This is a genomic window from Epilithonimonas pallida (assembly GCF_900182975.1).
Lineage (GTDB): Bacteria > Bacteroidota > Bacteroidia > Flavobacteriales > Weeksellaceae > Epilithonimonas > Epilithonimonas pallida.
This window is the reverse complement of record NZ_FXUO01000006.1, coordinates 1-57,671: the sequence shown is the minus strand read 5'-3', so window position 1 is coordinate 57,671 and position 57,671 is coordinate 1. Positions and strand designations below refer to the sequence as shown.

At 37.4% G+C, this 57,671-nt stretch carries 57 protein-coding genes and 1 pseudogene (1 of these 58 running past the window's edge); 37 read left to right on the top strand and 21 right to left on the bottom strand.

Annotation, left to right across the window (positions count from 1 at the left end; genetic code table 11):
• Positions 1 to 1,343: the 3' portion of a T9SS type B sorting domain-containing protein gene (locus QOL71_RS12540; protein WP_283417248.1), read on the top strand. Its footprint begins 5,218 nt before the window's first position; the window shows 1,343 of its 6,561 coding nt (coding positions 5,219-6,561); its start codon lies off the left edge, out of view; its stop codon occupies positions 1,341 to 1,343.
• Positions 1,344 to 1,384: 41 nt separating this feature from the next.
• Here the strand turns inward: QOL71_RS12540 and coaD are convergent, their stop codons facing one another.
• The 3 genes from coaD to QOL71_RS12525 form a co-directional block, all read right to left on the bottom strand.
• A complete protein-coding gene (coaD, locus tag QOL71_RS12535; protein WP_283417247.1) occupies positions 1,385 to 1,855 on the bottom strand; it encodes a pantetheine-phosphate adenylyltransferase in 471 nt (156 codons plus the stop codon).
• A gap of 73 nt (positions 1,856 to 1,928) precedes the next feature.
• The gene (locus tag QOL71_RS12530; RefSeq protein WP_283417246.1) at positions 1,929 to 2,912 is read right to left on the bottom strand and encodes a D-alanine--D-alanine ligase; all 984 of its coding nucleotides are present in this window, start codon (positions 2,910 to 2,912) and stop codon (positions 1,929 to 1,931) included.
• 249 nt (positions 2,913 to 3,161) lie between these two features.
• The gene (locus QOL71_RS12525) at positions 3,162 to 3,524 is read right to left on the bottom strand and encodes a diacylglycerol kinase (protein WP_283417245.1); all 363 of its coding nucleotides are present in this window, start codon (positions 3,522 to 3,524) and stop codon (positions 3,162 to 3,164) included.
• Positions 3,525 to 3,640: 116 nt separating this feature from the next.
• Between QOL71_RS12525 and dnaN the strand changes: the two genes are divergently transcribed.
• The 5 genes from dnaN (at position 3,641) to QOL71_RS12500 (ending at position 11,215) form a co-directional block, all read left to right on the top strand.
• A complete protein-coding gene (gene dnaN, locus QOL71_RS12520; RefSeq protein ID WP_283417244.1) occupies positions 3,641 to 4,771 on the top strand; it encodes a DNA polymerase III subunit beta in 1,131 nt (376 codons plus the stop codon).
• Between the two features lie 280 nt (positions 4,772 to 5,051).
• Positions 5,052 to 7,451, top strand: a complete 2,400-nt coding sequence (gene pheT, locus QOL71_RS12515; protein ID WP_283417243.1) for a phenylalanine--tRNA ligase subunit beta — start codon at positions 5,052 to 5,054, stop codon at positions 7,449 to 7,451.
• A gap of 74 nt (positions 7,452 to 7,525) precedes the next feature.
• Positions 7,526 to 8,779 (top strand): YCF48-related protein, encoded by a 1,254-nt coding sequence (locus QOL71_RS12510; protein WP_283417242.1) that lies wholly within the window; start codon positions 7,526 to 7,528, stop codon positions 8,777 to 8,779.
• 192 nt (positions 8,780 to 8,971) lie between these two features.
• Positions 8,972 to 10,330, top strand: a complete 1,359-nt coding sequence (gene hemN, locus QOL71_RS12505; RefSeq protein WP_283417413.1) for an oxygen-independent coproporphyrinogen III oxidase — start codon at positions 8,972 to 8,974, stop codon at positions 10,328 to 10,330.
• A gap of 54 nt (positions 10,331 to 10,384) precedes the next feature.
• Entirely contained in the window at positions 10,385 to 11,215 is an 831-nt protein-coding gene (locus QOL71_RS12500) for an alpha/beta hydrolase family protein (RefSeq protein ID WP_283417241.1), read from the top strand.
• Here QOL71_RS12500 and QOL71_RS12495 read toward each other — a convergent pair.
• Positions 11,212 to 11,679 carry a hypothetical protein gene (locus tag QOL71_RS12495; RefSeq protein WP_283417240.1) on the bottom strand — a complete coding sequence of 156 codons (468 nt, stop codon included), beginning with the start codon at positions 11,677 to 11,679 and terminating at the stop codon, positions 11,212 to 11,214. The genes QOL71_RS12500 and QOL71_RS12495 overlap by 4 nt on opposite strands.
• Positions 11,680 to 11,775: 96 nt before the next feature.
• On the opposite strand from QOL71_RS12495, the gene queD reads away from it, so the two are divergent.
• Both queD and QOL71_RS12485 read left to right on the top strand, forming a co-directional pair.
• Entirely contained in the window at positions 11,776 to 12,219 is a 444-nt protein-coding gene (queD, locus tag QOL71_RS12490; protein WP_283417239.1) for a 6-carboxytetrahydropterin synthase QueD, read from the top strand.
• Between the two features lie 57 nt (positions 12,220 to 12,276).
• On the top strand, positions 12,277 to 12,795 hold the full coding sequence (locus QOL71_RS12485) for an outer membrane beta-barrel protein (protein ID WP_283417238.1): 519 nt from the start codon (positions 12,277 to 12,279) through the stop codon (positions 12,793 to 12,795).
• Positions 12,796 to 12,845: 50 nt separating this feature from the next.
• Here the strand turns inward: QOL71_RS12485 and QOL71_RS12480 are convergent, their stop codons facing one another.
• Positions 12,846 to 14,042 (bottom strand): exo-beta-N-acetylmuramidase NamZ family protein, encoded by a 1,197-nt coding sequence (locus QOL71_RS12480; protein ID WP_283417237.1) that lies wholly within the window; start codon positions 14,040 to 14,042, stop codon positions 12,846 to 12,848.
• Between the two features lie 4 nt (positions 14,043 to 14,046).
• On the opposite strand from QOL71_RS12480, the gene QOL71_RS12475 reads away from it, so the two are divergent.
• Genes QOL71_RS12475 through QOL71_RS12465 form a run of 3 tightly spaced genes read left to right on the top strand, consistent with a single transcriptional unit; the run spans position 14,047 to position 16,913 of the window.
• Positions 14,047 to 15,276: an ABC transporter permease gene (locus QOL71_RS12475; RefSeq protein WP_283417412.1), complete on the top strand. Its 1,230-nt coding sequence runs from the start codon at positions 14,047 to 14,049 to the stop codon at positions 15,274 to 15,276.
• A gap of 23 nt (positions 15,277 to 15,299) precedes the next feature.
• Entirely contained in the window at positions 15,300 to 15,905 is a 606-nt protein-coding gene (locus QOL71_RS12470; protein ID WP_283417236.1) for an LURP-one-related family protein, read from the top strand.
• A 24-nt stretch (positions 15,906 to 15,929) separates the two neighbouring features.
• Entirely contained in the window at positions 15,930 to 16,913 is a 984-nt protein-coding gene (locus tag QOL71_RS12465; RefSeq protein ID WP_283417235.1) for a PLP-dependent cysteine synthase family protein, read from the top strand.
• A 68-nt stretch (positions 16,914 to 16,981) separates the two neighbouring features.
• Here QOL71_RS12465 and QOL71_RS12460 read toward each other — a convergent pair whose 3' ends face one another.
• The 3 genes from QOL71_RS12460 to QOL71_RS12450 form a co-directional block, all read right to left on the bottom strand.
• Positions 16,982 to 17,692, bottom strand: coding sequence for a leucine-rich repeat domain-containing protein (locus QOL71_RS12460; protein ID WP_283417234.1), 711 nt, complete (start codon positions 17,690 to 17,692; stop codon positions 16,982 to 16,984).
• Between the two features lie 10 nt (positions 17,693 to 17,702).
• Positions 17,703 to 18,545 (bottom strand): isoaspartyl peptidase/L-asparaginase, encoded by an 843-nt coding sequence (locus QOL71_RS12455; protein ID WP_283417233.1) that lies wholly within the window; start codon positions 18,543 to 18,545, stop codon positions 17,703 to 17,705.
• A 109-nt stretch (positions 18,546 to 18,654) separates the two neighbouring features.
• The gene (locus QOL71_RS12450) at positions 18,655 to 19,548 is read right to left on the bottom strand and encodes a cyanophycinase (protein WP_283417232.1); all 894 of its coding nucleotides are present in this window, start codon (positions 19,546 to 19,548) and stop codon (positions 18,655 to 18,657) included.
• Positions 19,549 to 19,963: 415 nt separating this feature from the next.
• Here QOL71_RS12450 and cphA point away from each other — a divergent pair, with 415 nt between their 5' ends.
• Positions 19,964 to 22,582 (top strand): cyanophycin synthetase, encoded by a 2,619-nt coding sequence (gene cphA / locus QOL71_RS12445; RefSeq protein WP_283417231.1) that lies wholly within the window; start codon positions 19,964 to 19,966, stop codon positions 22,580 to 22,582.
• Positions 22,583 to 22,640: 58 nt separating this feature from the next.
• Here the strand turns inward: cphA and QOL71_RS12440 are convergent, their stop codons facing one another.
• Complete coding sequence (locus QOL71_RS12440) at positions 22,641 to 23,453, bottom strand: class I SAM-dependent methyltransferase (protein ID WP_283417230.1); 813 nt, start codon at positions 23,451 to 23,453, stop codon at positions 22,641 to 22,643.
• A 49-nt stretch (positions 23,454 to 23,502) separates the two neighbouring features.
• On the opposite strand from QOL71_RS12440, the gene QOL71_RS12435 reads away from it, so the two are divergent.
• Positions 23,503 to 25,428, top strand: coding sequence for a chloride channel protein (locus QOL71_RS12435; protein WP_283417229.1), 1,926 nt, complete (start codon positions 23,503 to 23,505; stop codon positions 25,426 to 25,428).
• A 25-nt stretch (positions 25,429 to 25,453) separates the two neighbouring features.
• Here QOL71_RS12435 and QOL71_RS12430 read toward each other — a convergent pair whose 3' ends face one another.
• A complete protein-coding gene (locus QOL71_RS12430; protein ID WP_283417228.1) occupies positions 25,454 to 26,263 on the bottom strand; it encodes an anti-sigma factor in 810 nt (269 codons plus the stop codon).
• Between the two features lies 1 nt (position 26,264).
• Positions 26,265 to 26,774, bottom strand: coding sequence for an RNA polymerase sigma factor (locus QOL71_RS12425; protein WP_283417227.1), 510 nt, complete (start codon positions 26,772 to 26,774; stop codon positions 26,265 to 26,267).
• 150 nt (positions 26,775 to 26,924) lie between these two features.
• Here QOL71_RS12425 and msrB point away from each other — a divergent pair, with 150 nt between their 5' ends.
• The 5 genes from msrB (at position 26,925) to QOL71_RS12400 (ending at position 30,507) form a co-directional block, all read left to right on the top strand.
• The gene (gene msrB, locus QOL71_RS12420) at positions 26,925 to 27,440 is read left to right on the top strand and encodes a peptide-methionine (R)-S-oxide reductase MsrB (RefSeq protein WP_283417226.1); all 516 of its coding nucleotides are present in this window, start codon (positions 26,925 to 26,927) and stop codon (positions 27,438 to 27,440) included.
• A gap of 110 nt (positions 27,441 to 27,550) precedes the next feature.
• Positions 27,551 to 28,120: a fasciclin domain-containing protein gene (locus QOL71_RS12415; protein ID WP_283417225.1), complete on the top strand. Its 570-nt coding sequence runs from the start codon at positions 27,551 to 27,553 to the stop codon at positions 28,118 to 28,120.
• 80 nt (positions 28,121 to 28,200) lie between these two features.
• Entirely contained in the window at positions 28,201 to 28,911 is a 711-nt protein-coding gene (locus QOL71_RS12410) for a ferritin-like domain-containing protein (RefSeq protein WP_283417224.1), read from the top strand.
• A 27-nt stretch (positions 28,912 to 28,938) separates the two neighbouring features.
• Positions 28,939 to 29,751 carry a ferritin-like domain-containing protein gene (locus QOL71_RS12405; RefSeq protein ID WP_283417223.1) on the top strand — a complete coding sequence of 271 codons (813 nt, stop codon included), beginning with the start codon at positions 28,939 to 28,941 and terminating at the stop codon, positions 29,749 to 29,751.
• A gap of 162 nt (positions 29,752 to 29,913) precedes the next feature.
• Entirely contained in the window at positions 29,914 to 30,507 is a 594-nt protein-coding gene (locus QOL71_RS12400; protein WP_283417222.1) for a Crp/Fnr family transcriptional regulator, read from the top strand.
• 47 nt (positions 30,508 to 30,554) lie between these two features.
• Here QOL71_RS12400 and QOL71_RS12395 read toward each other — a convergent pair whose 3' ends face one another.
• From QOL71_RS12395 to acs, 4 genes are all read right to left on the bottom strand, one after another.
• The gene (locus QOL71_RS12395; RefSeq protein WP_283417221.1) at positions 30,555 to 30,746 is read right to left on the bottom strand and encodes a hypothetical protein; all 192 of its coding nucleotides are present in this window, start codon (positions 30,744 to 30,746) and stop codon (positions 30,555 to 30,557) included.
• A 133-nt stretch (positions 30,747 to 30,879) separates the two neighbouring features.
• Entirely contained in the window at positions 30,880 to 31,641 is a 762-nt protein-coding gene (locus tag QOL71_RS12390; protein WP_283417220.1) for an SDR family oxidoreductase, read from the bottom strand.
• An 80-nt stretch (positions 31,642 to 31,721) separates the two neighbouring features.
• Positions 31,722 to 32,282 carry a Crp/Fnr family transcriptional regulator gene (locus QOL71_RS12385; protein ID WP_283417219.1) on the bottom strand — a complete coding sequence of 187 codons (561 nt, stop codon included), beginning with the start codon at positions 32,280 to 32,282 and terminating at the stop codon, positions 31,722 to 31,724.
• 398 nt (positions 32,283 to 32,680) lie between these two features.
• A complete protein-coding gene (gene acs / locus QOL71_RS12380) occupies positions 32,681 to 34,627 on the bottom strand; it encodes an acetate--CoA ligase (protein ID WP_283417411.1) in 1,947 nt (648 codons plus the stop codon).
• Between the two features lie 165 nt (positions 34,628 to 34,792).
• On the opposite strand from acs, the gene QOL71_RS12375 reads away from it, so the two are divergent.
• The 8 genes from QOL71_RS12375 (at position 34,793) to argH (ending at position 43,576) form a co-directional block, all read left to right on the top strand.
• On the top strand, positions 34,793 to 35,371 hold the full coding sequence (locus tag QOL71_RS12375; protein ID WP_283417218.1) for a GNAT family N-acetyltransferase: 579 nt from the start codon (positions 34,793 to 34,795) through the stop codon (positions 35,369 to 35,371).
• Complete coding sequence (locus tag QOL71_RS12370; RefSeq protein WP_283417217.1) at positions 35,364 to 36,557, top strand: argininosuccinate synthase; 1,194 nt, start codon at positions 35,364 to 35,366, stop codon at positions 36,555 to 36,557. Before QOL71_RS12375 ends, QOL71_RS12370 begins: the two co-directional genes overlap by 8 nt.
• A 233-nt stretch (positions 36,558 to 36,790) precedes the next feature.
• Positions 36,791 to 37,756, top strand: a complete 966-nt coding sequence (gene argC, locus QOL71_RS12365) for an N-acetyl-gamma-glutamyl-phosphate reductase (RefSeq protein ID WP_283417216.1) — start codon at positions 36,791 to 36,793, stop codon at positions 37,754 to 37,756.
• A gap of 231 nt (positions 37,757 to 37,987) precedes the next feature.
• Positions 37,988 to 39,157 carry an aspartate aminotransferase family protein gene (locus QOL71_RS12360; RefSeq protein WP_283417215.1) on the top strand — a complete coding sequence of 390 codons (1,170 nt, stop codon included), beginning with the start codon at positions 37,988 to 37,990 and terminating at the stop codon, positions 39,155 to 39,157.
• Between the two features lie 122 nt (positions 39,158 to 39,279).
• Positions 39,280 to 40,233 carry a Rossmann-fold NAD(P)-binding domain-containing protein gene (locus QOL71_RS12355; protein WP_283417214.1) on the top strand — a complete coding sequence of 318 codons (954 nt, stop codon included), beginning with the start codon at positions 39,280 to 39,282 and terminating at the stop codon, positions 40,231 to 40,233.
• Positions 40,234 to 40,331: 98 nt separating this feature from the next.
• Complete coding sequence (gene argB / locus QOL71_RS12350) at positions 40,332 to 41,123, top strand: acetylglutamate kinase (RefSeq protein ID WP_346772100.1); 792 nt, start codon at positions 40,332 to 40,334, stop codon at positions 41,121 to 41,123.
• The gene (locus QOL71_RS12345; RefSeq protein WP_283417213.1) at positions 41,098 to 42,180 is read left to right on the top strand and encodes a M20 family metallo-hydrolase; all 1,083 of its coding nucleotides are present in this window, start codon (positions 41,098 to 41,100) and stop codon (positions 42,178 to 42,180) included. Before argB ends, QOL71_RS12345 begins: the two co-directional genes overlap by 26 nt.
• A gap of 91 nt (positions 42,181 to 42,271) precedes the next feature.
• Positions 42,272 to 43,576, top strand: a complete 1,305-nt coding sequence (argH, locus tag QOL71_RS12340) for an argininosuccinate lyase (RefSeq protein ID WP_283417212.1) — start codon at positions 42,272 to 42,274, stop codon at positions 43,574 to 43,576.
• A 49-nt stretch (positions 43,577 to 43,625) separates the two neighbouring features.
• Here the strand turns inward: argH and QOL71_RS12335 are convergent, their stop codons facing one another.
• The gene (locus QOL71_RS12335) at positions 43,626 to 44,087 is read right to left on the bottom strand and encodes an Lrp/AsnC family transcriptional regulator (protein ID WP_346772099.1); all 462 of its coding nucleotides are present in this window, start codon (positions 44,085 to 44,087) and stop codon (positions 43,626 to 43,628) included.
• Positions 44,088 to 44,340: 253 nt separating this feature from the next.
• Here QOL71_RS12335 and QOL71_RS12330 point away from each other — a divergent pair, with 253 nt between their 5' ends.
• From QOL71_RS12330 to carB, 3 genes are all read left to right on the top strand, one after another.
• A complete protein-coding gene (locus tag QOL71_RS12330) occupies positions 44,341 to 45,243 on the top strand; it encodes an aspartate carbamoyltransferase catalytic subunit (protein ID WP_283417211.1) in 903 nt (300 codons plus the stop codon).
• Between the two features lie 112 nt (positions 45,244 to 45,355).
• On the top strand, positions 45,356 to 46,429 hold the full coding sequence (locus QOL71_RS12325) for a carbamoyl phosphate synthase small subunit (protein ID WP_283417210.1): 1,074 nt from the start codon (positions 45,356 to 45,358) through the stop codon (positions 46,427 to 46,429).
• A 405-nt stretch (positions 46,430 to 46,834) separates the two neighbouring features.
• Entirely contained in the window at positions 46,835 to 50,014 is a 3,180-nt protein-coding gene (gene carB / locus QOL71_RS12320) for a carbamoyl-phosphate synthase large subunit (RefSeq protein ID WP_283417209.1), read from the top strand.
• A gap of 50 nt (positions 50,015 to 50,064) precedes the next feature.
• Here the strand turns inward: carB and QOL71_RS12315 are convergent, their stop codons facing one another.
• On the bottom strand, positions 50,065 to 50,307 hold the full coding sequence (locus tag QOL71_RS12315; protein ID WP_283417208.1) for a hypothetical protein: 243 nt from the start codon (positions 50,305 to 50,307) through the stop codon (positions 50,065 to 50,067).
• 76 nt (positions 50,308 to 50,383) lie between these two features.
• Here QOL71_RS12315 and QOL71_RS12310 point away from each other — a divergent pair, with 76 nt between their 5' ends.
• From QOL71_RS12310 to QOL71_RS12300, 3 genes are read left to right on the top strand one after another with little or no spacing between them, the layout of a single operon-like run.
• Entirely contained in the window at positions 50,384 to 50,686 is a 303-nt protein-coding gene (locus tag QOL71_RS12310) for a hypothetical protein (RefSeq protein ID WP_283417207.1), read from the top strand.
• Positions 50,687 to 50,745: 59 nt separating this feature from the next.
• Positions 50,746 to 51,261 carry a Crp/Fnr family transcriptional regulator gene (locus QOL71_RS12305; RefSeq protein WP_283417206.1) on the top strand — a complete coding sequence of 172 codons (516 nt, stop codon included), beginning with the start codon at positions 50,746 to 50,748 and terminating at the stop codon, positions 51,259 to 51,261.
• A gap of 55 nt (positions 51,262 to 51,316) precedes the next feature.
• Positions 51,317 to 51,868, top strand: coding sequence for a DinB family protein (locus tag QOL71_RS12300; protein ID WP_283417205.1), 552 nt, complete (start codon positions 51,317 to 51,319; stop codon positions 51,866 to 51,868).
• Position 51,869: 1 nt separating this feature from the next.
• Here the strand turns inward: QOL71_RS12300 and QOL71_RS12295 are convergent, their stop codons facing one another.
• Positions 51,870 to 53,459, bottom strand: coding sequence for a class I SAM-dependent methyltransferase (locus QOL71_RS12295; RefSeq protein WP_283417204.1), 1,590 nt, complete (start codon positions 53,457 to 53,459; stop codon positions 51,870 to 51,872).
• 132 nt (positions 53,460 to 53,591) lie between these two features.
• Here QOL71_RS12295 and QOL71_RS17725 point away from each other — a divergent pair.
• The 5 genes and pseudogenes from QOL71_RS17725 to QOL71_RS12270 form a co-directional block, all read left to right on the top strand.
• Positions 53,592 to 53,789 (top strand): annotated as a pseudogene (locus tag QOL71_RS17725) (Ada metal-binding domain-containing protein); the annotation flags it as partial.
• Between the two features lie 54 nt (positions 53,790 to 53,843).
• Positions 53,844 to 54,635: a methylated-DNA--[protein]-cysteine S-methyltransferase gene (locus QOL71_RS12285; protein WP_379954197.1), complete on the top strand. Its 792-nt coding sequence runs from the start codon at positions 53,844 to 53,846 to the stop codon at positions 54,633 to 54,635.
• 103 nt (positions 54,636 to 54,738) lie between these two features.
• A complete protein-coding gene (locus tag QOL71_RS12280) occupies positions 54,739 to 55,110 on the top strand; it encodes a nuclear transport factor 2 family protein (protein ID WP_283417203.1) in 372 nt (123 codons plus the stop codon).
• Between the two features lie 28 nt (positions 55,111 to 55,138).
• On the top strand, positions 55,139 to 55,669 hold the full coding sequence (locus QOL71_RS12275) for a GNAT family N-acetyltransferase (protein ID WP_283417202.1): 531 nt from the start codon (positions 55,139 to 55,141) through the stop codon (positions 55,667 to 55,669).
• Positions 55,666 to 56,028 carry a cupin domain-containing protein gene (locus QOL71_RS12270; protein ID WP_283417201.1) on the top strand — a complete coding sequence of 121 codons (363 nt, stop codon included), beginning with the start codon at positions 55,666 to 55,668 and terminating at the stop codon, positions 56,026 to 56,028. Before QOL71_RS12275 ends, QOL71_RS12270 begins: the two co-directional genes overlap by 4 nt.
• Before the next feature lie 34 nt (positions 56,029 to 56,062).
• On the opposite strand, the gene QOL71_RS12265 is transcribed toward QOL71_RS12270, so the two are convergent.
• Genes QOL71_RS12265 through QOL71_RS12255 form a run of 3 tightly spaced genes read right to left on the bottom strand, consistent with a single transcriptional unit; the run spans position 56,063 to position 57,208 of the window.
• A complete protein-coding gene (locus tag QOL71_RS12265; RefSeq protein WP_283417200.1) occupies positions 56,063 to 56,431 on the bottom strand; it encodes a helix-turn-helix domain-containing protein in 369 nt (122 codons plus the stop codon).
• 37 nt (positions 56,432 to 56,468) lie between these two features.
• On the bottom strand, positions 56,469 to 56,804 hold the full coding sequence (locus QOL71_RS12260) for a helix-turn-helix domain-containing protein (protein ID WP_283417199.1): 336 nt from the start codon (positions 56,802 to 56,804) through the stop codon (positions 56,469 to 56,471).
• Entirely contained in the window at positions 56,780 to 57,208 is a 429-nt protein-coding gene (locus QOL71_RS12255; protein ID WP_283417198.1) for a transposase, read from the bottom strand. Before QOL71_RS12255 ends, QOL71_RS12260 begins: the two co-directional genes overlap by 25 nt.
• Positions 57,209 to 57,671: the final 463 nt, after the last annotated feature.

The window sequence follows — 57,671 nt, the reverse complement described above, 5'->3', positions numbered from 1 at the left end:
CTACACCAGCATTTGCTTATAGTTTTGATAATGGTTTGACTTATACTTCAAGTGCATACTCAGGACAATTATCTCCAGGTAATTATTATCTTAAAACCAAAAATTCTGCCGGTTGTGAATCGGGTTCTGTACTTGTAGTAATAAAAAAGCCTATCGATACGCCAGTTAAGCCGGTAGTACAAGTTCAACAATTAGACTGTCACCATTCTAGTGGTGAGATTTTAGTTAATGCAGGTATAGCTGTACAGTATTCAATAGATAATGGTCTCACCTGGGTTGGTAATAATTCATTTGCTAATCTTGTTCCCGGGTCATACAGTGTGAGATATAAAAATCCTAATGGATGTATCTCTGATCCTGAAATAGTAATTATCAATACGTATACTAATAGTACACCAAAGCCAATTGCTGATGCCCAACAATATTTTTGTATACAAAATAAGCCGACAATTGCCGACATAATAATAACGGGAACAGGTGTCAAATGGTATAACTCTGCATTTGGAACTAGTCAGCTGGCTGCTTCTACATTATTAGTTGATGGACAAACATATTATGCATCACAGGTGGTTGCGACTTGTACAAGTGATCGTATTCCTGTTACGGTTAGTATCCAGTCAACTTTGCCGCCAACCGGAGATTCTCCGCAATTGTTCTGTATTAGTCAGAATGCAAAATTATCTGATGTCAAGGTGAATGGCAGTAATATAAAATGGTATGCTGATAAATTATCAATTATTCCTCTTCCTTCCAATACGTCATTACAGGATGGTTTTACTTATTATGCAACACAGACGGTAAATGATTGTGAGAGTGTTTTGAGATTGCCTATATTGGTTAATATAACCTCTGGTGTTATTCCTAATATGCCAGGTCCGGAAATCCAAAATATTCAGATAGAAAATAATACCGCTACTGTTATAATTAAAGGAGCTTCTAACTATGAATATTCATTAGATAATACCAATAATTGGCAAAATTCTAACGTTTTTAAAAATTTGGATAATGGAAATCATAAGGTATATGTGAGAGAAGTCTCCAATATTTGTGCAGTTTCTTTAAAAGAATTTACTATTTTTAAGATTAATAACATTTTAACTCCTAATGGCGATGGTATTAATGATAACTGGGAAATAGAAGGATTAGAGAATTATCCGGGTACAAAAGTTCGAGTTATGGATAAGAATGGAAGAGTAGTCTTAGATACAGTAGTATCAGGAAAGTTTTTTTGGAACGGAACTTTTTCGGGCAGGTTATTGCCTACGGATAATTATTGGTATCATATTGTGTTGACAGATGGCAGGCTGTTGACAGGTTATCTTGTGATAAAAAATAGGAATTAAAAAAAAGGCGCTTGATAAAGCGCCTTTTTTTATAAAATAAATTAAAATTTCTCCACTCTAACAGCTTCCGGAACCATAATCTCGTAGTTACCGCCATAAGAAATGATTTCTCTCACAATGCTGCTGCTGATGTAAGATTTCCCGGATGAGGTTAGAAGAAATATCGTTTCAACTGTATTGTCTCTTGTCAGGGCTCTGTTGGTCTGTGCAATGGATTTTTCAAATTCGAAATCAGCAGGGTTTCTAAGTCCTCTCAAGATGAAATTGACATTTTTACTTTTACAGTAATCAATCGTCAAACCTTCAAAATCATCAACTTCAACATTCGGGAATTTTTCAAAAGTTTTCTTGATGAACTCTTTACGTTGTTCAAGGGAGAACATATATTTTTTCTGAGAATTTTTTCCAATAGCAATGATGATTTTATCAAACAACGGAACTGCACGTTCAACAATATCATAATGACCAAGTGTGATTGGATCAAAAGACCCGGGAAAAACAGCAATTTTCATAGAAATTTTAAATTTTAGATTATGAATTTTAGATTCTCTGCATCATTTAAAATCTAAAATTTATCATTGATGATTATTTGTTAAGTGCTTTTTCTACTTCGTTTCCGCAAAGGTCTTTGATAGAGATACCGTATATTTTTGCCTGTTGTGGAAGGATGCTGGCCGGTGAAAAACCGGGATTAGTATTCATTTCTAAAAGATGCGGAATTCCGTCAACGATAATGAATTCCGAACGCGAAAATCCGCTCATACCGAGTGATTTGTAAGCTTTGATAGAGATTTCTTCCACTTTCTTTCTGGTCTCTTCATCAATTCTTGCCGGTGTGATTTCCTGAGAAGCACCCTCATATTTAGCTTCATAATCAAAGAATTCTTTGTCGGGAACAATTTCCGTGATTCCCAAAACAATCACTTCACCTTTATAATCCAAAACGCCAACGGAAACTTCCATTCCATTCAAAGCGCTTTCGATAAGGATTTCGTCATCTTCTTTATAAGCAACTTCAAGTGCTTTTGCTAATTCGGATTTTTCTTTCACTTTAGAAATTCCCAAAGAAGAACCACTTTGATTAGGTTTGACAAAAACCGGAAGTCCTAGTTTTTCTACAATTTCGTCATTAGAAATTTCCTCTCCCTTTCTCAAATAAATACTTTTCGCGGAAGGAATTCCATATTTAGACAAAACAGCTAAAGTATCTTTTTTATTGAAGGTTAATGCGCTTTGATAGAAATCACAACCCGTATATTTTTGCCCGACTGCATCCCAATACGCTTGGAGGATTCCGTTTTCACCAGGTGTTCCGTGGATGATATTGAAGCAAACATCAAATTTCAAGCTTTCTCCGTTGCCAAAATCTGCAGAGAAATCAGCTTTATTGATTGGTTTTTTATTGTCGTTTTCGTCTGAGAAATACCATTCGTCTGTTAGAATTACAACTTTATAAACGTTATAGGCTTCACGGTCCAGCGAATCAAAAATCAGTTGTCCGCTTTTAAGAGAAACTTTGTATTCATCAGAATAGCCGCCCATTACAACGGCCACATTTTTTTTACTCATTTCAAAATTATTCTTGAAAACAAATGTAAAGATTTTATGAAAAAAATATAGATTAAAAATTGCCTAAATATTAAAATTGAGAATTTAAGTGTGAATTGAAAACACAAAGGCATAAAGAATCTATATTTATTGTAGTGCTATTAGGTACAAAGTTTAATTTCATTAAATAAAAAATCTTTGATTTTCCTTGTGCCTTAAAACATTTCGATCTAAAAAAAACCTCGCGCCTTTGTGTTAAGCTAATATTTACTAAAATAATAATCTCAAATAAGGCCAATAAATCAAAGCTCCAACACAAACCGAAGAAATAGTCGCTAACATGACAGCGCCTCCAGCCAAATCTTTAATTATTCCTATTCGAGAATCAAATTCAGGCTGAATATAATCGCAGATTTTTTCAACACAAGTATTCAAAGCTTCTGTTACTAAAACAAAAAAACAACAAAAAATTATTAAAGCTGTTTCCATTTTCGAAAGGCTAAGAAAAACGATCAGAAAAAGATTAATCAGCAAACCGAAAATATGAATCTGAAAATTGCGTTCGGTTTTCAAAATCCACATCAAACCTTTGATCGTAAAATGGACACTTTTGTGAAATGGCGGTTTTTTCATACTCTATAATATCAACAAAGATAGATAAATCCGAAAATTGTTAATAACTAAATAAATACGGCTTTTAAAATTTGTCTGAAATCATTATCTTTGTGGAATTGAAATAAATACAGTTTATGAGATTTATTGTTGCCAGTGGCGATTTGCAGAAAGCTTTACAGACGGTGAGTGGCGTAATTTCCGGTTCACAATCCAGACCCATTTTGGAGAATTTTCTTTTCGAGCTAGACCAGAACTTATTGACAGTGACGGCTTCTGACGGAGAAACGACACTGATTACTTCTCTCGAAGTCAAGTCTGATGACAAGGGAAAATTAGCAGTTCCGGGTAAGATTTTTCAGGATTTTCTGAAAACTTACGGCGAGCAGCCTTTAACTTTAGTGGTTAAAGATTCCGAGGACGGAAACGGTAGCGTTTTGGAAATTTTGGATGAGAAAGACAACTTTGCTGTGGCATTGGACAATGCTGATGACTACCCGGAATTGCCGGAGTTTGATGCGTCTCAGAAAGTAACCATCGGAGGTGGTGTTTTGGCAGAAGCTTTGGCTAACACTTTGTTTGCCACAAGCAATGATTCTCTTCGTCCTGTGATGACTGGTGTTTTGTTTCAGTTCAAAGAAGATGAGACCAATTTTGTGTCTACAGATTCTCACAGATTGGTGGTTTACAAAAGAACAGATATTGTACATCCGGAGACTTTGGAATTCATAATGCCAAAGAAACCGCTGTCGATTTTTAAAAATATCCTGAATAATTCAAACGAAGATGTTGTGATCGAATTTAGTGATAATATGGCTAAATTCACATTCGGAAATAATATCTGGATCTGTCGTTTGATTGACGGGAAATATCCAAACTACAACGCGGTAATTCCGAAAGAAAATCCAAATGTTCTGACCATCAACAGAAGCTTGCTTTTGAGTTCTATCAGAAGAGCATCGATCATGTCCAACAAGTCTACCAATCAGGTAAGGTTCAAGTTGTCCGGCAACGTTCTTCACCTTCATGCCGAAGATACAGAATACGCAAACAAAGCCGATATGCAGATTCCTTGCGACTATAATGGCGATGATATCAATATCGGTTTCAGTTCAAAATTCCTGACAGAGATGTTATCTGTTTTAGGTTCTGACGATATCACGATGAAAATGTCTCAACCCAACAGACCGGGGATTGTAGAACCGGTTGACGGATTAGAAGACAATGAGAGTATCCTGATGCTGTCAATGCCTGTGATAGGTTTGTAATTTTAAAATTAATCATATTTAAAATTTGAGATTTGAAATTCAGGTCTCAAATTTTAGTTTAAAAATCATAAATTTTTGGGCAGCTTTTCCGCCTTCCGTTCCCAATCTTTTTTACCAAAGCTTTTCCGGCCACAAAAAAAAGGATTTCCACTCAAGTCGGGCTGCTGTAATTCAACGTGTAAAGTAATCTTATTCGAGTTAACGCCTTTGTGAACTTAAATAGGTTTTAAATAAAAATCTTTGTGCACTTTGTGTTCAAAAAATTCAAATATAAAAAAGAATGAAAATTTCTAATAATTGGCTTAAAGATTATATCAAAACAGACCTTAATTCTGACAAAATCAGTGCATACCTTACCGATATTGGTTTGGAAGTAGAAGGTGTTGATCAATTCGAAAGCATAAAAGGAAGTCTGGAAGGAATTGTCGTAGGCAAAGTTTTGACTTGCGAAAAACATCCGAATGCCGATAAATTAAGCAAAACAATTGTTGATATTGGAAACGGAAAAGTTTTGGAAATTGTTTGTGGAGCACCTAACGTTGTAGCAGGACAAACTGTACCAGTTGCCGTAGTCGGAACAAAAATCTATGCAAAAGATGGCAGCTCTTTCGAAATCAAAAAGGCTAAAATCCGTGGCGAAGTTTCCGAAGGGATGATTTGCGCCGAAGACGAATTAGGCTTGAGTGATGACCACGCCGGAATTATGGTTTTGGACGAAACAAAATATGAAGTTGGAAAACCATTGGCCGATTATTTTGAATTAACGAATGATGAGGTTTATGAAATTGGTTTAACGCCAAACAGAACCGATGCTATGTCACATTATGGTGTTGCAAGAGATCTACAGGCATTCCTTATTTCAAATGATTTGAAATCTCAGTTTGAAAAAGTGACTTCTGTTGCTTTGAATATAGAAGGTTCTCACGATTTCAAATTAGAAGTGGAAAATTCTGAACTGACTCCGAGATATTTAGGCGCTGTGATTGAAAATGTTGAGATCAAAGATTCGCCAAATTGGTTGAAAAACAGGTTGAAAGCTATTGGGCTTTCACCAATTAATAATGTTGTAGATATTACCAATTATATCCTTCATGGGCTTGGACAGCCGCTTCACGCTTTTGATGTGGATAAAATTGCAGGTAAAACTGTAAAAGTGGGAACGGTAAAGGCTGGAACCAAATTTAAAACTCTCGATGGTGTTGAGAGAACTTTGAACGGTTCCGAAATCATTATCAAAGACGGCAAAGACAAGCCGATGTGTATTGCCGGAGTTTTCGGTGGAAGTGAAAGTGGCGTTTCATCCGAAACCAAAACGATTTTCCTGGAAAGCGCTTATTTCAATCCGGTGGCGATCAGAAAAGCATCCAAACTTCACGGACTTAATACGGATGCGTCTTTCCGTTTCGAGAGAGGTGTTGACCCAAATAATGCGAGAACTGCTTTGACTCATGCTATCAATTTGATTCAGGAATTAGCTGGCGGAAAATTAATTGGCGAGATTCTGGAACATTACCCTGAGAAAATCAAAGATCATTATGTGGTTTTCAGATATTCGAAATTAGATCAGATTCTTGGCGCTAAGATCCACAGAGAAAAAGTAAAAGAAATTCTAAAATCTCTGGATATTCAGATTCTTAACGAGATCCAGAATGGTTTGGAATTATCGGTTCCGGTTTACAGAGCGGATGTAACCAGAGAAATCGATGTTATCGAAGAAGTATTGAGAATATACGGTTACAACAAAATCGATGCACCTAAGAAGATCTCTTTCACACCGGTGAAATTGAGTTTCGATGATCAGGATGCTTTGGAAAATTCCTGGGCAAGAACATTACAATCCAATGGTTTTCACGAGGTAATGAACAATTCACTTCGTTCTGTAAAAGATGAAACTGATGCTGTGAAGTTATTGAACCCTTTGAGTAATGATTTAGCATTTATGAGAAAGTCTTTGCTGGAGGGACTTTTGGAAAATGCAATTTACAATATCAATAGAAAATCATCTGACATTAAGTTTTTCGAATTAGGAAAAATTTATCATAAGAAAGAAAAATACGAAGAAAGAAAGCAATTAGCAATTCTGACATCGGGAAGGGAAGTAGCGGAAAACTGGCTTCAACCAAAAAGTGCGACAGATTTCTACTATTTGAAAGCTTATGTCAAAGTTCTTTTGGAAAAACTAAATCTTGAACTTCACGAATCTGCGTTAGAAGACCAGCGTTTTTCTGATGCTTTGGAAATAAAATCCGGCGATAAAACGTTGGCAAGGCTAGGAAAAGTTTCTCCGCAAATGTTGAAGGATTTTGATATCAGTCAGGAAGTTTTCTATGCAGAAATCGAACTGGAAAACTGCCAGACATTGAGAACAAAAGAAAATCTGAAATTCATCGATATTCCTAAATTCAACAAAATCAGAAGAGATTTGGCTTTGCTAGTGGATAAAACCATTACTTATGCAGAACTATACGATTTGGCGAAATCTAACAAGTCGCCGTTCCTGAAAAATGTTAATCTGTTTGATGTTTACGAAGGGAAAAACCTTCCGGAAGGCAAAAAATCCTATGCTTTAAGTTTTGAACTTCTGAACGAAGAAAAAACCTTGGAAGACAAAGACATCACAGAAGTAATGAACTCTCTTATCAAATCTTTTGAAAAAGAATTCAAGGCTGAATTAAGATAATTAATTCAAATTTATATAAATCAAAATCGGGAAAATTCTCCCGATTTTTTTATTTTTAGCAAAAAATTAAAACCGTGAAAAAAATCTTTATCTCTTTCCTTTTTGTTGCCGGTTTAGTCTCTTCACAAACGTACAATTGGAGCACATTAAACTTTCCCCCTTCAACTACTGGTCGTTATGACGATGTTTTCTTTCTTAATGAAAACTTAGGCTGGGCTGCAAGAGGAGGCAATGGAACTGTTTTCAAAACCACAAACGGTGGAACGACCTGGACAGAACAAATTGTTAGTTCACAAACGGGGCAATACTTCAGGAATATAGAATTTCTGAATGAAAATATCGGTTTTCTGGGAACTCTGAATAATAACTTTTATAAGACGACTAATGGAGGAACAACGTGGACGAAAGTCAACAATATTTCTCCTTACCCAGCCGCAATCTGTGGACTAGATACAGTTGGATCATCCACGGTTTATGGTTGTGGAGCGTGGTTTTCTCCAGCTTATGTTATTAAGTCAACAGATTCCGGTAATACTTGGAAGTTTATCGATATGTCAGCTTATGCATCTGCCTTGGTCGAAGTTCAGTTCATTGATGAAAATGTCGGTTTTGTTTCAGGAAGTGACGAACAGGGTGCTGTGATTCTCAAAACGACTGACGGTGGCGACTCCTGGACCAAAATCTACAGTGCCGGAGAATACGGCGATTACGTTTGGAAACTCCAAATTTTTCCGGATAATAAAATCATTTTCGGTTCGATTGAATCCGAAACTCAAGGCAAATTACTGAAAACTTTTGACGGCGGATTGACCTGGCAAACCAAAAATTTCCCTGACCCATATGTTCAGGCAGTTGGTTTTGTGTCAACTACGCACGGTTGGATGGGCGGCCACAATTCAGGTTTTATGGAGACTTTTGATGGTGGTAATACTTGGATCAATAAAAATCTTGGAGGTTCTCTTAACCGTATTTTTTTCGTGAACGGAACTACAGCTTTTGCATCGGGAAATCAAATCTATAAAATGACCACAACAGGTTTATCAACCAATGAGTCAGGCAATGAAAAAGTTGAAAACCTGAAAATAGAAATCGTTCCAAATCCGATAAAAGATAAACTAAATTTGAATATTCATTACATTCATTCGGATCATATTATTGTTGGATTATACGATTTGACAGGAAAATTTTTGGGCAATATTCTAAAAGATGATGTTAGTGGAAAAGGTCTCAAAAAATATTCTCTGGACTTCAAATATTCTGCTGGCGAATATCTTTTGGCGGTGCAATCCAATTTGGGAAGACAGTCTATAAAAATTATTAAGAAATAGTTTTAGTAGCTTAATCCCGCTATTCACTATATCTTTTTCTTTTTTTGCAAAAAAAGAAAAAGGATGCCGTTCCTATCGGGGCTAGGGCATTTGTCATCGATAGAAATCTTGATATCAGAAATAGAAAGCACCAATCAAAAATCATCTCTAATTCAAAATCATTCCAAACATAGTTTTCGTAACTTTGCAGCGATGAATTCTTTAGTTGACAAATACAATATTCCAGGCCCGCGTTACACGTCTTATCCTACTGTTCCTTATTGGAACGAAGCCGATTTTACTGCTGACCAGTGGAAAAAATCGGTTATAAGATCTTTTTCAGAAAGCAATTCCGAAGAAGGAATCTCCATTTATATTCACCTGCCTTTTTGCGAGGCACTTTGTACATTTTGTGCTTGTCACAAAAGGATTACGAAGCAGCATTCGGTAGAAATTCCTTATTTGGAAAGTGTCTTGAAAGAATGGCAATTATATCTTGAATTATTCAATGAAAAGCCTAAACTTAAAGAGCTTCATCTTGGTGGAGGAACGCCGACTTTCTTCTCTCCGGAAAACCTGAAAATACTTTTACAAGGGATTTTTGATACAGTTGAAATTGCAGAAGAACAAGAGTTTAGTTTTGAAGGTCATCCGAATAATACGACTCGGGAACATCTTCAGACTTTATTTGACTTAGGCTTTAATAGGGTGAGTTTTGGCGTTCAGGATTATGATCCAAAAGTTCAGAAAGCAATCAACAGGATTCAGCCTTTCGAGAATGTGAAAAATGTAACCGAATGGGCAAGAGAAATTGGCTATAAAGGAATCAGCCACGATTTGGTTTTCGGATTGCCACACCAAACCTGGGAAGCTACCGAATATACGATTAGAAAAACTTTGGAGTTGAAACCTGACCGTTTGGCTTTTTATTCATATGCACACGTTCCTTGGGTGAAAGGTGTTGGACAAAGAGGTTTTGACGAAAGTGATCTGCCAACTGGCGATGAGAAAAGAAGATTGTACGAAGACGGGAAAAAACTCTTAGAAGAACTCGGTTATATTGAGATTGGAATGGATCATTTTGCTTTGGAACACGATGACCTTTATCAATCATTGATTCAGAAGAAGCTGCACCGTAATTTTATGGGCTACACTTCCAGCAAGACTCAATTGATGGTTGGATTGGGAATGTCAGCGATTTCCGATTCCTGGTATGCTTTTGCGCAGAATGCAAAAACGGTGGAAGAGTATCAGAAGATTGTTGAAGAAGGCGAGATTCCGGTTTTCCGGGGACATATTTTGGATGGTGAAGATTTGACGATTAGAAAACATATTCTGAATCTGATGTGTCAGTTGGAAACGAGCTGGGATTTACAAACTTCATTTCCGGAAATCGAAAATGCAATTGAAAAATTGAAAGAAATGGAAACAGACGGTTTGGTAGAAATCTCCGACAATCAAATTAAAATCACAGAAAAAGGAAGAGCTTTTACACGAAATGTGGCAATGGTTTTCGACCTCAGAATGATGAGAAACAAACCAGAAACCAGGATTTTCTCGATGACGATATAATGAATTAAAAGAAGTTTTAGTAACTTCTTTTTTTTATTTTAAATAAGATTGAAAATGAATTTAATCCAACAAAAAAACATCATTCTCAAAAGTTCCAGAGAATTTTTGGCTGATGCAATTTTTCCTGATTCTGGTGAAAAGCTTCCTCTAACCATTTTTGTTCACGGCTACAAAGGTTACAAAGATTGGGGCGCTTGGGAATTGATGGGAGAGAAGTTTGCGAAAGCTGGATTTTATTTTGTTAAGTTCAATTTTTCACATAACGGAACTACAATTGAGAGTCCTGACGAATTTGCAGACTTGGAAGCGTTTGGAGAAAATAATTATTCTAAGGAATTGGAAGATTTGGAAATGGTTATCAATCATTTCAAAAACCAAAAAGAAGTTGATGCCGAGGAAATCATATTGATAGGCCACAGCAGAGGTGGTGGAATTTCTGCAATCAAAGCTTCTGGAAATAGTTCGATTTCAAAATTAATTACATTAGCGAGTGTTTCTACACTTGACAGATTTCCTAAAGATGAATCTTTTGAAAAATGGAAAAGCGAAGGTGTTTACTTCGTAGAAAATGCGAGAACGAAACAGAAAATGCCACATTATTTTCAGTTTTTTGAAGATTATGAAAATAATAAAGAGAGATTTGATGTTGAAAATGCTTGTAAAAATTTGACAATTCCAAGTCTGTTCATTCACGGTTCTGTTGATGAATCTGTTCAGTTAAATCATTCTGAAAACCTTCATCATTGGACGAAGGGTTCTCAACTGAAAATCATCGACAATGCCAATCATACTTTCGGCGCAAAAGAACCATGGGAAATTAATTCTCTTCCAAAAGAATTACATGAGGCTGTTGAAACTTGTATCAATTTTTTGAAAAAGAATTAATTTTTCTTTTTGATCAGGTTGTTATTTTCTATCCAGCGTTTGCTGGTGTTGATGTCTTTCAGATACCAAATGTCATTAGCATTCATCAGATAAAGGCTGTAAATAATTGGTATAGCAATCTGTTTCCCTTCCAGATAATTGGCTCTTACCGAGATAGCATTTTTTTTGCGGATAAAATCCCCTGAAAATATGTTGGAATAACTTTGTCCAGTCGCTTTGTCATCAATCAGCTCGATGAGTGTAAGGCTGTTGTCAGCATTAAACTGTAGAATATGACGCTCCGAATGGTCTTCAAAATCTTCTACCAAAACAAATTTTTTATTGCTAATGGTATATCCTGAAGCATCCTTCATCTTTTTATGTTTATTTTCGATCTTTTCCAGGATGTCATTGACCGCTGAAAAATTCTGAGAATAAAAATAAACCGAAGAAATCAAACTGAATAAGAGAAATAATTTTTTCATTTTTTATGTGTCTTATTTACAAAATAAGTTATTGTAAATTGGATACACAAATCTTTGACCAAAAATAATCAGACGTTTTTTAATTATCTTTGCAAAATGATACGGATTACAAAAATTTTCAATTTCGAGACAGCTCACGTTCTTTACAATTATGACGGAAAATGCAAGAATATGCATGGTCATTCTTACAAATTATTTGTTACGGTAAAAGGTAATCCTATCGATAATCTGGATGACCATAAAAACGGAATGGTTGTCGATTTTGGTGATATCAAAAAAATTGTAAAAGAAGAAATTGTAGATGTTTGGGATCATGCAGTTTTGGTAAATGGCGTTTCTCCACACAAATCTCTTGGTGAAAATCTGCGAAACGAAGGACACAAAGTGATTTTCTGTAATTACCAGCCAACATGCGAAAATATGCTTTATGATATTGCCTCAAAAATAAAATCAAAACTTCCCAACCATGTTCAATTGGCATATCTTAAGCTTCATGAGACTGAAAATTCCTATGGTGAATGGCTGGCTGAGGAAAACTGACATAATTTTGGTATTTGCTGAATTTTTCTTAAAATTGCAGCCTTAAATTAATAAACTATGAAAAAACTATTTTTAGTTGGTGCTTTGTCACTTTTTGGAGCTATGAACGCTCAGTCGGCTAAGTTTGGGCTTAACGCAGGTATGCTGACAGGGTTTGCAAAAGCAAAAGTCCCTGGTTATAGTGAGACAGATTCTTCTACAGGATTTTATGTTGGAGCTTTGGTAGAAATTAAGTTTGGAAGTTTTGCGATTCAGCCTGCAGTTAACTATGCTAATATTAGTGATGGAAGTGGGTTGCAAATTCCTGTAATGTTAAAATATTACGCTATTCCAAAATTGAATTTTCAATTTGGTCCCCAGTTTTTATTTGATTTGGAAGATACACCGGCGGGTTATGAAAATTTTTATAATAAAACAAATTTTGGACTGGCAGTCGGAGCAGGTTTTGATTTTACGTCTAGCTTATTTGCTGAAGCAAGATATTCTTTCCAGGTAAATAATCATCTCAAAGATGCGCCTTCAGGATATGCATTAAAAGCTAATTATTTTAATCTTGGTTTAGGTTATAAATTTTAATCCAAATCCAGAATTATATAAAATAAAAACCTCGCAACATCGAGGTTTTTTTAGTTTGGATAGACAATATATTTCTGTCTTATTTTTTCAAAATCTCTTAGATCTTTCTTCCAGCTATCTTTAATTTCTTTTTCGGATTTTCCAGCGATGATTTGCTTTCTTAGTTCATCACTTCCGGCTAACTTATCAAAGAAAAGATTTTTCAAAAAGAAATCCTGCTGAGGATTTTTATAATTTTTGTAGGATTTCAAAAGCCATTCAAGATTTATTTGTCTTAAGTCTTGAGAGTATTGACTCAGATTTTCGCCATAACATAATTTGCCATTCAGAAAAGGATCTTTTGCACCTTCTGTTGGTTTCGGTGTGAATTGATATTGGAAATCTTTTGTCCACGGCGAACCGTAGATTTGGAATGGTAAATCTGTTCCTCTTCCTACAGAAACCTGCGTTCCTTCAAAAAAACAGAGACTCGGATAGAGATTGATGGATTTATCATTAGGAAGATTTGGAGAAGGTTTGTCAGAAACGCCGTAACGCCGTTGTTTGTGGTAATTAAGCATTGGGATCAGCGTGTATTTTGCTGTCACTCCATTTTTCAGCCACTTTTCGCCATTGACCATTTTTCCATATTCACCAATTGTTAATCCATAAACAACAGGAACATTATGTAAGCCAATAAAACTTTTCCATTGGTCGCGCATCATTGGTCCATCTATGTAACCATCATGTGGATTTGGTCTATCAAGAACAATCACTTCAACATTATTTTCCGCTGCCGCTTCCATAATATAAGATAGTGTCGAGATATAAGTGTAAAATCGTACTCCAACATCTTGGATGTCGAACAAAATAACATCAGCACCTTTCAAATATTCGGATTTTGGTTTTTTGTTGTCGCCATACAATGAAACAATTGGTAAGCCGGTTTTGCTATCGGTTCCGTTTTTAACGTGTTCCCCGGCATCAGCAACGCCTCGAAAACCGTGCTCAGGCGCAAAAATAGATTTGATTTTTATATTATTTTCGACCAAGAAATCAACTAAATGTTTTTTATTCTTCAGAAGACTGGTTTGGTTAGCGGCGACAATGACGTTTTTATTTTTAAGCAAAGGCAAATACAATTCCGGTCTATCAGCAGCGGTTGCAAAAAAATCTTTGAATTGATTTTGAGACTTAATAAATGGGATTGAACTAAAATAAATTAGCAGGATAAAAACTAAAGTTTTATTTTTGAAGCTTAAAATCATTGATTTGAATTTTCCGTTATATTTCTCGAAAAAGATAGCGTTTTCCAAAGATAACAAAAATAATCTCTCCAAGGTGATTGTCTATATCGGCAGGCTTTCTGTTGCTTTGGGCATCATTGTTTCGCTGATTACAATCTCCACAGGTCTCGGTTCCAAAAAAGCCATCGAAGACAGGATTTCTAATTTCAGCGGAGATATTTCTGTAAAATCCACACGTTCCAATTCTTCTTATAATTCTTCTGTTTTGGATACAAAAGGATTGGACACAAAAGCTCTGAGATCAATTCCTGGCGTTGCCGGTTTACAATCTTATGCTTCAGTGAGTGGAATCCTTAGAACTGAAAATAATTTTGCAGGCATCATTTTGAAAGGTGTAGGGAAAGATTTTGATAAAGAAAGATTTCAGCCGTTTATGATTTCGGGCTCGATTCCGGATTATAAAGAAGACGGTTATAATAACGAGGTTATTTTGTCAGACAAAATCGCCAGTGATCTTTCACTCAAAGCGAATGACAGTATTGTGGCAATATTTTCAAAAGAAGATCAAAAACCGATTTACAGAAAATTTGTGATTAAAGGGATTTACAAAACAGATATCAAACTGGTTGATGATCTTTATATGATCGGCGATATCAATCACGTCCGCAAAGTAATGAATATGAATGATAAAGAAGTTGGCGGACTTGATATTTTCCTGGATGATACCAGTGAAATCGATGCTGCTTTTCCTCAAATCGAAAAATATATTGGGTATAAAAATTATGCAGAAAAAGTAACGGAAAAATATCCTCAAATTTTGGATTGGGTCAATATTTTCAATCAGAATATCTCTTTGATCATTGCCATTATGCTGATTGTTGTAGTCATCAACATTATTATGGTTTTACTGATTTTGATTATCGAAAGAACCAATTCCATAGGGCTTTTGAAGACATTCGGAGCTTCTAATGCACAGATCAGATCCATTTTTATTAATTACACATTAATTATTATGATTCCGGGATTGCTGGCAGGAAATGTGATAGGAATCGGATTATTATTGATCCAAAAATATACAGGAATTATCAAGCTTGACCCGGAAAATTACTTCATCAGTACAGTTCCGGTAGATCTTAACCCGTTATATATCATTTCGATTTCGGTAGGGATTTTTATCGTTTCAGGCATCGCAATGATTTTACCAAGTTATTTGATAAGTAGAATCTCACCATTAAAGGCTATTAAATACAGTTAATTATAAAGACTAAAAATACTTAAATGATACTAAAAAACCTTAATTATCCACTTGATTTTAAATTCAAGATCACCACATTGGCCAGCGACTTTAACATTACGGACAGGAATGGGAATTATGTGGCTTATGTTCGTCAGAAAATGTTTAAGCTGAAGGAAGATGTAATTGTTTTCAATGATGAGAGCAAAACTCAGGAATTATTCAATATTAAAGCGAACCAATGGATTGATTTCAACGCATCTTATGTGATGACGGATTTGGTTAACGGTAAAAAGTTCGGAAGACTAGCAAGAAAAGGGGTTCGTTCTCTCTGGAAATCCCGGTATGATATCATCGATGAAAATGACCAGCCCAAATATCAGATCAATGAAGACAATGGCTGGGTAAAGGTTTTTGACAGTTTCATTGGCGAGATTCCTATTATAGGATTGTTCACAGGTTATTTTCTGAATCCTTCTTACACCGTGAAAGATAATGCGGGTAAAGAATACTTCAGACTTAAAAAAATGCCTTCTTTGGTTGAGAGGAGATTCCAATTAGAAAGATTAATTGATATTGATGACGAAGACGAATCTCTTGTTGTTTTGAGTTTTCTGATGATGGTTCTTTTAGAAAGAGCGAGAGGATAACAGCCTTAATTAAAATAATAGAATATGAAATATTACAATAATATAGTTGAAACGATTGGTAACACACCTTTGGTTAAAATCAATAAAGTCTTGGGAGAGGATTTCCCGGCTTTGGTTTTGGCAAAAGTAGAAACGACCAATCCCGGAAATTCTGTGAAAGACAGAATGGCGCTTAAGATGATTGAAGATGCTGAAAAAGACGGACGTCTGAAACCTGGCGGAACAATCATCGAAGGAACTTCCGGAAACACGGGAATGGGACTGGCTTTGGTGGCAATTCAAAAAGGTTACAAATGTATTTTCGTGACCAATTCCAAACAATCCAAGGAAAAATGCGACATCCTTCGTGCAGTTGGTGCAGAAGTGATTGTTTGCCCGACGGATGTGAAACCGACAGATCCGCGTTCTTATTATTCGGTTTCCAAAAGACTGGCAACTGAAACAGAGAACGGTTGGTATGTGAATCAATACGATAATTTGTCCAACAGACAAGCACATTACGAAAGTACAGCGCCAGAAATCTGGGAACAGACGGAAGGAAAACTGACGCATTTCGTAGTAGGCGCCGGAACAGGCGGAACAATTACAGGCTGTGGAAAATTCTTCAAGGAGAAAAATCCAAATATTAAAGTTATTGGCGTTGATACTTATGGTTCAATTTTGAAAGAAATTCACGAAACAGGAGAAATTCATTTGAATCACGCTTACACTTACATCACGGAAGGTATTGGCGAAGATATTCTTCCTGAGAATTATGATATGAGTGTTATCGACCATTTTGAAAAAGTCACCGACAAAGACGGAGCAGTCTATGCGAGAAAACTGGCAAAAGAAGAAGGAATCTTTTGTGGTTACTCTGCAGGAAGTGCAATGGCTTCACTTGTTCAGATGAAAGACAAGTTTACAAAAGATGATGTGATTGTGGTTCTGCTTCATGACCACGGTTCCCGTTACGTAGGGAAAATCTACAACGATGAATGGATGAAGGAAATGGGTTGGCTGGATTAATGAATAATTATTAATGAGAAATTATAAAAAAACCGCTTTCGGGAGATAGCGGTTTTTTGTTTTATATATTACATTGGCGGCGGCGGAGATGGAGCAGGACTAAAATTTTTCATTTGTTCTTCCGTTCCAATCAATTTAACATTATCATCAATATAAAGAATATTCATATTTAACTTCGGATTTTTTGTAATATTAATTTCCATAATATTATTTCCATTAACAATAAATTGAATCAGTTCTGGATTTTCAGCTAAATTTAAATTTTTCAATTTATTATGATCAGCAGATAAATATTTTAATTTTTTAAAATGACTTAAATTTATTTCTTTCATATTGTTGTCCATGAAATTTAAGGATTCAATATTGGGACAGTCATTAATTTTTACTTTATCCAGCTGATTTACTCCAAAAGCTAATTCTTGCAAATTAGGAAGATTAGAAACTTCTAATGATTTAATATTATTTTTTGCGCAATAAAATTTAGTTAAATAAGGAAAGTTTTCTAACTTAAGCTTTTCAATCTTGTTTTTTGTTAAAGAAAGATATTCGAGATTTTTGAAGAATTTGACATCATTAGCATTTGTAAGATGTCGTTCCATTAAATCTAATTCTTTTAGATTTTCAGCTTCATTTTTGCTTATTTTCCCATCTTTATTTATGTCTATATCCGGATATTTCTCTAATACTGATTTTTCAAAACTAGGATTCTCAAATTTTAGATCTTGTGAACAGGCGAGTGTTGTAAAACTTATTAATATTAACGTTAATGTCTTTTTCATATATAATAATTTAGTCAAAAACCTCAAAATCCACCCCGTCAAAACTTGCAAAAACCATCGTCGGATAAGAATCCTGATGAAAGATATTACCTTCAGAATCAATCCCGATTGCACCAGCAAAACCATCAATTTCTTTCAGTTCTTCAAAGGTTCTGTCAAAGGCATTTTCAATAGTTAATCCATCGGTTACTCGGGTTACGATTTTTGCAGCAGTCGCATTACTCACGATATCTTCACCAACGCCGGTACAACTTACTGCACAGAATTGATTAGCGAAATTTCCTGCAACCGTTGCCGAATCAGAGATTCTTCCCGGGATTTCAAAACCTTTTCCACCGGTTGAAGTTGCGACAGCAAGTTTCCCGTGTTTGTCAATCGCAACAGCGCCAACAGTTCCTTTTCCTCCGTTTTTTAGTTTCTCTTCGTATTCTTTTCTTCGCTGAGGGATTTCCGTTGAGAAGTTTTCGAAACCGTGTTGATCAGCATATTGTTTGGCTCCGTTGCCGCCCAAAACGCGATCGTCTTCTTTCATCAATTCTTTGGCAACAAAAATCGGATTTTTTACATCCTGAATATTAATCACGCCACTCATTTTCTGAGTTTCGCCATTCATTATCGCAGCACTCATTCGGATAATACCGTCACTTTGGATTTGCGAACCAATTCCGGCATTGTAAAGCTCATCATCTTCCAACAGCGAAACAGCATAAGCCACTGTGTCGAAAGCAGAATTGTCTTTTAAGAATTCATAGGATTTTTTCGCAATATCTTTTAGTGAATTTTGTTTGGCCAATTTCACTTCATTACTTTGACTGCTTTCTGAGAAAAATCCGCCGTGGATGATTATTTTCATTTTTAATTTTATTAGTTTTTCAAAAAAATCTCACAGATTAAGCAGATTGTTGATTTATTTTAAATGTTAATCTATTGAATTTGCTTAGTCTGCGAGAAAATTAAATTTATTATTCAGCGCTCACTTGCGGAATCGGATTGTATTGGGAATTAACAATTGTCATTTCCCGGCTTTTCAAATCGAATGTATCATTCATAGAAAGCACATCCACAATCAGATTTTTGATAGAAATCGGTTGGCCCAATTCTACATTCGTCAGGTTCGTATCTTTAATCTGAAGGCCGTCCACCAAAATCACAAGACCGGAGCCAATTGCCGTCATCGTTTCTTCTTCAATGAACAAGCCCGTGTCTTCACCAAGGCCAATTCCCAACGTTCTCGGATTGTTCACAACCGCCTGAAATAATCTTCCGATTCTTCCTCGCTGTACAAAATGCGTATCAATAATCACATTTTCTATAAAGCCAAGACCTTGAGTTGTTTTGATTTCGCCTTTCAAAAGTGCCTCGGAGCTGGAACCTTGATAGATCATATTTTCCGATGCAGCAGCAGCTCCGGCAGAAGTTCCGGCGTAGATAAAATCTTCGTTTTGGTATTTGTTCAAAATCGAATCGTGAAATCTTGTTCCACCAAGAATTGATGTTAAACGAAGCTGGTCGCCCCCAGTGAACATTACAACATCTGCCGCATTGGCTCTCGCAACAATAGCGTCGCTGTTGGCTTGTTCACGATTTTGGATATCAAGAATATTACAGTTTTTTGCGCCAAGATATTCAAACGCTTTTTTATATTCAGGACCAACAATGTCAGGAATCTGAGATGCGGTCGTAATCACTTCAATGACAGAATCTTCTTTCAGTTTCGATTCATCAATAATCTTTCGGAGGATTCCGCGTTCAAAAAAGTTAAGATTTTTTTCAACATTTTGGTCAAAACTGGTCTCCGTAAAACTACCTTTGTTTACAGCGCCTCCAATGATGACTAGTTTTCCTTTTGATTTCATATTAACAAAAATAATAAATCATTACAGAATAAACCTCATATTAATCGCTTAAAAATCCACAAAACAGATTTAAACTTTTAATAATTAAGGACTTATTCCCGGAAAACGATGCTTGTTGATTAATGAATTGTTAATTATTCTAATGAATTAATAACAAATTTGTTTTATAACAAAATAATTATTTTCAATTTTTCTTGATTTTACATTATCTTTGATAAAATAGAGAATAACGATTTACAAATTAGCAAGCGTATTTGATTTGATATTTTAGTTCGGCATTAGATTTGGGCAGCTTTATCCGCCCTCCGTTCCCGCTATTTTTATTTTTTATCAAAAAATAAAAATGAGCTCCACTCAGGTCGGGCTGCGTGCAATTCAGTGTAAAATCATAAGTTAAAATCAGTGAAATAGAAATATGAAAATAGAAAAAATACAAGTTTTAAGAGGTCCCAATATTTGGAGCATTACCCGAAAAAAATTAATTCAGATGCGGCTCAACTTGGAGGAAACAGAGCATCAGCCGACCAACAAAATTGAAGGTTTCCGGGAAAGGATAGAGCAATTGTTACCATCATTGTATTCTCACAGATGTTCCGAAGGAACCGAAGGCGGATTTTTCAAACGTGTAGAAATGGGAACCTGGATGGGACACGTGATTGAGCATATAGCGTTGGAAATCCAGACATTGGCAGGAATGGATGTCGGTTTCGGAAGAACAAGAGAAACCAAAACACCAGGAACTTACAATGTTGTTTTTAATTACATCGAAGAAAGAGCCGGTGTTTTCGCTGCGGAAGAAGCGGTGAAAATTGCGGAAAGTCTCATCGCAGGAACCGATTATGATATCAATTCTTGTATTCAGACTCTAAAAGAAATCCGAGAAAGAGAACGATTAGGCCCATCTACAGGAAGTATTGTTGAGGAAGCGGCTTCCAGAAGAATTCCTTGGATTAGATTGGGTAAAAATTCTTTAGTTCAATTGGGTTATGGAATTAATCAGCAACGTTTTCAGGCCACGATTACAGGAAACACGAGCAGTATAGCCGTTGATATCGCCTGTAACAAAGAACTCACAAAAAAAATGCTGGAAGATGCGGCAATTCCTGTTCCTTCCGGAGGTCTGGTGACAGATGAGGAGGGTTTGCAGGCGGTTATCAGAAAAATAGGTTATCCGTTAGTTCTGAAACCTTTGGATGGTAACCACGGAAAAGGTGCTTCCATCAATGTCAAAGATTATGAAACGGCTGTTATTGGTTTGGAACACGCTCAGAAATATTCCAGAAAAGTCATTGTAGAAAAATATATTACAGGTTTTGATTTCCGTGTTTTGGTCATTAATCATAAAATGGTCGCAGCAGCGAGAAGAGTTCCTGCACACGTCGTAGGCGATGGTGAACTGAATCTTCAGCAACTCATCGATAAAGAAAATCTTGACCCAAGAAGAGGTTATGGACACGAAAATGTACTAACAGAAATTGATGTTGATAAAGACACGAATGAACTTCTTGAAAAACTCAATTATACATTAGAAACTGTTCCACAAAAAGGCGAAATCGTCTATCTGAAATCTACAGCAAATCTTTCCACCGGAGGAACGTCGATCGATGTCACAGATATGATTCACCCGGAAAATATCCAGATGGCTGAACGTGTTTCCAGAATCATCGGATTAGATGTTTGCGGTATCGATATTATGGCAGAAAATCTAACGCAACCTTTGAAAGAAAGTGGTGGCGCCATTTTGGAAGTGAATGCTGCACCTGGATTCAGGATGCATTTGGCTCCAAGTGAAGGTTTGCCTAGAAACGTTGCGGCTCCGGTTGTTGATATGCTTTATCCTCCGGGAAAAGAATTCAGAATTCCGATTATTGCGCTTACAGGAACCAACGGAAAAACTACGACCACGAGATTGTTGGCTCACATCGTAAAAAACAATGGAAAAAGAGTTGGATTTACTACTTCCGATGGGATTTATATTCAAAATACATTACTTGAAAAAGGCGATACGACAGGACCAATGTCTGCAGAATTTATTCTCAAAGATCCAACTGTAGAATTTGCGGTTCTGGAAACAGCCAGAGGTGGAATTCTTCGCTCTGGATTGGGATTTGGAACTTGCGATATTGGGGTTTTGACCAATATTAAAGAAGACCATTTAGGCATAAGTGATATACATAATCTGAAAGATTTAACAAGAGTGAAGCGGGTTGTTCTGGATAGTGTTAAAAAAGATGGCTGGTGTGTTCTGAATGCAGATGACGAATATTCTATGCGATTGGCGGATGATCTACGAGCAAAAGTAGCATTGTTCAGTCTGGATGAAAATAATCCCCATATCAAAAAATTTGCAAAAGAAGGTAAAATTACCTGCGTTTACGAAGAAGGTTTCGTAACTATTAAAAAAGGCGAATGGAAAATCAGAATCGAGAGAGTTAAGAATATTCCAATCACAATGGAAGGAAAAGCAAAGTTTATGATTGCAAATGTTTTAGCCGCATCTTTGGCAGCTTATGTTTATGGCTTCGAAATCCCGAATATTGCTTTAGCTCTGACGACATTCATTCCAAGTGCTCAGTTAACACCTGGAAGACTGAATGTCTTCAAATTCAAAAACTTCAAGGTAATGATTGACTTTGCACACAATCCCGCGGGTTATGAAGCGATTGAAGATTATCTTAAGAATATCGAATCCAACAAAAAAATCGGAATTATTTCCGGAGTGGGAGACAGACGTGATAAAGATATCAGAGAATGCGGTAAAATTGCAGCAAGGATGTTTGACCACATCATTATCAGAAATGAGAAACATCTGCGCGGAAGAACCGAAGACGAAATCAACGGATTGATTATAGAAGGTATCCAAAGTATTGATAAAAATGTAAGCTACGAGATTATCCCGAAAGAAATCGATGCTTTGAAACATGCGATGAGCTTAGCGGAAGAAGGAACCTTTATAACTGCGTTAAGTGATGTCATCAATAATGCTATAGAAATTGTCCAGGAATACCAGGCCAAAGAATTACAGGACGAATAAATTGAGATAATTAAAACCGCCAGACCTGGCGGTTTTTGTTTTATAAAGGAATACCTTGTCAATTAGATACCTGATTCTTCGTGGCAACCACGGAATACACCATTGGGATTTTATCTCCCAAATGTTCGATCCTGAACTTTTTAGGTTCGAATTCTATGGTTTTATTGAAGCAATTGTAAGGCGAATAATCGTATTCATCCAGAGAATTTATTTCGAGACCGTTTTGTATTAAACTATTGATAATTTCACTTAGACCATGATTCCATGTTACATATTCCTGGGTGATATCAGCTGTTTTATCAGCATAAGTTCCGCTTTCTGTTTCTATGATTGCTCCGGAATTAAAATAGTGGTAAAAGACCTTTTCAAAATCGTTATCAAACATCCAGACCACGGGGTGAAATTCCACAAAAACAAATTTTCCTCCCGGTTTTAGAAATCTCGCAATCACTTTTGCCCATCGGTCCAGATCCGGAAGCCAACCAATCGTTCCGTAACTTGTATAAACAATATCGAATTGTTGATGCAGATGATTGGGAAGGTCGTAAACATCGGAACAAATGAATTTAGCATCAGTACCAGAATCTTTAGCGATCTGTTTGGCACTTTCGATGGCTTTATCAGATAGATCAATACCTGTTGCATCTGCTCCAAGACGAGCCAGTGATATTGTGTCCTGGCCAAAATGGCATTGGAGATGCAGGACTGATTTTCCTTTGATATCACCCAACAGGTCGAGTTCTATGCTGTTCAACGAAGTATTACCTTTCAGAAATCCGTCAAGGTCGTAGAAGTCGGATGTGAGGTGAGTATCTGTTCTATTGTTCCAGGATTGACGGTTGATTTCTAAATAATCGTTCTCTTTACTCATAATTATACTGAATAGTTACTTTTCCAAATATCCGAAAATCTTTATCATTATGAAAAATGATTTCCAGATCAATAAAAGTGTATGTTCATACTCTCTTTTGATTTGGTATATTTGTATTCAAATTCACAGCGTGAAATTCCAAAATAAGAAAAAATATCTTAGCTTTTTAAAATTCAAAAAAGATTTCCAACAGTTTGGACTGGAGAAAGCACGCAGCTATGAACTGATTCTTCATTGGCTAAATAGCAGGTTAAGCAGAAATCAGTTTCTTCTTCTTTCGGGTATTTTGGTAGGGCTTACTGCCGGTTTGGCTGGTGTGATCCTGAAAACTTTGGTTCACAATATTCATTATTTTATCACGCACAAAGTTCACTTCGAGTATCAGATCTTATTCTACATCGTTTTTCCGTTTTTAGGGATTGTGTTAACGACAATTACCGTCCAGACTTTATTTAAGGGACAGGATAAAAAAGGCATTGGTGTGATTTTGTATGAGATTGCCCAGAACTCAAGTATCGTTTCGTCGGTTAAGATGTATTCCCAGATTGTGCAGAGTGCGATTACTGTCGGATTAGGAGGTTCTGCCGGTCTGGAAAGTCCGATTGCTGTGACCGGAGCCGCTATTGGTTCCAATTATGCCCAGACTTATAGATTGAGTTATAAAGAAAGAACTTTGTTGTTGGCGGCAGGCGCTAGTGCTGGGATTGCATCAGCGTTTAATGCGCCGATTGCCGGGATTATGTTTGCCTTTGAGATTCTGCTGACGGGCGTTGTGTTTACCGACTTTATTCCTCTGGTTGTGGCTGCGGTTTGCGGTAGTTTGTTATCCAGGATATTACTGCAGGAAGACGTTCTGTTCAGGTTTTATACAAGAGAAGCTTTCAATTACAAAAACGTTCCTTATTATCTTATTTTGGGAGTTGTCACAGGTCTGTATGCAAGGTATTTTGTATTGATGTCTCAGAAGGTTGAACATTTTATTCATCAACTGAAGATGTCACCGTTGAGAAGAGCAATGTTTGGTGGTGCTGTTTTATCTCTGCTTTGTGTATTATTTCCGCCATTATTTGGAGAAGGTTATGACACTATCAAGGCTTTTACCAGTGGTGATACTCTTTTGATTATTGAGAACAGCCTGTTCAGATATTTTGAAGTCAAAAGCTGGACGGTGATTATTTTCCTGATCCTGGTACTGGTTCTGAAAGCCTTTGCCACTCCTTTTACAATTTTCAGTGGAGGAAATGGAGGAAACTTCGCACCATCTTTGTTTGCTGGAGGAACTGCTGGTTTTTTGTTTGCAGTAGTTTGTGAGCAGATTGGTTTTAAAGAAGTGCCGGTTACCAATTTGGTTTTAGTGGGAATGGCTGGTGCAATGAGCGGAATTCTATATGCACCGCTTACTGCAATTTTCCTGATCGCTGAATCCAGTTTTGGTTATGATCTCTTTATTCCGTTGATGATTGTGTCAGTAATTTCATACCTGATAGCAAAAAGTTTCTCGCCGATTTCTCCGGAACTGAAATCACTGGCTGATCAGGGGAAAATCTTTACAAGCAAGCATGACAATAATCTTTTATTTTCTCTGAATACCAAAGATTATATCGATTTCCAGTCTCAGGTCATTAATGAGAATGCTTCTGTCACAGAGTTATTTGATATGATAAAAAATGGGAACAAAAATTCTTTTGCTGTCGTCGATCACGCGAACAAACTGAAAGGTATTCTTGATATGGATGATGTCCGTCCTTATCTTTTTAGCGATGACATTGATAAGCTTTCACTTAGTAAAATGATGAAGGCGCCGCCTGCGGTAATATTTCAAGATCATAAAGCACCTGAAATTTTACAGACTTTTGACGAAACCGGTTATTGGTATCTGCCTGTTGTAGATCATGATAACCGTTTCATTGGATTCATATCAAAATCGTCTATATTGACAGATTACAGACAGTTACTCAAATTGTATTCTGAATAAAGATAAAATCACAAATTACAGGATCTTAAATATTTCCGATCACGAACATATTTTCCATCGTAGGAACCGGACTTCCGCCTCGCTTTTCCAATGTGATGGCGAATGCCTGTGCATTTGGAATGTTAGATAAGACGATTTTGCTGTCTTTATCTTCAGAGTACATCCCTGCACTTACAGGTTTCCCGTCTGAGATTGCCCAGAGCTGATATTCCATTCCTTCAGGAGCTTTCGGAAGATGTTCAGCATTCAGGTAAACATTCTTTGTTTTTTTATCCCAGAAAACAATCGCTTTGGAATCCGGATGTTTTTCTACACCTTTCAGGGAGACCATCAGCATATCGGGGTTGGAGAACATCTCCATTTTCTGACTCAGTTTTTGGATAGCAAGACTCTGACTTTCTTTTTCGGTCTGGAGTTTTGCGATCTCCTGTTTTGTTTTGGATTGATCGTTCATCCAGAACGCATTTCCTGCGAGGCTAAGCAATAGAAGAATAGATGCCGCAGCAGAAAGCAATTTCCAGTTGCTGTTTCCCGGTATTCTTATTTCTTCCTGTGGTTTTGTTGCTGGAATATCAACAGAAGCCATAGGTTGTACATTGTCAACAAGCTGTTCCTGCTGAATTTTGTTCCAGATCTTAGACTTCAGATCACTTGGAGGTGTCACAGCCTGAGCAGTGGCCATATCTTCCAAAGTTTTTTGTGCCTCTTCAAAAGCTGCTCTTACATCAGCATTGTTCTTCATTACACACTCCAAAATACCTGCTTCTTCGGGAGAAGCAAGACCTAGAATATAAGATTCTATGATTCCGGATGATATGTATTCTTGTGTGTTCAATTTATTGATAATCTTTTAGCAAATCCTTTAATTTCATTAATGCATTACGCATTTTGGTTTTTACGGTTCCCAGCGGGATCTTCAGTTTTTCGGATATTTCATTTTGGGTAAATCCCTGATAATATGCCATATTTATAAGTTCCTGCTTATCAGCTTCCAGGCTTTCCAGAACATTTTTCAGCCCAATAAAGTCAGACTCTTCATTGGTTGTTGAAAGTTCTGCAGTGTTATATACGAAATCCGGGAGCGGTTGGTTTTTGAGTTCGTTCTGGAATCCTTTCGATTTCAGATAATCAATGGCTGTATTCCTTGCGATATTGATCATCCATGTATAAAATCTGCCTTTTGAAACATCGTATTGATGGATAGAATTCCAGATTTTGACAAAGACATCCTGGATGACATCTTCAGTATATTCTTTGGAGCAGACTATCCGCAGGATAACACCATAAAGTGCACCAGAATAGTTGTCATACAGATGATGAAAACCATTTTCGTCCTTATTTTTCAATAGAACGATAAGCTGCTCTTCAGAATATTTAGTTTTAATAATTGATTATTTTTCATTCCAAATGTAATAAAATAAAATATACCACAGACAAAATCCAAAGAATCTTTTATTCCGTAAATGATATTAAGTAATCATTCAACATTTATTAAAATGAAAAATTTAATATCACACAGGACTTTCAAGGTTATTTTTATTCTGATTTCAATTAACGCTTTCTCACAATCCGGGAATTTCAAAATCAAAAACCCATATTATTCCAGAACTGATACAAAACCATTAAAGGTGAGCAATGCCGAATGGAAAAAAATCCTGAAGCCGGAACTCTATCAGGTGGCAAGAGAAGCTGCTACGGAAACTGCTTTCACGGGAAAATATTATGAGTTCGATGAAAAAGGCACTTATTACTGCGCAGTCTGCGGCAATGCTTTATTCCTTTCAACCTCCAAGTTTGCAACCACTTGCGGCTGGCCTTCTTTTTATCAGCCTGTACGCAAAAACAGTGTTAAGTATAAGAAAGATACATCTTACAATATGGAAAGAACGGAGGTCCTTTGTGGAAGATGTGACTCTCATCTTGGGCACATCTTCGATGACGGACCAAAACCTACAGGAAAACGCTTTTGTATGAACTCGGTTTGTCTTGATTTTATTTCTGATGAAAAATAAATAACTGATTTATAATTGTTTAAATAAAAATATAAAAATAATTAAATCCAAATTAAAACCAATATCGTAAATCCAGATAACACTAAATATTAACAAAAAAATAAACTGAAATGAATTCTAGATCAAAAATCACAGTATTGAGTATGGTGGCATTATCATTCGCTTTTAGCGGAAATATGTCTGCACAATTAATGAAGGAAAAAACGGTAATGGTTGGCGGTGCTGCCATGTACCCTTCAAAAAATATAATACAAAACGCAGTTAATTCTAAAGACCACAAGACTTTGGTTGCTGCTGTAAAAGCTGCGGGCCTGGTAGAGACATTAGAAGGCAAAGGACCATTCACGGTTCTTGCACCAACTGATGAAGCTTTTGCAAAACTTCCTAAAGGAACGGTAGAAAATCTGGTGAAACCTGAAAATAAGGAGACACTGACAAAGATTTTAACTTACCATGTTCTTGCAGGAAAGTATAATGCAAAACAAATCTGGGCTGCAGTGAAAGCTGGCAACGGAAAGGCTATGATGAAAACAGTAGAAGGCGAAGATGTTACTTTTTGGACAAAAGGTAACGATCTGTATGTGAGAGATGCCAAAGGAACGGATGCAAAAGTAACGATTGCTGACGTAAACCAGTCCAATGGTGTTATTCACGTGATTGATACAGTATTAATGCCATAAGTAGTTGATAAGGCAGCATAAATTTTTTATGCTGCTTTTTTTGAATTTAAAAAAATAAACCAAATACTAAAAATAATATTATGAAAAAAACAATCAGTGTATCCAATCAGGGTGCAACCCTGGATACAGGCAGAAGAAACTTTTTGAAGCTAAGTGGGGTAGGATTGGCAATGGCTGGTCTTGCGCTCGTAGGATGTAACGATGATGATATGATGATTGGTGGTAATGACAATGTTTTTGACCTTGGAAAAGGAGATGTTGGTGTTCTCAATTATGCATATGCGCTGGAGCAGCTGGAAGCGGATTTTTATACCAAAGTGGTTAATAACTTCTACTCCGGAATTTCCAGTGCGGAAAGAGAAATTTTTACAGACCTGTATCATCACGAGGTGATCCACAGGGATTTTTTCAAGGCTGCCATCAGCGGTGCAACATCCAATGTGTTACCGACTTTGGAATTTCAGTATCCTAATGTGAACTTCAATGACAGGAACTCTGTGCTGGCAACCGCAAAGGCGCTGGAAGATACAGGTGTTGCAGCTTACAACGGCGCAGGCAGGTATATTACGAATCCGGATTATCTGGTCATTGCCGGTAAGATTGTTTCTGTGGAAGCAAGACATGCATCAGCGATCAGGAATCTCATCAATCCGGGATCTGCTGATTTTTCAGGCGATGATGTGATAGATGCCAACGGATTGGATCTGGCAAAAGAGCCTAAGGATATTGTCATGGCAGCAGGTGGATTTATCAAAACGCCATTCACATGGAAAGAAAGAAACATCGGTTAATTATTCATCTTTTTAAAATCAATTATTATGAACATTCTCAAAATACTAGATAAGCTTTCTGATGACAAATTCTTCACAACAGAAGCTTCACGATTAAGCACTTTAAACAGCATAGCAGGTTTTGGTAAAAAAGCAGCAGTAGCGGCAGTGCCACTTGGGTTAGGAGCATTGATGACCACTCCCGTAAAAGCAGAAACAACAGATGCTGCATCTTCTTTTGCATTTAAAAGTACATTGACCGATGCATTGCAGCTGGCTTTGGTTTTAGAATACCTGGAAGATGAATATTATAGAATGGGGTTAGGTGTTAACAACCTTATTCCCACAGCGGACAGAAAAGTTTTTATGCAGATTTCAAAACATGAGACAGCGCATGTTGCTTTTCTTAAAAGTGCCTTAACATCATTGGGAGAAACGCCGGGATCAAAACCGACATTTGATTTTACAGCCAAAGGTAATTTCTCTCCGTTTACGGATTACAGCCAGTTTCTGATATTGGCTCAGGCATTCGAAGATACAGGTGTGAGAGCTTACAAAGGACAGGCAGGCAATGTGATGTCTAACAAAGATGTTTTAACAGCGGCTTTGCAGATCCACTCCGTAGAGGCCAGGCATGCGTCTCAGGTCAGAAGAATGAGAGCTAATAAAGGCTGGATAGAATTAGCCAATGGTGGTAATATGCCTTCCGCAACCAATCCCGTCTATGCAGGTGAGGATAATACCATGCAGGCAGGTTTCAATACGGCAACAGCTTTTGGTGCTCCGGCAGGATCCGCAGCTTATGACGAAACAATGAGCGGTTCAGATGCACAGACTATTGCATCCTTATTTATTGCGTAGACCTTACCATAATAGTTATTTTTTTTTGCTGACCATTTTCCGGGTTTAAGCCGGAAAATGGTTTTTCGTTCTTAACATATCAGGGTTTAAATAATCCAACTAAAACAATTCGTAGTTATTACTGAAACTTCCCGGTTATTATTAATCCATAAAAATAGCGTGATGATAGAGGAATTAACATTAAAGTCATTCGGAGCTGACATTGAAGAATACAATGCCGGAGATACTGTTTTTAAGGAAGGAGAAATGCCACAGTTTTATTACCAGATTGCTAAAGGGAATGTTAAGCTGAATAATGTCCGTCAAAATAACAAAGAATTGATACATTGCATCCTGAATGACAAGCAAAGTATTGCAGAATTTACATTGTTTATGAATAAAACTTACCCGGTAAATGCTGTGGCTATCACAGCTTGCGAGGTGTTGAAGTTGCACAAAGCAGGGTTTTTAGATCTTTTGGTCAGTTATCCCAATATATATTCCAAAATTATCTGCAATCTTTCAGATTTTGTACATTTCAGGTTGTTGATGGGTGGTGTTTTGTTTGAACAAAATCCTGCCAGTAAGCTGATTTCACTGTTGGATCATCTCAAAAGTTCGCAGGATGATCGGGATCCTTTTTCATATCAGGTTCCATTCACAAGACAGCAATTGGCCAGCTTGACCGGTCTTCGTGTCGAGACCACAATCCGAACACTCAAGATAATGGAGAAGGAAAATGTTGTGAAAATCTCAAACGGAAAAGTGTTTTACTAAAGTAAAATCGACCTGTTTTTCTGATTATGATTTGAAACAATCAAAGGCTAATTGTTGTTTTTTTTTCTGTAACCTTTGATGAGGATATAGAGGGCAAACAAAAACGTCAAAGCATACAAAGCGGCCAGCCATGGCTTCTCCACGGTCATAGTTTTAAAATCGATTTGCTTATATAATGCCGATCCTACAATGATGGCAATAATGCTCATAACGAACACAGGCGCTTTCCTGTTTTCCATAGTTCATAGTTTTTATGATGCTTAAAGATAAGATTTTTTACGGAAAATTTTTGCTGTCTGGAATAAAAAAACCGCTCTGTCTGGGCGGCTTTTTATTTCATATCATTTGATACAATATTGTGAGTGTCATTTTTTACCACGGAATTTCTCCCGATTCAGGGTTCGTTTCTTCGCAGAAAAATTTTCCCGTTACGCCGTCATTGCCAATTAAAGCATATTTTACAATCCGTCTTCCGGCATCTCCCACCGTGCCTGTTCCACGGTTGTTGTTAAAATCCGTCTTTGTAAAACCCGGACTTACCGCATTGATTTTGAAGTTGGTATCACGAAGTTCATACGCCAGGTTCACAGTGTACATATTGAGCGCTGCCTTAGAAGATAGATAAACTGCCCCTTTGTGGTTGTAATACTTGTAAGTCGGGTCGCTGTGCAAAGTTATGGAACCCTGACTCGAGCTTACCATCACAATTCTTGGCTCGTCCGATTGTTTCAGCAGGTCCAAAAAAGCCTGTGTCACCCTTATCACGCCATAAACATTGATATTGTACACTTCTTTGAAAACATCAATGCTGGTGTGTTCAGCAGTTTGTGGGATGTACTCGCCTTTTTCATCAAACTTTGCACCCGAGATTCCCGAGTTGTTGATTAGGATATCCAAAACATCTGTTGTTTTGCCGATCTCCAGTCGGGCGTTGTTTACCGAATTGTCATCAGTGACGTCGATCTGGATGGCTTCTACCTGGGTCAGTCCTTCCGATTTTAGTTGCTCTACGGCTTTCTGCCCGTTTTCCAGGCTTCGGCTTCCGAGATAGACGTAAAGTCCTTGTTGTAATAATTGTCTTGCTGTTTCGAAGCCGATGCTTTTGTTAGCACCTGTTATGAATACTTTTTTCATGTCCTGTTGATTTAGAATTTGCTGCTGCTAAGTTGCGGCAACTTAAAACAGAATCGTTTACCATTTGGTAAAAAGTGATTTTAGCGGATGTTTTTCCGGATTCTGCTCAACGATTGTTGCGTAATCCCCAGATAGGAAGCGATGTAAGAAAGTGGGACACGGTTGGCAAGGGTGGGGAATTTTTGAAGGAAAGTCAGGTAGCGGGTCGTAGCATCATCCGAAACTAATGAACTTCTCCGATCCAGTTTTTCAACCAATGCCTTATGGAATATCTTGTTGGTGATATCGTTCCAGCCAACGATCGTATTGGAAAGTTCGTTCCAGTCCTGCTGCGAAAATACAATCAGCTTACAGTCTGTAAGGGTCTGGATGTATTCCGTGATTGGCTCGCCTGGGCTAGGGTTGGTAAACAGATGGTGTTCATCCACAAAATACTTGGTTATCTCCTCTCCTTTGTTGTTGTAGTAATAGATGCGTAAAATACCTTCCAGGATAAAAACAAACTGGTTGAAGGTTTTTCCTGCTTCTACAAGATAGTCACCTTTAACAAGTGTTATTTCATCCGCTTTGCTGCGGATAAGGTCGATCTGCTGTTGGTTCAGCTTACCGAATTGTAAAATATAGTTGGTCAGTTCTTCCATGGCTGCAAAGTTAATTAAGCCTATTGAACTGTGGTTTACCATTTGGTAAAAATGGTGGAGAACTTATCTGAATTATTTCCTAAAAAAAAATTTGCTTTTGTTAGTAAGGTTGAAAATTCGCACTATCGGCATAATTTAACTTTTCGAATCTTTTATAAGACTTTGTTCTCTTACTACAATGAAGCCGGCTAATCTAGTATGATTGCAAATTGTTATTCCGAACCAATGAAAAAACATGGCAAAATGACAAAGACCACCCAAAATCAGGTGGTCTTTGCGTTGTAATTTAAGGTCTAAAGGATTTAATTAATTTAATAGGGGTTCAAGAGCCTCAACCTGACACTGATACATTTCAATTAATATTGTAAACGGTCTCAGTATGATCATTAATAATTAAATCATATTTTTTCATTCTTAATTTCATCCACAATCTCGGGATTCAGCAGTGTAGATGTGTCACCGAAGTTGGAGAAATCGCCTTCTGCAATCTTTCTCAGGATGCGGCGCATAATCTTGCCGGATCTGGTCTTTGGTAACCCGGATACAAACTGAATCTTGTCCAGCTTGGCAATCGGCCCGATCTGTTCGGAGATCAGCTGGTTTATTTCCTTCGCCAGGTTCTCGCGGTTTCTTTCTTCTCCCGACTCTTTCAGGATTACAAAACCATAGAGTGCATTCCCTTTGATATCGTGCGGATAACCCACGATTGCTGATTCGGCAACAGCAGGATGCTCGTTAATGCTGTCTTCAATAGGTGCTGTTCCAAGGTTATGCCCGGAAACAATGACCACATCATCCACGCGCCCAGTGATTCTGTAATAGCCAACTTCATCTCTCAGTGCGCCGTCACCAGTGAAATATTTACCTGGAAATGCCGAGAAATAAGTTTCCTTGTAACGCTGATGGTCGCCCCAAATCGTTCTTGCAATTCCCGGCCAGGGAAAACGGATGCAAAGATTTCCTGTTACCTGGTTGCCGGAGATTTCGTTACGCTTATCATCCATCAACACCGGCTGAATTCCTGGCAAAGGCAAAGTCGCATAAGTGGGTTTGGTAGGTGTGACAAATGGGATAGGAGAGATAAGGATTCCGCCGGTTTCGGTTTGCCACCAGGTATCAACAATCGGACATTTCTTATGACCGACATTATCATTGTACCAATGCCACGCCTCATCATTAATTGGTTCACCAACAGAGCCGATGACTTTCAGAGAATCCAGGTTGTGTTTCTGAACCCATTCCACGCTTTCTTTTGCTAAAGAACGAATAGCAGTCGGAGCGGTATAAAACTGAGTCACTTTATGTTTCTCAATCACTTCCCAGAATCTTCCTGCATCAGGATAAGTCGGCACCCCTTCGAAAATAACGGTTGTTGCGCCATTCAGTAACGGACCATAAAGAATATACGAGTGGCCCGTGATCCAACCGATGTCTGCTGTACACCAATAGATGTCATTTTCTTTATAATTGAACACGTTCTTGAACGTGTAAGCTGTGTAAACCATATAACCGGCACAGGTGTGAAGCATTCCTTTTGGTTTCCCTGTAGAACCGGAAGTATAAAGAATGAACAACGGATCTTCCGCATCCATAATCACCGTCACAAAATCCGATGATGATTTATCATAATACTCCGACATCCAGTGATCTCTGCCATCTTTCATTTTCACATCGTTGTGCGTTCTTTTGACGACCAAAACATTTTCTACAGTTGGTGCCTTTTCTAATGCTTCATCCACGATGCTTTTCAGGTCAAGGACTTTGTTTCCTCTATAACTTCCGTCTGATGTGATAACCATTTTTGCACCACAGTCATTCACTCTGGAAGCTACAGCAGACGCAGAAAATCCTGCAAATATCATCGAGTGTACTGCTCCCAATTTGGCGCAAGCTAGCATCGTGACTGCCAATTCCGGAATCATGGGAAGATAGATACAGACTCTGTCGCCTTTCTGGATGCCCATTTCTCTCAGAACATTGGCTGTTTTGTTTACTCTTTCATAAAGTTCATTGAAACTGATGTGCTGTGCCTCTTCTTTAGGATCGTTAGGTTCCCAGATAATGGCGGTTTTATCTCCGCGTACGGAAAGATGTCTGTCAAGGCAGTTTTTGGTGATATTAAGTTTTGCGTTTTTGAACCATTTGATATTGGCTTCTTCCATATTGTAATCTACAACTTTGGACCAGCGCTGATACCATACAAAATTCTCATCTGCAACCTTATCCCAAAACTTCTTAGGGTTTTTGATGGATTTTTTATATTCTTTGAAATAGTCCTGCAGATTCTGGATGTGATAATTTCTCATATTATTTCCGGCTAGATTTAATTGTTTTTCCGATTGTATTAATGTTCAAGCCAATTTACATAAAATTAAGCAAATATGAACTGGAAATCATTCATTATTGAGATAATATTATTGTTAATATAAATTTAACAGATAAAATAATCTTTATTATTTTGATTATAAAGATAATTATTTTTATTTTTGCGCCTTAATTAGATAATATCAATGAAATTAGAAGTTTCTTCAGAGAAACATTTGGTTTATGTGGAAGAAATCAGAAACGAAATGGAGGATTCCGCGAAAAAACGCGGAACTGGTATTGCAAAGCGTTCTTCCGACTATCTGGGCAAAAAAATCTCAGAAGGCAATTCTATTATAGCAATCGACGAAAATGGGAACTGGGTGGGCTTCTGTTATATAGAAACCTGGACTAACGGCGAATATGTTGCTAATTCCGGACTCATCGTTGCACCTCAATTCAGGAATGCCGGTCTGGCAACTCAGATTAAGGAAAGGATTTTCCAATTATCCCGTGAAAAATATCCGTATGCTAAAATTTTTGGATTAACAACTGGGTTAGCGGTGATGAAAATCAATAGCAATTTGGGTTACAAACCCGTCATCTATTCTGAACTGACGCAGGATGAACAATTCTGGAACGGTTGCAAAAACTGCGTGAATTACGAAATTCTGATGATGAAAGAACGCAAAAACTGTCTTTGTACGGCAATGCTTTTCGTTCCGGAAAATCTGAACCAAGAGAAAAAGAAAAATTTTGAATCCATAAATAATAATAATGAGTAAGAAAGTAGTTTTGGCATTCAGCGGAGGTTTAGATACTTCCTATTGCGCAAAATATCTGAGTGAAACTTTGGCTTACGAAGTTCACGCAGTCACGATTAATACAGGAGGTTTTGATAAAGAAGATGAAGTTTCGCTAAAAGAAAAAGCGGAAAAATTAGGCGTGGCTTCTTACAGGTTTGTTGATGCTTCGGAAAAATATTATAATGATTGTGTTAGATATTTAATTTTTGGTAACGTTCTGAAAAACAATACATATCCGTTGTCTGTGAGTGCGGAAAGAACGATTCAGGCGCAGACCATTGCGGAAGTTGCTTTGGAAATCGGGGCGGATGCCATTGCGCACGGAAGCACAGGAGCGGGAAATGACCAGGTTCGTTTTGATTTGATGTTCCAGGTAATGTGTCCGAAAATAGAAATTATTACACCGATTCGTGATTTGAGTTTGTCACGTGAAGATGAAATCCAATTTTTGAAAAATCACAATTACGAAATGGATTTTGACAAAGCAAAATATTCCATTAACAAAGGACTTTGGGGAACTTCCGTTGGCGGAAAAGAAACTTTGACTTCAAGACATCATCTTCCGGAAGAAGCGTTTCCGTCACAAATCGAAAGAACAGAACCTTCTCAACTGGAAATCGAATTCAAAAACGGAGAACTCATTTCTGTCAATGGCAAGACGTATTCACATCCGGTTTTGGCGATTCAGAAGATTGAGGAATTGGCTTCACCTTACGGAATCGGTCGCGATATCCACGTTGGAGATACGATTGTCGGCATCAAAGGTCGTGTTGGTTTCGAGGCTGCGGCTGCATCAATCATCATAAAAGCACATCATTTATTGGAGAAACACACATTGTCAAAATACCAGCAGACGATAAAATCACAGTTGTCGGATTGGTACGGAAACTGGCTTCACGAGGCACTTTTCCTTGACCCGGTGATGAGAAATATCGAATCATTTTTGCAGGATTCTCAGAAAACCGTTAATGGAAAGGTATTCATCACGCTTCATCCGTATCGTTTCATTCTGAACGGAATCGAGTCTGAAAATGATTTGATGTCTTCAAAATTTGGAAGTTACGGCGAAGAAAATCTCGCCTGGAGTGGGGAAGATGTGAAAGGATTTACCAAAATCCTCAGCAACTCGCTCAATATTTATCATCAGGTCAATAAACTGAACTAGAATTATTTGGGCAGCTTAATCCGCCCTCCGTTCCCGCTTTTTTCTTTTTCTCAAAAAAAAGAAAAAGAGCTCCACTCAGGTCGGGCTGCGAGCAATTCAATGATTGAAAATCTGTTTAATCAGAAAAATCTGCGATAAAAAATAAAAGATTCAAAAAATTTGCGACTTAAAAAGCAGTTTGAAAATAAAAAAATCTTCGCGCTCTTTGCGTTCAAAAATATTAAAAAATAAAAATGAAAAAATCAGTCGGAATCATCGGAGCCAACGGTTACACAGGAAGCGAACTTGTTCGATTGCTGGCTTTTCATCCGAATATAGAATTAAAGTTTTTGTTCAGCCGTTCCAATTCCGGCGTGAAGATTTCGGATTTATACCCGGATTTGGATTCAATTTGCGATTTGGTTTTGACGAATGAAATTTCACAAACCGACATTCTTTTTCTTTGCCTTCCACACAAAGAAAGTCAGAATTGGCTGAATGAAAATCCGGTGTCAGATGAAACTTTGATTATTGATTTAGGAAATGATTTCCGATTAAAAGGCGATTTCAGAGACAGAAATTTCATCTACGGTTTGCCGGAAATTTTTTTTAACGAAATCCAAGGTTCTAAAAGTATTGCCAATCCTGGATGTTTTGCAACTGCGATTCAGTTGGCATTATTGCCTTTAGCGAAAGAAAATCTGTTGAAAGATGTTTACACAACAGGTATTACAGGTTCAACCGGAGCTGGACAGTCGTTGCAGGCGACAACGCATTTCACTTGGAGAAATGATAATATTTCGGCTTACAAAACCTTGAATCATCAACACGTTGACGAGATTTTAAAACAAATCAATTTGCTGAATAATCAAGGTGTAGAACTCAATTTTGTTCCGTGGCGCGGCGATTTTGCAAGAGGGATTTTCACAAGCTCTATTATCGGATGTGATTGGGAATTGGAGAAGATTTACTCTTTATATAAAGACTTTTACAAGGATTCATCTTTTGTGAAAGTTTCAGAAAAACCGATTGATATGAAACAAGTTGTTAATACCAATTTCTGCGTTATACAAATCGAAAAACAAGGAAATAAAATAGCAGTTCATTCCGCAATTGACAACCTTCTGAAAGGTGCATCCGGACAAGCTGTCCAAAATATGAATATTGCCAATGGCTGGGAACAAAATTTAGGTTTGAATTTAAAATCTTTAGCATTTTAAAATTAATAGTCTTCAAGAGCCTCAGACTGACAATGTTTAGTATAGAATTGTCACGCTGAGCGTAGTCGAAGCGTTTGTAAATAAAGATAATCAATTGATGTTTTGAGTTTATCTAAGCGAAGCGGCTTTGTGAACTTAAAAACATTGAGTAGTAGGGAAATCTTTTGTGACCTTTGTGTTCAAAGTAAAAATTAATCAATAATCATTTATCGATTATCAATTATAAAAATTATGAATTTATTCAACGTATATCCACTTTTCAACATCAATCCAGTAAAAGCCCAAGGTTCTTTTCTCTGGGACGAAAACGGACAGCAATATCTCGATTTTTACGGCGGTCACGCTGTGATTTCTATTGGCCATAATCATCCGCATTATGTTGAAAGGTTGAAAAATCAATTGGAGAAAATCAGTTTTTATTCCAATTCTGTGGAGAACAAGATTCAGGAAGAACTGGCTGAGAAATTGGGAATATTGTCAGGTTACGAAGATTACTCGTTGTTCTTATGCAATTCCGGAGCGGAAGCGAATGAAAACGTTTTGAAGCTGGCTTCATTTCATAACGGGAAAAAGAAAGTGGTTTATTTCTCAGAAGCTTTTCACGGACGAACTTCCGCTGCAGTTGCCGTAACAGACAATCCAAAAATTGTTGCGCCAGTCAACGAATCTGAGAATTTTATCAAATGTGAATTCAATAATTCAGAAGAATTGGAGAAGATTTTTGCAGAAAATCAAAACGAAATTTCTGCTGTGATTGTAGAAGGAATCCAGGGTGTTGGCGGAATCAATTTATTGACAGAAGATTTCATTTTAAAGATTGAAAAATTATGCAAAGAAAACAATTCGATTTTGATTTTGGACGAGGTTCAGTCAGGTTACGGACGTTCCGGGAAATTCTTTGCGCATCAGGAATTTGACATCAAACCGGATTTGATTACGGTTGCCAAAGGAATGGGAAATGGCTTTCCGATGGGTGGCGTTTTGATTAGCCCAAAATTCGAAGCGAGTTACGGATTATTAGGAACAACGTTTGGCGGAAATCATCTCGCTTGCGTTGCTGGATTAGCCGTTTTAGAAGTGATTGAAAATGAAAATTTAATTGAAAATTCTGAAAAAATCGGCGCTTACATCGAAGAAAAAATTAAATATTTTCCTCACATCAAAAACATTAAAAGGCGAGGTCTGATGATTGGAATTGAGCTCGACCAAGCTTGCGCAGATGTCAGGAAAGCATTGCTGTTTGAGCATTTTATTTTCACGGGCAATGCCAATGACAAGAATGTTCTGCGGATTTTGCCGGCGCTCAATATTTCGGAAAAAGAATCCGATTTGTTCATCAATGCTTTAGAAAAAACCTTGAAATCTATTGATGCGAAAAAAGAAATTATAGAATTTAAATAACGCAAAGGCGCAAGAATCAGTAATTATAATGTTGAAAAGTCGCAAAAATCGTGCATTAACATTTGCGACTTATAAAAGTCGAATTACAAATAATTTAGCGCCTTTGCGATAAAAAAAATAAGATGAAAAATTTCACTTCCGTTTACGATATAGCTCAATTGCAAAATACCATTGCAAAAGCTCTAAAAATAAAAGAAAATCCATTAGGAAATCCGACCAAAGGAAAAGGAAAGACAATTGGTTTGGTTTTTCTTAATTCCAGTCTCAGAACAAGATTAAGTTCTCAAATCGCCGCTCAGAATTTGGGACTGAATGTCCTGGTTCTCAACGCTGCTCAGGAAGCTTGGAATCTCGAATTTGCTGACGGAACCGTAATGAACGGCGACACAGTCGAACACATCAAAGATGCGATAGAGGTTCTGAATCAATATTGCAACATCATTGCTGTGAGATGTTTTGCAGGAATGAAAAACAAAGAAGATGATGTGAACGAGAGTATTCTGAGCCAGTTCCTGAAACACGCCAAAGTTCCGGTTGTTTCTTTGGAATCGGCAACTCGACATCCGCTACAAAGTTTGGCAGATTGCATCACAATCACCGAAAATTGGACAGAAAATAGAAAACCAAAAGTCGTTTTGACCTGGGCGCCTCACATCAAACCGATTGCGCAGGCGGTCGGAAATTCGTTTACCGAGTGGATGCAGCAGATGGATGTAGATTTCGTAATCACAAATCCGGAAGGTTATGATTTGGATAAAAATTTCACGAAAGGTACAAAAGTGATTCATAATCAGGATGAAGCGTTGAAAGATGCGGATTTCGTGTATGTGAAAAACTGGTCTTCATTTGATGATTATGCGAATATGCCAAAAGTTGAAGGTAACTGGATGCTGACAAATGAAAAATTAAAACTCACCAATCAGGCGAAAGTAATGCATTGTCTGCCAGTTCGTAGAAATCTTGAGCTGAGTGATGAAATAATGGATGGCGAAAACTCAATCATCTATCAGCAGGCAAAAAACAGAATCTTTTCTGCTCAGGTAGTTTTCAGTGAAATTTTGGATGGATTAAAATAAAAATTAGAATAAATATTTGCTGAGCGTAAGCGCCTTTGCGAACCTTAAAATATTTTCAATAATTAATAAAAACCTTTGCGCTCTTTGCGTTAAAAATAATGCAAAAACTATACATCATAAAAATCGGCGGAACTCTCATCGATGACAAAAAAGCATTGAAAGCTTTTCTTGCGCAATTTTCAGAGATTAAAGAAGCTAAAATACTGATTCACGGCGGTGGAAAGATAGCTGAAACTTTAGCTGAAAAATTGAAAATCAGGCAGACAATGATTGACGGACGAAGAATCACAAATAAGAAAACCCTGAAAGTTGTAACAATGGTCTATGCGGGCAGAATCAACAAAAACATCGTGGCAAAACTGCAAAGTTTCGATTGCAATGCGATTGGATTTTCCGGAGCGGACGGCAACGTTATCAAAGCCGAAAAAAGACAGCATCCGGAAATCGATTTTGGATTTGTTGGCGATATCGATGAAAAAAGTATCAATCACGAATTGATTATTAATATAATAAATCTGGGTCTGGTTCCGGTGTTTTCTGCAATCACTCACGATAAAAAAGGAAATCTGTTCAACACCAATGCAGACACGATTGCCGGAACTATCGCTCAGGCTTTATCAAAATATTTCGATACAGAATTACTGTTCTGTTTCGATAAAAATGGGGTTTTGGAAAATATTGAGGACGACAATTCAAATTTGAAAACAATCAACAAACAAGAATTTTCTGAATTAAAATCCCAAGGAAAGCTCCACAAAGGGATTTTACCAAAATTAGAGAATGCTTTCAAGGCCAAAGAAAATGGCGTTCAGAAAGTGGCTTTAATCAAAGAAGAAAAATTATCAGACCAAATAAAACTACGAAATGAAGGAACTGAAATCTGTCTTTAGCAGAGAGGAATTAACGGAAAATGCAGTCAAATTGCTGAAAAAAATCATCGCAACGCCATCTATGAGCCGTGACGAATATAACGTTTCGCTCATCATAGAAGGATTTTTCAATGAGCATCAGATGACAGTTAACCGATTCAAAAATAACATTTGGACAACCAATAAACATTTTGATGCAGGCAAACCTTCTATTCTTCTCAACACCCATCACGACACGGTAAAACCGAACAAAGCTTACACTTTGGACCCGTTTATTCCTGTAGAAAAAGACGGGAAATTATTTGGTCTGGGAAGCAATGATGCAGGTGCATCTTTGGTGGCAATGGCGCAGACTTTTCTTTATTTTTATGAGGCTGAAGATTTGACTCATAATTTGGTAATTGCTCTGACAGCTGAGGAAGAAATCTCTGGTCTGGACGGTATCGAAGCATTGTTCCCACAACTCCCAAATGTAGAATTAGCAATCGTAGGCGAGCCCACAAAAATGAATCTTGCTATCGCTGAAAAAGGTTTATTGGTGATTGATGGTGAAATGACCGGAACACCTTCTCACGCTGCGCATCCTAACAATGACAATGCGATTGTTAAGTGTATGAAGGATTTGCAAAATATTTTGGATTTCAAATTTCCAAAAGTTTCGGATTATCTGGGTGAAGTGAAAGTGACTTTGTCGGTTATCAATGCGGGAACTCAGCATAACGTAGTTCCGGAAAAATGTCAATTCACTTTGGACGTGCGTGTGACAGACGAGTATACGAACCGGGAAGTTTTCGAAATCATCCAGTCCCAGATGAAATCGAAACTCACGCCGAGGTCATTCCGTCTTAATTCTTCAAAAATCGATGTCAATCATCCATTTGTTCAGGCTGGACTGGCGTTGGGCAGGACAACTTACGGTTCGCCGACTTCTTCCGACCAAGCGATTATTCCGTGTACGTCGGTCAAGTTGGGCGTTGGCGACAGTTTGCGTTCTCATACAGCGGACGAGTTTGTTTATATCGACGAAATCCGCGAAGGCATTGATATTTACATCAAAATATTAGAGAAAATTCTTTAACAGAGGTTAGAATTGAGATTTTAGAAATTAGAAACCCAAATTGGAATCTAACTTCTAATCTCTAAAAATCTAGTTTCTAAAATTATTTAAAATGAAAAAAATCTGGCAAAAAGACAATACAAAAACCAATGATTTGGTCAACCAATTCACAGTCGGGAAAGACCTGGATTTTGACGACAGATTAGCAAAATACGATGTGTTGGGTTCTATTGCCCACGCCAAAATGCTGGCAGAAGTTGGTTTGATTCGTTTGGATGAAGAGCAGGCGATTGTTGCAGTTTTGGAAGAAGTTCTTATCGACATCGAAAAAGGAAGCTTCGAAATTGATAAATCGGCAGAAGATATCCATTCACAAATCGAATCGATTCTCATCGAAAAGCTTGGCGAAACAGGAAAGAAAATCCACACCGCAAGGTCAAGAAATGACCAGGTTTTGACAGACATCAAATTATATCTTTTAGACGAAATCCGTGAAATCACAGAACTGACGGATTCATTCTTTCAAATACTGAAAGACAAAGCGAATCAGCACAAGGATGTTTTGTTGCCCGGGTACACACATTTGCAGGTTGCGATGCCATCATCTTTCGGATTGTGGTTTGGTGCGTATGCAGAATCTCTGGTGGACGATTTGGAATTGCTGTTTGCAACGAAGAGTATCATTAATAAAAATCCATTGGGTTCGGCTGCCGGTTACGGTTCATCTTTCCCGATTGACAGAGAAAGCACAACTTATAAATTAGATTTCAGAACACTGAATTATAATGTAGTTTATGCACAAATGACTCGAGGAAAGTCGGAAAAATTATTGGCTAATTCATTGTCGGTTTTGGCAGGAACTTTAAGTAAATTTTCTTACGATGTTTGTCTTTATTTGAGTCAGAATTTCAATTTTATTAGTTTTCCAAAGGAATTCACGACGGGAAGCAGCATTATGCCGCACAAAAAAAATCCGGATATTTTTGAATTAGTAAGAGCAAGATGCAACAGAATTCAGTCTTTACCAAATGAATTGATTTTGCTGACAAATAATCTGCCGTCAGGTTATCACAGAGATTTGCAATTGACAAAAGAAATCCTTTTCCCTGCGATTGACTCTTTGAAAGAATGCCTCGAAATCTTGATTTACACACTTCCGAATATAGAAGTGAAAGACAATATTCTGGACGATGAAAAGTACAGATATATTTTCAGCGTAGAAAAAATCAACGAAGGAGTGAAAAACGGAAAATCATTCCGAGATGCGTACATCCAAATCGGACAAGAAATTGAAAATAACGTTTTTGAGTACGGTTACAAAGAACTGAATCACACACATCAAGGCAGTTTAGGAAATCTTTGCCTCGACGAAATAGAATATCAATTCAATAAAGTGAGAGATAAACTGCTAGGATAATTATCAATTGTTAATGATTAATTTTCATAATTAACCATTAACCATTAAATCAATCCAACTTAAACTTAGTCGTTTTTTTAACTTCGGCTAGAACAATAGAACTGTGATATTGTCCAATATGAGGTCCGTTTGAAATGACGTTAACCGTGAAAGTATTATAAGAATTGATGTCGTTTGCAAGAATCTTCAACATATAATCATATTCGCCGGAAAGACTGATGATTTCCTGTACTTCATCGTATTTGGAAATATAATCTTCAAACTCTTTCAGTGTTTTTTGAGATTGTTCTTTCAGACGGATATTACAATAGACCACGATGTTGATGCCAAGTTTTTCCCGGTTGAGAATCGCAACGTATTTTTCTACAACACCTTGCTTTTCAAGGTTTTTGATACGTTCGTAAGTCGGCGTGAAAGTCAATCCGATTTTTTCGGAAATTTCTTTTACAGATAGTGTAGAATCCTCTTGAAGGAGCTGAAGGATTAATTTGTCTTTTTTATCCAAACTCATAATGGCAAATCATTCTTTCAAAAATAGAGAAAATTTTTGATTGTAAAAATTTTAGAGCAGAAGTTCATTCATTTAACATAAAAAATTATGAAGAAGATTTCATAATATTAAAAATATTGGTATCTTTGCACCCAATGAATCTGGTACAGAATTTAGCAATAGAAACAATTGGCAAGTTTGCCGACAACAACAATATTTTTTATATTTAACGAAGTCTTTTAGGCTTCGTTTTTTTTATTTAAAAATTTGAGATATGATTAAGCTTTCACGCGTCTCTACAGAAAGTATAGAGAAAATATTACAAGAAGCGCAGCAGTTTGCTGAGGGTAAAATAAGTAAGATTAAAGGCGATGTTTTCGCAGCGAATCTCTTTTTTGAGAATAGTACGAGAACTAAAACAAGCTTTGAAGTGGCTCAGAAAAAACTGGGACTTCAGGTCATAGATTTCGAAACAGACAAAAGCTCTATCGCAAAGGGGGAAACAATGTTGGATACGATCAAAACATTGGAGGCCATTGGTGTGGAAGTTGCAGTTATCAGACACTCAGAAAAACGTTATTATGATGCGTTGAAAGATGCTAAGCTAAGTATTATAAATGCTGGCGACGGTGTAGGAAGTCATCCTTCACAGGCGGTTTTGGATGCGCTGACAATCATTCAGGAATTTGGAAAAATCGAAGGTCTTAAAATCGGAATTGTAGGCGATGTGAAGCACAGCCGAGTTGCGAATTCTGATGCTGGACTGTTCAGAAGATTGGGTGCGAAAGTTTATTTTTCAGGGCCAGAATTCTGGTTTGATGAAGGAATGCTGGTCAACGGAACTTACATGCAGTTCGATGACCTGGTAAAAGAAGTGGATGTTTTGATTCTGTTGAGAATCCAGCACGAGCGTCATGAGAGAAACTTCAATTTCAAATCGGAAGATTATCTGAAGAAATTCGGATTGACAAAAGAAAGAGAAGCGAAAATGAAACCGACATCCATCATTATGCATCCGGCGCCGATCAACAGAGGGGTGGAAATCGATTCAGAATTAGTTGAATGTGAAAGGTCGAGAATCTTCAAGCAAATGCAGAACGGCGTTTTTGCGAGAATGGCAATCCTTAAATTTGATTTGGAAAACAAAGGATTCAAATTCATCGACTCCAAAAATTAAAATATTGATTCACGCTTTCGGGCGTGTTTTTTTTGAGTAAAAATCTAAAAGTAAGTATTTAAACTGTCACTCTGAGCTTGTCGAAGAGTCTGACGTTTGATAAAATTTAAAAATGAAAAAGAAATTAATATTAGAATCCGGCGAAGTTTTTCATGGAACGGGATTCGGGGCAGAGCAAGACACTGCTGGAGAAGTGGTTTTTAACACGGGAATGACGGGTTATCAGGAACTGATTTCCGACCCAAGTTATTGCGGACAAATCGTTTGTATGACTTATCCTTTGATTGGAAATTACGGCATCAACCGTGATGATTACGAAAGCATCGAACCGGCAATCAAAGGTTTGATTGTGAAAGAATTATGCGATTTGCCATCTAATTTCAGAACTCAAATCACTTTGGACGAATTGTTCCAAAAGAAAAATCTATCAGGAATCTCCGGAATCGACACCAGAAGATTGACAAGAATCCTTAGAAACAAAGGCGTTGAAAAAGGCAAAATCGTCAATGCAGATGCAGACGAAAAAGCTGTAATCGAAGAACTAAAGGCGACTAATTTTCCGACCAATCAAGTAGAGCAAGTTTCAACAAAAACGCCTTACGCCAGTCCGGGAAGAGGATTGAAAGTTGTCTTGGTAGATTTTGGGTCCAAATTGGGAATCATCCGCGAATTGTCTCAAAGAAACTGCGATATCATCGTAATGTCCCACGATACAACTGCCGAGGAAATTCTTCTGATGAATCCGGACGGCATAATGCTTTCCAACGGTCCCGGCGACCCGGAAGATAATGCGGAGGCTTTGGTAATGATTCAGAAATTGTTGGGAAAAGTTCCGATTTTTGGGATTTGTTTAGGCCATCAATTGATTGGTCTGGCTTGTGGAGCAAAAACTTACAAACTGAAATTCGGACATAGAGGTGGAAATCATCCTGTTTTGGATTTAGAGAAAAACAAAGTTGCAATCACTTCGCAAAATCATGGTTACGCGATTGACCAGGAATCTTTGAAAAATACAGATTTGGAAGAAACCCATATCGCTTTGAATGACCGAACCAATGAAGGTTTGAAACACAAAATTCATCCTTGTTTCTCAGTTCAATACCATCCGGAAGCAAGTCCAGGCCCGGAAGACGCGAATTATCTTTTTGATGATTTCATCACTTTGATGGAGGATTTTAAGAAATAAATTTAATTAAAACTTTGCTGCTATAAGCTAATAAGTCTTAAGTAGGCAGTGACAAAAGCAAAGTAGACAGTTACAAGAGTATAGTAGACAGTCAGAAGAGTTAAATAGACAATTAGAAGATTTGAGTATACAGTCAGAAGAGTTAAGTAGACAATCAGAAGAGTTAAGTAGACAATCAGAAGACTTAAGTAGACAGTCAGAAGACTTAAGTAGATAGTCAGAAGAGTTAAGTATACAATCAGAAGACTTAAGTAGATAGTCAGAAGAGTTGAGTAGATAATCAGAATAGTTGAGTAACAATCAGAAGAGCTAAGCATATAGTTTCAATTGTAGAGCTGTCAAAATCAAGAAAAAATAAAAAATCTTCCGACTTCTGTCATCGGATTTCGGACAAAAAAAGTAAAAATGAAAAGAAAAGATATACAAACCATTTTAGTAATCGGCTCAGGTCCAATCATTATTGGTCAGGCTGCGGAATTTGATTATTCGGGAACACAGGCTTGCCTTTCTTTGAAGGAAGAAGGCTACAAAGTGATTTTGATCAATTCCAATCCTGCGACGATTATGACAGATGTAGAGATTGCCGACAAAGTTTATATTGAACCGATTTCTTTGGAATTCGTTTCCAGAATCATTCGCAAAGAACGTCCGGATGCGCTTCTTCCGACTTTGGGAGGACAAACCGGACTGAATATGGCGGTTGAATTACAGAAATCCGGAATTCTTGAAGAATGTAAAGTGGAAGTTTTAGGAACGAAGCTTTCAGCAATCAATCAGGCGGAAGACAGAGATTTGTTCCGTGAACTGATGCGAGAACTAAACGAACCGGTTCCCGAATCTGACATCGTAACCACAGTTCAAGGTGCTTTGGATTTTGCAGACAGAATCGGTTATCCTGTGATTGTTCGTCCTGCTTTTACAATGGGAGGAACTGGTGGCGGAATTGCTTCTACTGAAGCAGAATTAAAAGAAATTGCTGAATTAGGATTGAAACATTCGCCCGTAACACAATGTCTGATTGAACGGTCAATTGCAGGATTCAAGGAAATCGAATACGAAGTAATGCGAGATTCTAACGACAACGCCATCGTGGTTTGTAATATGGAAAACATCGACCCGGTTGGTGTTCACACAGGAGATTCTATTGTGGTGGCGCCTTCGCAGACGCTTTCTGACAGAGAATATCAGTTGTTGAGAAACGCTTCTCTGAAAATCATCAGAGCTTTAGGAATCGAAGGTGGATGCAACGTTCAGTTGGCATTAGACCCACATTCTTTTAATTATTATATCATCGAAGTTAATCCTAGAGTGTCGCGTTCATCAGCTCTGGCGAGTAAAGCAACCGGTTACCCTATTGCAAAAATCGCGGCGAAAATTGCAGTTGGTCTGACATTGGACGAAATCAAAAATCCGGTAACAGGAACTTCTTACGCTTGTTTCGAACCAGCTTTGGATTATGTGGTGACTAAATTCCCAAGATTTCCTTTCGATAAATTCGAAACCGCGGACAGAAGATTGTCAACACAAATGAAAGCCACTGGTGAAGTAATGGCAATCGGAAGAAACTTCGAAGAATCATTGCAAAAAGCCATTCGTTCTTTGGAAACAGGATTGAGACATCTTGGACTTAAGAAAAAACAAGCGGATGCTTTGACCGATGAGGAAATCGAAAGAAGAATCCGGGTTTGTGATGACGAAAGATTGTTCATCATCGGTGATGCCTTACGAAGAGGTTACGATTGGGAACAGATTGTGGAATGGAGCAAAATCGATAAATTCTTCATCTGGAAAATCAAAAAACTGATTGACTTCGAAACAACAATCAAAGAAAATAAATTCAACAAAGAAATTCTTCTTGAGGCTAAAAAATTAGGTTTCGCCGATTTGAATATTGCTCATCTTTGGGAAACCACTCAGAAAGAAGTGTTCCAGTTCAGAAAAGATAACGGAATAATGCCAGTTTACAAAATGGTGGACACTTGCGCCGCTGAATTTGAATCCGAAACACCATATTTCTACGGAACTTATGAAGAAGAAAACGAAAGCGTAGTTTCTGAAAAAGAAAAAATCATCGTTTTGGGTTCTGGTCCAATCAGAATTGGTCAAGGAGTTGAGTTTGACTATGCAACGGTACATTCGGTTTGGGCGATTCAGCAGATGGGTTACGAAGCGATTATCATCAACTCCAATCCGGAAACCGTTTCCACAGACTTCTCTATTTCTGATAAATTATACTTCGAACCTTTGGCGGAAGAAGATGTGATGAACATCATCGAACTTGAAAAACCAAAAGGCGTTGTGGTTCAGTTTGGAGGACAGACAGCGATTAATCTGGCAGATAAATTGGCTGCTCACGGCGTTCAGATTTTGGGAACTTCTCTTGAAGATTTGGACAGAGCAGAGAACAGAGATAAATTTGAAAAAGCACTTCAGGATTTAGGAATTCCGCAACCGCTTGGAAAAACTTCGACTTCAAAAGAAGAAGCAATTGTGATTGCCAACGAAATCGGATATCCTGTTTTGGTTCGTCCGAGTTATGTTTTGGGAGGCCGTGCTATGGAAATCGTTTACAACGAGAAAGAACTCGCTCATTATATGGAAAATGCGGTGGATGCCAGTCCGGAACATCCTGTTCTGATTGACCGTTACCTGACCGGAAAAGAAGTGGAAGTGGATGCGATTTCTGACGGCGAAACAGTAGTGATTCCGGGAATTATGGAACATATCGAAAGGGCAGGTGTTCACTCCGGAGATTCGATTGCAGTTTATCCGCCTCAGACTTTGACGGAAACTCAAATCAAAACATTAGAAGATTATACGATAAGATTAGCAAAAGGTCTGAATGTCATTGGATTAATGAATATCCAGTACGTGATTTCCAACGGCGAAGTTTTCGTCATCGAAGTGAATCCACGTTCGTCCAGAACCGTTCCTTTCTTATCGAAAATCACGGATGTTCCGATGGCAAATCTGGCAACCAAAGCCATTCTCGGATCGTCACTGAAAGATTTAGGATACAAATCCGGATTGGTTCCTAACAAGGAAGGCGTTTATGTGAAAGTTCCGGTTTTTTCTTTCAGTAAGTTAACGAAAGTAGATATCTCTCTAGGACCGGAAATGAAATCGACCGGAGAAGTAATGGGGAAAGATTTGACGTTGGAAAAAGCTTTGTACAAAGGCTTAATCGGCGCTGGAAGAAAAGTTCCGACTTTCGGAGCGATTCTCTTCACAGTGGCTGATGCGGACAAAGAAGAAGCTTCTGAATTGGCAAAACGTTTCAACAACGCTGGTTTTCGAATCTGGGCAACGGAAGGAACGGCGAAATTCTTTGAAGAAAAAGGAATTCAGACGAAAATCGGTTATAAAATTGGGGAAGAAGATGTGAACTTGATCGATTTGATTCAGAAAGGAAAAGTACAATACGTTGTTAATACGATGACGAAAGGCAAACAGTCTGAAAGAGACGGTTTCCAAATCCGAAGAATGTCCGTAGAAAACGGCGTTCCTTGTCTGACGTCAATGGACACGGTGGAAGCAATTCTGAAAGTGATTGAAAGTATGACGTTTAAGATGGAAGCGATGTAAATTCAAATTCAGATAAAAGTAAAAAGCGAAAGATTTATTCTTTCGCTTTTTTATGGATATTTTTCACTCATTTCGTTGAGGAAAATATTAACTTCTGTATGTTCGGAATAAGGTCGTTCTTTTATTTTGGAAAGACTTTCTTTTTGTTCTTCGGAAAGTTTGAAATTGAGATTATCTTTGTTTTCGTCAATTTCAGATAAATATGCAGAAATCCTTTCAAGAACTTCTTTTGGAACAGTTTTTAATTTGTCTGTAATTTCCTGATATAGAGTTTGATCAGAAATGTCCATCATTGATATTTTTATCAAAGTTAGAAAATCATTATAATATGATAATTTAAAATTGTACTTTTAATCCAAATAAAAATCTATGAAAGTATCACACATTTTATCTCTAGGGATTTTCTCAACACTATTGTTTTCCTGCGCTACTGTTCATGACAGATTGAATACAGGAACCATTGTAAGAGACTGTACAGGAACATATTTGAGAGTTGCTGAGAATGAAGATTATCTGGTTTGTAATGCCGAAATTCTGGAATCTAAAAAGGATGGCGAGAAAGTATCTTTGGTCTATGATAATACGGATAAATGCCCGGAAAGAGACGGCAAAATTATGTGTATGATGTATCACGAGAACAAAGGAATGATTAGAGTCAAAAGCGTAAAATAAATCTTGAACATTATAATAAAACCTCATATTTTTATGAGGTTTATTTTTTATGAATAGCTATGATTCAGATTTTACTTGGGAATTTAGATTGGGAAACAAGAAAATTAAAACGAAATGAATTTCTCAAAACTTCCGGAACGATTGATACAAATGTGTATTTTGTAGAAGAGGGAAGTATCCGGATTTTTATCGAAGATGAAAATGAGGAACGGATTATCAGGTTTGGTTATCAAGGCAATATTATTGTTTCGCTGGATTCTTTTTTGTCAGGTAAACCTTCGGAGTTTTATATCCAGGCGATTAAAGCTTCAACTGTCAAAATAGCTTCTAAAAAAGATTTTTATGAACTTATCAATTCCAGCAATGAGAATCTGAAATTATGGAATTCGATTCTGGAAGATTTGGTTTTACAACAGATTGAGCGTGAAAAAGATTTGCTGTACAGTTCGCCTAAAATTCGATACGAAAGAGTTCTGAAACGAAGTCCGAAATTGTTTCAAAAAATCCCTAATAAATACATTGCTAATTATCTCAGGATGTCGCCGGAAACCTTGTCGAGATTGAAAAAATCTTGACTTCAATCAATCTTTTTATCAATGAAGTTTTAGACTTTTGTGAAAAATTTTGACGATGACAATTCCAATTATTCAATTACTTAACGAACTTAAAATCATTACTGAAAATAATATCGAATTTGCCAAATCACTGCAGAATCAAAGTAATGAAACACTGAATTTCAGAACATCGGAAAATAGCTGGAGTGTTTTGGAATGTTTGGAACATCTTAATTTTTACGGTCAATTCTATCTTCCTGAAATCGAAAACCGAATCAATGAAAGTCGCTTTTCCGCAAAAAAGCCAGATTTCAAAAGTGGAATTTTGGGTAATTATTTTGCTAATATGATGCTTCCGAAAGAAAAGCTCAATAAGATGAAAACTATGAAAATGGCCAATCCGATTCATAAGAAATTGGACAAATCGGTTATTGAAGAATTTATCAATCAGCAAAATAAAATGCTCGAATTGCTGGAAAAAGCAAAAACCATTGATTTGGAAAAAACCAAAACTTCAATCAGCATTTCAAAGTTGATAAAGCTGAAATTAGGCGATACTTTTCGATTCGTTATTTACCACAATTTGAGACATGTCAGACAAGCCGAGAGTGTTGTGAAAAATATTTAAATTACCTTTTCAAAAGATTAATACTCACTGTGGCCAATTCAGAATCCGGGAATTTTTTGAAAAGATTGGTGTCCGGTTCTAGTCCTGATTCTTTACAAATCCTGTGAAATACATCGACTTCTACAATGTACTGATCAGAAAATCCGTGTGTGGCGTCATAAGCTGTTGCAGCTGTCAATCCCAGGTTTTTGGAAGTGATTTCCGGTGAAAGCGTATGCAGTTCAATTAACAACAGTCCGAATTTTTCTACATAAGGTGTCCATTTTTTGAGATGATTCAGAAGATTTTCCTCCACATCTTTGTTGGATAATCGTTTTCCACGGAACACAAAAGCGCCGGTTGATGTGCTGATTCTATTGCTATTAGTTTCCAATACGTCTTCCCAAATCCTGTTGTGGTCAAGGAATGTCCTGATGTTTAACAAATCTCCTAATCCAATATTATAATCTGAATGTAAATCTTCCGCCAGCTGTTTCGGATTTCCAATGTCGCCCCAAATCACTTTTGCCCAGATGTCATTCTTGATCAGATTGGCTCTTGTCACTTTCAGCGCAGCCTGGTTATAATCTGCACCAACCAGAAACAAAGGATATTCTTCCAGGTGTTTTCCTCGCAGAGTCTGTCTTTCGATGATCTCATAAAGATGTTGCAAAAGCGTTCCGTTTCCGCAGCCCATATCAAGGATTCCTTTCGGTTGTTCTTCCAAAGGACGATTGAAAATCTCGATGATAAACTCATCAATCACTTTGAAATAGGTCAGATGTGCGCCACCGCTTCCCCAGACATTCATTTCACGGTTCACATGGATCTCATCTTCCCCGTCTTCGATTTCTCTGATTTCTGAAGCTTTCCCGAAAATCAATTGATTCAGTTTTGAAAACATCGGAAGATAAGAAACCGTTACGCCATAAGCCGTTGCGCGTCTTGCGAAAAATAATCCGGTTTCGGTGAACTGGAAGTTTTTCCCTTTCTTGGAAAACCAACCAAGTTCAGAAAGATAATCAAGGATTTTTCCAAAATATTCCGGGTTCTTATGGAATTCTTCTGCGCTGAAACTGGCCTCCATAAAGTACTTGTGGAACATTCCGCTCATCCCCAGTTTAATGATAATTGGCCCTATTAATGCACCTTCGATATGTTTTTGAATTTGGTAATTCAGAGAAGATTCGTCATCAATCTCATTCAGAAAAGATTTGTATTTCTCAAAAATCTGAATCCATTTTTTGCATAGATCTTCAGTCAATTCTTTTGAATTAATGACATCGTCATCTGCCAGGAAATTGGCTAAATCAACATAGATATTCTGATAAGAAAAAGCTTGTTCGGTTTTAGAATTCTTTGAGATTTTAATAATGTCAGATTGATTATCAAGCTGATAGTTCAAAAACCCCTGAGAAGCTAAAACACGTAAGGCCACATTCAGATAGCCTTCGTTAACCTCAAATTTTTTATCGATTTCGGAAAGTTCCAGATTGTCATTAGTTAAAATAAAATCCAAAACATTTTTCTTTGACAAAGCTGAAATCACTGGCGCTGTAACAATACCGTCCAAATGTCTGAAAATAGATTCACGAAGTTTTCTCTTGTCCATAAAACTGTTGATTTTCTGTTTTGGAAGATAAAAATTTTCCTTTAATATTGACAAAGAAAAAATACTTGTTCATTTTTCGGTTGTTGATTGGTTACGGAACATCTACATTTGTATCATTCAAGACAATCAATTATGGAATTGAGTAGCGAAATAATGTATCAGGCATCGTTTGAAAAGGATCCCGAATTCGAAGGGGTTTTTTGGATGGGTGTGAAAACGACAGGGATTTTCTGCCGGCCGACTTGTACTGCAAGAAAGCCAAAGCCTGAAAATGTCGAGTTTTTTAACAGTGCAAGAGATGCTATTTTGAAAGGTTACAGACCTTGTAAAGTCTGCAAACCGCTGGAAAATCCTGACGAAACGCCAATTGAAATTCAAAAATTAATGGATGAATTATCTGCAAATCCAAGTTTGAAATTCAAAGACGTTGATTTGGTTGAGCGTGGCTTACAGCCAGCGACAGTGAAACGCTGGTTTCTAAAGCATCACGGGATGACTTTTCACGCTTTCCAAAGATCATTCAAAATCAATTCGGCTTTCAAGAAACTACAGCAAGGCGAGACTGTTCTGGATGTAGCTTTGGAAAACGGTTATGAAAGCTTAAGCGGGTTCAATGAAAGCTTCAGATCAATTATCGGAACTTCTCCTAAAAATTCGAAAATGGAAAAAATTGTTGACCTCAAAAGAATTGAAACACCTCTTGGAACAATGATTGCCTGCGCCAACGAAAACGGAATCTGTATGCTGGAATTCTCCGACAGAAAATCCTTATCAAAAGAGTTTGAAGATATTTCGAAATATTTCAAAGCGAATATCATACAGGGCGAGAATCCTCACTTCAAAACTTTGGAAACAGAATTAGAAGAATATTTCGAAGGAAAAAGATTAGATTTTACAGTCCCGTTGGCACCGGTTGGTACCGATTTTCAGAAAAAAGTTTGGGAAATCCTCAGAACTATTCCTTACGGGACTACCAGAAGTTACCAGCAACAAGCCGATATTCTGGGCAATCCAAAAGCTGTGAGAGCAGTAGCCAACGCTAACGGACTTAATAAAATTTCGATTATTATCCCTTGTCATAGAGTGATTGGGACTAATGGAACCCTAACCGGTTATGGTGGTGGAATCTGGCGAAAGCAAAAGCTGTTGGAGTTGGAAAAAGCGATACTGTTTTAGAAGGCTTCGAGAATCTCAGCCTGACAATAATGTCTCGCAGATTAAACTGATTTTGCAGATTGATTAAAATCAGCTTAATTTGCTAAATCAGCAAGACCTTAAAATGAAAATTATAGAAGCAGAAGAATTAAAAAATATAGCCAACCTTTGGTTCAAGGCATTCAACGAGCAGAATTTAGATGATTTGCTTAGTCTGTATGATGAATCTGCACAGCATTATAGTCCGAAACTTAAAATCAGAGAACCCGACACAAAAGGTTTGATAAAAGGTAAAAATGCATTGAGGATCTGGTGGAAAGATTGCTTTGAAAGGCTTCCGACTTTGCAGTATGAAGTCAATAAGCTGACTGCGGATTCTGAACAGGTTTTTATGGAATATACCAGGAAAGTGATGGGCGAGGAAGATATGAAAGTAGGAGAGGTTCTGGAAATTAAAGATGGGAAAATTATATGTTCAAGAGTCTATCATGGCTGATATTTTTTATTTTTGAAAAAAAACAGGAATGAGATTTTCTATCCAACCAACTTTAGAGAACGACTTTGTAAGATTAGTTCCTTTAGAAAAGGATGATTTTGGACCATTGTTTGCTGTTGCTTCTGATCCGAAGATTTGGGAACAACATCCCAACAAGGACCGGTATAAAAGAGAGGTATTTCAAAATTTCTTTCAAGGCGCGATGGAAAGCCGGGGCGCTTTCAAAATCATTGAGAAAAATACCGGAGAGATTGCCGGCAGTACAAGGTTCTACGATTACAATTCTGAAGACAATTCCATATTCATAGGCTATACTTTTTATGCGACAAAATTCTGGGGTTCCAAACTAAATCCTCAGGTCAAAAGGCTAATGCTGGATTACATCTTCCAGTTCGTAGATAAGGTCAAATTCCATGTTGGTAAAGATAATATCCGCTCTCAAAAAGCCATGGAAAAATTAGGAGCGAATAGAGTAGATGAGGTTAATGTTGCCTATTATGGCGAACCGGAAAAGCTGAATGTCGTTTTTGAAATTACTAAAGAAGATTATCAGATATGAAAAAGTACAGAATCCAAGCCAGTCCTTTTATTGTTCCCACAACCGACGGAAAGTTAATCGAGGAGCATTGGGGTAATTCAACCAGAAATTCAGAGATCTCTATTGCTCATATGGTGGCACCGCCCAACTGGAGCGAACCGCATCAGACACCGGAATTTGATGAGTTTACGTTGATAATATCCGGGAAAAAGCATTTTGAGATTGATGGTGATTCTGTCATTCTGGAAAAAGGACAAAGCATTATGATAGAAAAAGGAGCCAGAGTCCGTTATTCTAATCCGTTTTATGATCCTTGCGAATATATTGCTATATGTCTTCCTGCCTTTTCGATGGATCTGGTGAACAGGGAAATGGATTGAATTATCACCATTACTCTACGGTAAGGATTATAGATTAATCTTTATACTGCTTACGGAAATTACCCGGGGTCTGGCCTGTCCTGCTTTTGAAAAACTTTGAAAAGTTAGACGGGTCATAGGTGAAGGTTCTTGCAATTGCAGCAATGGATATATCTGCTTTCAGTAGTATTTCTTTTGTCTTTTCTATGATTTTGAAATCGTAGAAATAACCGGGATGGTTTCCAAATTCACGTTGGATAATATCTATAAGGTGCTTATGAGAAATTGCAATCTCGGAAGCAATCTTGTTGAGCTCCATAAGATCAGTTGTTCTTGCAGAGATAACATCGTCTATATGCCTGTCCAGAAATGCTATATACTTCTCGGAGATTTCTTTACTCCTGCTTTTCTTTTGTTCTTCCATTCATATTGTGTTTTTTTAGAATTCAATAGATTTGTAGTTATACTATAAACATCTTTTTCCATCTGGCTACTGAGTTGCGGCTAAGACCGAAATGCCTGGCCAGCTGGATATTATTAAGATTATTTTTTTTCTGGTAGTCAAGAATATGGAGAATGTCTGACTTGTTGTAAGAACGGTATTTTTGACTGGGCTTTTGAGATTCTCCGAAGATCCTTCTGTTCAGTTCCAGGATATCTATCACGGAAAGATGCTTTTTAGCGAGTAGCCGCTCGCACTCCGCTATCTTTTCAGGATATTGCTTATCAAGTATATCCGAATAGATCAATTTGAAATCCGGTACTGCTTTTTTTATTCTTCGTGCTTTATGATCCATTTGTAGAGTGTCGTTTTGGGAATTTTGTAACGTTCTATCACCTCGTTTTTGGTCATTTCTTTAGAATTGATCCTTTGTAGTATGAAGTCGATTACTTCTTTGGTATAGATGTTCTTCCGGAACCTTGGTAGTTTTGCCTTACCCTGTTGCTGTTCTTTCTTTTTCTCAGCCGCAGAAGTAGGGGCATACAACATGAGGTGCTGAGAATATAATCTGAAAAAATCATATTCCAGCAGCTTGCTCCATTTCAGCAGGATGTCTGTGGAGAGATCCTGCTGTTCATACATATTGTGCACGTCCTTATCTGTGCAACTTAAAAAATTGCATATCCGTTCAATATCGGTATTGTTTTCCTCGACCCTGGTTTTTATCATCTGGCCGATGTGGATGTCTTTAAAATTCATATATATTTTGAATGTATTAGTTTATGGTCTTCATTTGTAGCATCGGTACAATAATAATATCAAACTTGTCAATACTATCATTGGAGATCCTTCGACAAGCTCGGAATGACATTGCCTTGTCATGTTGAGCGAAACGCAGTGAAGTTGAAATATTTACGTTTTGCTTGTTCGTTTTTCTTGTTAGAGATCCTTCGATTCCGCTACGGAACTACGTTCGCAAACTTCGTTACAAGCTGTGCTTGCTCCTCATTTGTACTCAGGATGACATTGCCTTGTCATGTTGAGCAGAGCGCAGCGTCGTCGAAACATCTCTTGTTTATGATAGGCGCTTCTTCTTCGGCTTCACTCAGGGTGACAATCCCTTCTATGGCTTCCAGAAGCTCCATACAGTTCCGTTATAGACTGCAAGCTGTTTTTTTGTGGTGTCATAGGCCATCATTCCAGGTGCAGGGTTGATGATATT

Excerpts from the sequence above, each read along its gene's own strand:
- coaD (WP_283417247.1), bottom strand. The coding sequence starts at position 1,855 with ATGAAAATTGCTGTTTTTCCCGGGTCTTTTGATCCAATCACACTTGGT.
- QOL71_RS12530 (WP_283417246.1), bottom strand. The coding sequence starts at position 2,912 with ATGAGTAAAAAAAATGTGGCCGTTGTAATGGGCGGCTATTCTGATGAA.
- QOL71_RS12525 (WP_283417245.1), bottom strand. The coding sequence starts at position 3,524 with ATGAAAAAACCGCCATTTCACAAAAGTGTCCATTTTACGATCAAAGGT.
- dnaN (WP_283417244.1), top strand. The coding sequence starts at position 3,641 with ATGAGATTTATTGTTGCCAGTGGCGATTTGCAGAAAGCTTTACAGACG.
- pheT (WP_283417243.1), top strand. The coding sequence starts at position 5,052 with ATGAAAATTTCTAATAATTGGCTTAAAGATTATATCAAAACAGACCTT.
- hemN (WP_283417413.1), top strand. The coding sequence starts at position 8,972 with ATGAATTCTTTAGTTGACAAATACAATATTCCAGGCCCGCGTTACACG.
- QOL71_RS12500 (WP_283417241.1), top strand. The coding sequence starts at position 10,385 with ATGAATTTAATCCAACAAAAAAACATCATTCTCAAAAGTTCCAGAGAA.
- QOL71_RS12495 (WP_283417240.1), bottom strand. The coding sequence starts at position 11,679 with ATGAAAAAATTATTTCTCTTATTCAGTTTGATTTCTTCGGTTTATTTT.
- queD (WP_283417239.1), top strand. The coding sequence starts at position 11,776 with ATGATACGGATTACAAAAATTTTCAATTTCGAGACAGCTCACGTTCTT.
- QOL71_RS12485 (WP_283417238.1), top strand. The coding sequence starts at position 12,277 with ATGAAAAAACTATTTTTAGTTGGTGCTTTGTCACTTTTTGGAGCTATG.
- QOL71_RS12480 (WP_283417237.1), bottom strand. The coding sequence starts at position 14,042 with ATGATTTTAAGCTTCAAAAATAAAACTTTAGTTTTTATCCTGCTAATT.
- QOL71_RS12470 (WP_283417236.1), top strand. The coding sequence starts at position 15,300 with ATGATACTAAAAAACCTTAATTATCCACTTGATTTTAAATTCAAGATC.
- QOL71_RS12465 (WP_283417235.1), top strand. The coding sequence starts at position 15,930 with ATGAAATATTACAATAATATAGTTGAAACGATTGGTAACACACCTTTG.
- QOL71_RS12460 (WP_283417234.1), bottom strand. The coding sequence starts at position 17,692 with ATGAAAAAGACATTAACGTTAATATTAATAAGTTTTACAACACTCGCC.
- QOL71_RS12455 (WP_283417233.1), bottom strand. The coding sequence starts at position 18,545 with ATGAAAATAATCATCCACGGCGGATTTTTCTCAGAAAGCAGTCAAAGT.
- QOL71_RS12450 (WP_283417232.1), bottom strand. The coding sequence starts at position 19,548 with ATGAAATCAAAAGGAAAACTAGTCATCATTGGAGGCGCTGTAAACAAA.
- cphA (WP_283417231.1), top strand. The coding sequence starts at position 19,964 with ATGAAAATAGAAAAAATACAAGTTTTAAGAGGTCCCAATATTTGGAGC.
- QOL71_RS12440 (WP_283417230.1), bottom strand. The coding sequence starts at position 23,453 with ATGAGTAAAGAGAACGATTATTTAGAAATCAACCGTCAATCCTGGAAC.
- QOL71_RS12435 (WP_283417229.1), top strand. The coding sequence starts at position 23,503 with ATGAAAAATGATTTCCAGATCAATAAAAGTGTATGTTCATACTCTCTT.
- msrB (WP_283417226.1), top strand. The coding sequence starts at position 26,925 with ATGAAAAATTTAATATCACACAGGACTTTCAAGGTTATTTTTATTCTG.
- QOL71_RS12415 (WP_283417225.1), top strand. The coding sequence starts at position 27,551 with ATGAATTCTAGATCAAAAATCACAGTATTGAGTATGGTGGCATTATCA.
- QOL71_RS12410 (WP_283417224.1), top strand. The coding sequence starts at position 28,201 with ATGAAAAAAACAATCAGTGTATCCAATCAGGGTGCAACCCTGGATACA.
- QOL71_RS12405 (WP_283417223.1), top strand. The coding sequence starts at position 28,939 with ATGAACATTCTCAAAATACTAGATAAGCTTTCTGATGACAAATTCTTC.
- QOL71_RS12400 (WP_283417222.1), top strand. The coding sequence starts at position 29,914 with ATGATAGAGGAATTAACATTAAAGTCATTCGGAGCTGACATTGAAGAA.
- QOL71_RS12395 (WP_283417221.1), bottom strand. The coding sequence starts at position 30,746 with ATGGAAAACAGGAAAGCGCCTGTGTTCGTTATGAGCATTATTGCCATC.
- QOL71_RS12390 (WP_283417220.1), bottom strand. The coding sequence starts at position 31,641 with ATGAAAAAAGTATTCATAACAGGTGCTAACAAAAGCATCGGCTTCGAA.
- QOL71_RS12385 (WP_283417219.1), bottom strand. The coding sequence starts at position 32,282 with ATGGAAGAACTGACCAACTATATTTTACAATTCGGTAAGCTGAACCAA.
- QOL71_RS12375 (WP_283417218.1), top strand. The coding sequence starts at position 34,793 with ATGAAATTAGAAGTTTCTTCAGAGAAACATTTGGTTTATGTGGAAGAA.
- QOL71_RS12370 (WP_283417217.1), top strand. The coding sequence starts at position 35,364 with ATGAGTAAGAAAGTAGTTTTGGCATTCAGCGGAGGTTTAGATACTTCC.
- argC (WP_283417216.1), top strand. The coding sequence starts at position 36,791 with ATGAAAAAATCAGTCGGAATCATCGGAGCCAACGGTTACACAGGAAGC.
- QOL71_RS12360 (WP_283417215.1), top strand. The coding sequence starts at position 37,988 with ATGAATTTATTCAACGTATATCCACTTTTCAACATCAATCCAGTAAAA.
- QOL71_RS12355 (WP_283417214.1), top strand. The coding sequence starts at position 39,280 with ATGAAAAATTTCACTTCCGTTTACGATATAGCTCAATTGCAAAATACC.
- argB (WP_346772100.1), top strand. The coding sequence starts at position 40,332 with ATGCAAAAACTATACATCATAAAAATCGGCGGAACTCTCATCGATGAC.
- QOL71_RS12345 (WP_283417213.1), top strand. The coding sequence starts at position 41,098 with ATGAAGGAACTGAAATCTGTCTTTAGCAGAGAGGAATTAACGGAAAAT.
- argH (WP_283417212.1), top strand. The coding sequence starts at position 42,272 with ATGAAAAAAATCTGGCAAAAAGACAATACAAAAACCAATGATTTGGTC.
- QOL71_RS12335 (WP_346772099.1), bottom strand. The coding sequence starts at position 44,087 with ATGAGTTTGGATAAAAAAGACAAATTAATCCTTCAGCTCCTTCAAGAG.
- QOL71_RS12330 (WP_283417211.1), top strand. The coding sequence starts at position 44,341 with ATGATTAAGCTTTCACGCGTCTCTACAGAAAGTATAGAGAAAATATTA.
- QOL71_RS12325 (WP_283417210.1), top strand. The coding sequence starts at position 45,356 with ATGAAAAAGAAATTAATATTAGAATCCGGCGAAGTTTTTCATGGAACG.
- carB (WP_283417209.1), top strand. The coding sequence starts at position 46,835 with ATGAAAAGAAAAGATATACAAACCATTTTAGTAATCGGCTCAGGTCCA.
- QOL71_RS12315 (WP_283417208.1), bottom strand. The coding sequence starts at position 50,307 with ATGATGGACATTTCTGATCAAACTCTATATCAGGAAATTACAGACAAA.
- QOL71_RS12310 (WP_283417207.1), top strand. The coding sequence starts at position 50,384 with ATGAAAGTATCACACATTTTATCTCTAGGGATTTTCTCAACACTATTG.
- QOL71_RS12305 (WP_283417206.1), top strand. The coding sequence starts at position 50,746 with ATGATTCAGATTTTACTTGGGAATTTAGATTGGGAAACAAGAAAATTA.
- QOL71_RS12300 (WP_283417205.1), top strand. The coding sequence starts at position 51,317 with ATGACAATTCCAATTATTCAATTACTTAACGAACTTAAAATCATTACT.
- QOL71_RS12295 (WP_283417204.1), bottom strand. The coding sequence starts at position 53,459 with ATGGACAAGAGAAAACTTCGTGAATCTATTTTCAGACATTTGGACGGT.
- QOL71_RS12285 (WP_379954197.1), top strand. The coding sequence starts at position 53,844 with ATGGATGAATTATCTGCAAATCCAAGTTTGAAATTCAAAGACGTTGAT.
- QOL71_RS12280 (WP_283417203.1), top strand. The coding sequence starts at position 54,739 with ATGAAAATTATAGAAGCAGAAGAATTAAAAAATATAGCCAACCTTTGG.
- QOL71_RS12275 (WP_283417202.1), top strand. The coding sequence starts at position 55,139 with ATGAGATTTTCTATCCAACCAACTTTAGAGAACGACTTTGTAAGATTA.
- QOL71_RS12270 (WP_283417201.1), top strand. The coding sequence starts at position 55,666 with ATGAAAAAGTACAGAATCCAAGCCAGTCCTTTTATTGTTCCCACAACC.
- QOL71_RS12265 (WP_283417200.1), bottom strand. The coding sequence starts at position 56,431 with ATGGAAGAACAAAAGAAAAGCAGGAGTAAAGAAATCTCCGAGAAGTAT.
- QOL71_RS12260 (WP_283417199.1), bottom strand. The coding sequence starts at position 56,804 with ATGGATCATAAAGCACGAAGAATAAAAAAAGCAGTACCGGATTTCAAA.
- QOL71_RS12255 (WP_283417198.1), bottom strand. The coding sequence starts at position 57,208 with ATGAATTTTAAAGACATCCACATCGGCCAGATGATAAAAACCAGGGTC.